Annotated in this window: 55 protein-coding genes and 4 tRNA genes; 17 read left to right on the top strand and 42 right to left on the bottom strand. The window is 73.8% G+C overall.

Annotation, left to right across the window (positions count from 1 at the left end; translation table 11 throughout):
- Positions 1 to 13: 13 nt before the first annotated feature.
- The 18 genes from rplB to GTR02_RS00610 all read right to left on the bottom strand — a co-directional run bounded on the left by rplB (position 14) and on the right by GTR02_RS00610 (position 20,152).
- A complete protein-coding gene (gene rplB / locus GTR02_RS00695) occupies positions 14 to 853 on the bottom strand; it encodes a 50S ribosomal protein L2 (RefSeq protein ID WP_166605543.1) in 840 nt (279 codons plus the stop codon).
- A 46-nt stretch (positions 854 to 899) separates the two neighbouring features.
- Entirely contained in the window at positions 900 to 1,211 is a 312-nt protein-coding gene (gene rplW / locus GTR02_RS00690) for a 50S ribosomal protein L23 (RefSeq protein WP_420814666.1), read from the bottom strand.
- Positions 1,208 to 1,906 carry a 50S ribosomal protein L4 gene (gene rplD, locus GTR02_RS00685; protein WP_166605542.1) on the bottom strand — a complete coding sequence of 233 codons (699 nt, stop codon included), beginning with the start codon at positions 1,904 to 1,906 and terminating at the stop codon, positions 1,208 to 1,210. Before rplD ends, rplW begins: the two co-directional genes overlap by 4 nt.
- A 4-nt stretch (positions 1,907 to 1,910) precedes the next feature.
- The gene (rplC, locus tag GTR02_RS00680; RefSeq protein WP_205708371.1) at positions 1,911 to 2,570 is read right to left on the bottom strand and encodes a 50S ribosomal protein L3; all 660 of its coding nucleotides are present in this window, start codon (positions 2,568 to 2,570) and stop codon (positions 1,911 to 1,913) included.
- Between the two features lie 13 nt (positions 2,571 to 2,583).
- The gene (gene rpsJ / locus GTR02_RS00675; RefSeq protein WP_012084982.1) at positions 2,584 to 2,892 is read right to left on the bottom strand and encodes a 30S ribosomal protein S10; all 309 of its coding nucleotides are present in this window, start codon (positions 2,890 to 2,892) and stop codon (positions 2,584 to 2,586) included.
- 574 nt (positions 2,893 to 3,466) lie between these two features.
- Positions 3,467 to 4,660, bottom strand: coding sequence for an elongation factor Tu (gene tuf, locus GTR02_RS00670; RefSeq protein ID WP_166605541.1), 1,194 nt, complete (start codon positions 4,658 to 4,660; stop codon positions 3,467 to 3,469).
- A gap of 114 nt (positions 4,661 to 4,774) precedes the next feature.
- The gene (gene fusA, locus GTR02_RS00665; RefSeq protein ID WP_166605540.1) at positions 4,775 to 6,877 is read right to left on the bottom strand and encodes an elongation factor G; all 2,103 of its coding nucleotides are present in this window, start codon (positions 6,875 to 6,877) and stop codon (positions 4,775 to 4,777) included.
- Between the two features lie 62 nt (positions 6,878 to 6,939).
- Positions 6,940 to 7,410 (bottom strand): 30S ribosomal protein S7, encoded by a 471-nt coding sequence (gene rpsG, locus GTR02_RS00660; protein WP_166605539.1) that lies wholly within the window; start codon positions 7,408 to 7,410, stop codon positions 6,940 to 6,942.
- Entirely contained in the window at positions 7,410 to 7,784 is a 375-nt protein-coding gene (rpsL, locus tag GTR02_RS00655; RefSeq protein WP_012084987.1) for a 30S ribosomal protein S12, read from the bottom strand. Before rpsL ends, rpsG begins: the two co-directional genes overlap by 1 nt.
- A gap of 280 nt (positions 7,785 to 8,064) precedes the next feature.
- Positions 8,065 to 11,958 carry a DNA-directed RNA polymerase subunit beta' gene (locus tag GTR02_RS00650; protein WP_166605538.1) on the bottom strand — a complete coding sequence of 1,298 codons (3,894 nt, stop codon included), beginning with the start codon at positions 11,956 to 11,958 and terminating at the stop codon, positions 8,065 to 8,067.
- Between the two features lie 125 nt (positions 11,959 to 12,083).
- Positions 12,084 to 15,566 carry a DNA-directed RNA polymerase subunit beta gene (rpoB, locus tag GTR02_RS00645; protein ID WP_166605577.1) on the bottom strand — a complete coding sequence of 1,161 codons (3,483 nt, stop codon included), beginning with the start codon at positions 15,564 to 15,566 and terminating at the stop codon, positions 12,084 to 12,086.
- A gap of 392 nt (positions 15,567 to 15,958) precedes the next feature.
- Positions 15,959 to 16,342, bottom strand: a complete 384-nt coding sequence (gene rplL, locus GTR02_RS00640; RefSeq protein WP_166605537.1) for a 50S ribosomal protein L7/L12 — start codon at positions 16,340 to 16,342, stop codon at positions 15,959 to 15,961.
- Between the two features lie 72 nt (positions 16,343 to 16,414).
- The gene (gene rplJ, locus GTR02_RS00635; RefSeq protein ID WP_166605536.1) at positions 16,415 to 17,002 is read right to left on the bottom strand and encodes a 50S ribosomal protein L10; all 588 of its coding nucleotides are present in this window, start codon (positions 17,000 to 17,002) and stop codon (positions 16,415 to 16,417) included.
- Positions 17,003 to 17,296: 294 nt separating this feature from the next.
- Complete coding sequence (rplA, locus tag GTR02_RS00630; protein WP_166605535.1) at positions 17,297 to 18,013, bottom strand: 50S ribosomal protein L1; 717 nt, start codon at positions 18,011 to 18,013, stop codon at positions 17,297 to 17,299.
- A gap of 101 nt (positions 18,014 to 18,114) precedes the next feature.
- Positions 18,115 to 18,546: a 50S ribosomal protein L11 gene (gene rplK, locus GTR02_RS00625; RefSeq protein WP_166605534.1), complete on the bottom strand. Its 432-nt coding sequence runs from the start codon at positions 18,544 to 18,546 to the stop codon at positions 18,115 to 18,117.
- A gap of 286 nt (positions 18,547 to 18,832) precedes the next feature.
- Positions 18,833 to 19,732, bottom strand: a complete 900-nt coding sequence (nusG, locus tag GTR02_RS24085) for a transcription termination/antitermination protein NusG (protein WP_166605533.1) — start codon at positions 19,730 to 19,732, stop codon at positions 18,833 to 18,835.
- A gap of 36 nt (positions 19,733 to 19,768) precedes the next feature.
- Positions 19,769 to 20,008 (bottom strand): preprotein translocase subunit SecE, encoded by a 240-nt coding sequence (gene secE, locus GTR02_RS22585; RefSeq protein WP_166605532.1) that lies wholly within the window; start codon positions 20,006 to 20,008, stop codon positions 19,769 to 19,771.
- A 71-nt stretch (positions 20,009 to 20,079) separates the two neighbouring features.
- Positions 20,080 to 20,152 (bottom strand) — tRNA-Trp (locus GTR02_RS00610).
- A 150-nt stretch (positions 20,153 to 20,302) separates the two neighbouring features.
- Here GTR02_RS00610 and GTR02_RS00605 point away from each other — a divergent pair.
- From GTR02_RS00605 to GTR02_RS00590, 4 genes are all read left to right on the top strand, one after another.
- The gene (locus tag GTR02_RS00605) at positions 20,303 to 21,550 is read left to right on the top strand and encodes an aminotransferase class I/II-fold pyridoxal phosphate-dependent enzyme (RefSeq protein WP_166605531.1); all 1,248 of its coding nucleotides are present in this window, start codon (positions 20,303 to 20,305) and stop codon (positions 21,548 to 21,550) included.
- Positions 21,551 to 21,614: 64 nt separating this feature from the next.
- Positions 21,615 to 22,661 (top strand): adenosine deaminase, encoded by a 1,047-nt coding sequence (locus GTR02_RS00600; protein ID WP_166605530.1) that lies wholly within the window; start codon positions 21,615 to 21,617, stop codon positions 22,659 to 22,661.
- Positions 22,662 to 22,688: 27 nt separating this feature from the next.
- Complete coding sequence (locus GTR02_RS00595) at positions 22,689 to 23,633, top strand: hypothetical protein (RefSeq protein WP_166605529.1); 945 nt, start codon at positions 22,689 to 22,691, stop codon at positions 23,631 to 23,633.
- Entirely contained in the window at positions 23,630 to 24,022 is a 393-nt protein-coding gene (locus tag GTR02_RS00590) for a GntR family transcriptional regulator (protein WP_166605528.1), read from the top strand. The genes GTR02_RS00595 and GTR02_RS00590 overlap by 4 nt, the downstream gene beginning before the upstream one ends.
- Here the strand turns inward: GTR02_RS00590 and GTR02_RS00585 are convergent.
- From GTR02_RS00585 to GTR02_RS00550, 8 genes are all read right to left on the bottom strand, one after another.
- Positions 23,988 to 25,058 (bottom strand): UDP-N-acetylmuramate dehydrogenase, encoded by a 1,071-nt coding sequence (locus GTR02_RS00585; RefSeq protein ID WP_420814668.1) that lies wholly within the window; start codon positions 25,056 to 25,058, stop codon positions 23,988 to 23,990. The two genes, GTR02_RS00590 and GTR02_RS00585, sit on opposite strands and share 35 nt — an antisense overlap.
- 5 nt (positions 25,059 to 25,063) lie before the next feature.
- Positions 25,064 to 26,290: an MFS transporter gene (locus tag GTR02_RS00580; protein ID WP_166605526.1), complete on the bottom strand. Its 1,227-nt coding sequence runs from the start codon at positions 26,288 to 26,290 to the stop codon at positions 25,064 to 25,066.
- Positions 26,287 to 26,709: a MaoC/PaaZ C-terminal domain-containing protein gene (locus tag GTR02_RS00575; RefSeq protein ID WP_166605525.1), complete on the bottom strand. Its 423-nt coding sequence runs from the start codon at positions 26,707 to 26,709 to the stop codon at positions 26,287 to 26,289. The genes GTR02_RS00580 and GTR02_RS00575 overlap by 4 nt, the downstream gene beginning before the upstream one ends.
- On the bottom strand, positions 26,706 to 27,167 hold the full coding sequence (locus GTR02_RS00570; protein WP_166605524.1) for an FAS1-like dehydratase domain-containing protein: 462 nt from the start codon (positions 27,165 to 27,167) through the stop codon (positions 26,706 to 26,708). The genes GTR02_RS00575 and GTR02_RS00570 overlap by 4 nt, the downstream gene beginning before the upstream one ends.
- A gap of 14 nt (positions 27,168 to 27,181) precedes the next feature.
- Entirely contained in the window at positions 27,182 to 27,349 is a 168-nt protein-coding gene (gene rpmG / locus GTR02_RS00565; protein WP_166605523.1) for a 50S ribosomal protein L33, read from the bottom strand.
- Between the two features lie 136 nt (positions 27,350 to 27,485).
- Positions 27,486 to 27,559 (bottom strand) — tRNA-Met (locus GTR02_RS00560).
- Positions 27,560 to 27,596: 37 nt separating this feature from the next.
- Positions 27,597 to 27,668 (bottom strand) — tRNA-Thr (locus tag GTR02_RS00555).
- 78 nt (positions 27,669 to 27,746) lie between these two features.
- Positions 27,747 to 27,828 (bottom strand) — tRNA-Tyr (locus GTR02_RS00550).
- A gap of 126 nt (positions 27,829 to 27,954) precedes the next feature.
- Between GTR02_RS00550 and GTR02_RS00545 the strand changes: the two genes are divergently transcribed.
- Both GTR02_RS00545 and GTR02_RS00540 read left to right on the top strand, forming a co-directional pair.
- Positions 27,955 to 28,446: a YajQ family cyclic di-GMP-binding protein gene (locus GTR02_RS00545; RefSeq protein ID WP_166605522.1), complete on the top strand. Its 492-nt coding sequence runs from the start codon at positions 27,955 to 27,957 to the stop codon at positions 28,444 to 28,446.
- On the top strand, positions 28,443 to 29,375 hold the full coding sequence (locus tag GTR02_RS00540; protein ID WP_166605521.1) for an alpha/beta fold hydrolase: 933 nt from the start codon (positions 28,443 to 28,445) through the stop codon (positions 29,373 to 29,375). The genes GTR02_RS00545 and GTR02_RS00540 overlap by 4 nt, the downstream gene beginning before the upstream one ends.
- A gap of 27 nt (positions 29,376 to 29,402) precedes the next feature.
- On the opposite strand, the gene htpX is transcribed toward GTR02_RS00540, so the two are convergent.
- Both htpX and GTR02_RS00530 read right to left on the bottom strand, forming a co-directional pair.
- Positions 29,403 to 30,278 (bottom strand): zinc metalloprotease HtpX, encoded by an 876-nt coding sequence (gene htpX / locus GTR02_RS00535; protein ID WP_166605576.1) that lies wholly within the window; start codon positions 30,276 to 30,278, stop codon positions 29,403 to 29,405.
- Positions 30,279 to 30,371: 93 nt separating this feature from the next.
- A complete protein-coding gene (locus GTR02_RS00530; RefSeq protein ID WP_166605520.1) occupies positions 30,372 to 31,295 on the bottom strand; it encodes an acetamidase/formamidase family protein in 924 nt (307 codons plus the stop codon).
- Between the two features lie 44 nt (positions 31,296 to 31,339).
- On the opposite strand from GTR02_RS00530, the gene GTR02_RS00525 reads away from it, so the two are divergent.
- Entirely contained in the window at positions 31,340 to 31,636 is a 297-nt protein-coding gene (locus GTR02_RS00525) for a putative quinol monooxygenase (protein ID WP_166605519.1), read from the top strand.
- A 4-nt stretch (positions 31,637 to 31,640) separates the two neighbouring features.
- A complete protein-coding gene (gene pdxY / locus GTR02_RS00520) occupies positions 31,641 to 32,492 on the top strand; it encodes a pyridoxal kinase PdxY (protein WP_166605518.1) in 852 nt (283 codons plus the stop codon).
- Here the strand turns inward: pdxY and GTR02_RS00515 are convergent.
- From GTR02_RS00515 to GTR02_RS00505, 3 genes are read right to left on the bottom strand one after another with little or no spacing between them, the layout of a single operon-like run.
- A complete protein-coding gene (locus tag GTR02_RS00515; RefSeq protein ID WP_166605517.1) occupies positions 32,489 to 33,484 on the bottom strand; it encodes an FAD-binding protein in 996 nt (331 codons plus the stop codon). The two genes, pdxY and GTR02_RS00515, sit on opposite strands and share 4 nt — an antisense overlap.
- On the bottom strand, positions 33,481 to 34,296 hold the full coding sequence (locus tag GTR02_RS00510) for an electron transfer flavoprotein subunit beta/FixA family protein (RefSeq protein WP_166605516.1): 816 nt from the start codon (positions 34,294 to 34,296) through the stop codon (positions 33,481 to 33,483). The genes GTR02_RS00515 and GTR02_RS00510 overlap by 4 nt, the downstream gene beginning before the upstream one ends.
- Positions 34,297 to 35,724: an FAD-dependent oxidoreductase gene (locus GTR02_RS00505; protein ID WP_166605515.1), complete on the bottom strand. Its 1,428-nt coding sequence runs from the start codon at positions 35,722 to 35,724 to the stop codon at positions 34,297 to 34,299.
- A gap of 153 nt (positions 35,725 to 35,877) precedes the next feature.
- Here GTR02_RS00505 and rarD point away from each other — a divergent pair, with 153 nt between their 5' ends.
- The 4 genes from rarD (at position 35,878) to GTR02_RS00485 (ending at position 40,485) form a co-directional block, all read left to right on the top strand.
- Entirely contained in the window at positions 35,878 to 36,792 is a 915-nt protein-coding gene (gene rarD / locus GTR02_RS00500) for an EamA family transporter RarD (RefSeq protein ID WP_338073479.1), read from the top strand.
- Positions 36,793 to 36,890: 98 nt separating this feature from the next.
- On the top strand, positions 36,891 to 38,615 hold the full coding sequence (locus GTR02_RS24080; protein ID WP_166605513.1) for a phosphatidylglycerol lysyltransferase domain-containing protein: 1,725 nt from the start codon (positions 36,891 to 36,893) through the stop codon (positions 38,613 to 38,615).
- Entirely contained in the window at positions 38,612 to 39,454 is an 843-nt protein-coding gene (locus GTR02_RS00490) for a hypothetical protein (RefSeq protein WP_205708370.1), read from the top strand. Before GTR02_RS24080 ends, GTR02_RS00490 begins: the two co-directional genes overlap by 4 nt.
- Positions 39,451 to 40,485, top strand: a complete 1,035-nt coding sequence (locus GTR02_RS00485; RefSeq protein ID WP_166605512.1) for an alpha/beta hydrolase-fold protein — start codon at positions 39,451 to 39,453, stop codon at positions 40,483 to 40,485. Before GTR02_RS00490 ends, GTR02_RS00485 begins: the two co-directional genes overlap by 4 nt.
- Here GTR02_RS00485 and GTR02_RS00480 read toward each other — a convergent pair.
- Both GTR02_RS00480 and GTR02_RS00475 read right to left on the bottom strand, forming a co-directional pair.
- Positions 40,443 to 41,078: a DUF998 domain-containing protein gene (locus GTR02_RS00480; protein WP_166605511.1), complete on the bottom strand. Its 636-nt coding sequence runs from the start codon at positions 41,076 to 41,078 to the stop codon at positions 40,443 to 40,445. The two genes, GTR02_RS00485 and GTR02_RS00480, sit on opposite strands and share 43 nt — an antisense overlap.
- A complete protein-coding gene (locus GTR02_RS00475; RefSeq protein WP_166605510.1) occupies positions 41,075 to 42,139 on the bottom strand; it encodes an ATP-dependent DNA ligase in 1,065 nt (354 codons plus the stop codon). Before GTR02_RS00475 ends, GTR02_RS00480 begins: the two co-directional genes overlap by 4 nt.
- Positions 42,140 to 42,194: 55 nt before the next feature.
- On the opposite strand from GTR02_RS00475, the gene ligD reads away from it, so the two are divergent.
- From ligD to GTR02_RS00460, 3 genes are all read left to right on the top strand, one after another.
- Positions 42,195 to 43,220 carry a non-homologous end-joining DNA ligase gene (gene ligD, locus GTR02_RS00470; RefSeq protein ID WP_166605509.1) on the top strand — a complete coding sequence of 342 codons (1,026 nt, stop codon included), beginning with the start codon at positions 42,195 to 42,197 and terminating at the stop codon, positions 43,218 to 43,220.
- 130 nt (positions 43,221 to 43,350) lie between these two features.
- Positions 43,351 to 44,946: a methyl-accepting chemotaxis protein gene (locus GTR02_RS00465; RefSeq protein ID WP_166605508.1), complete on the top strand. Its 1,596-nt coding sequence runs from the start codon at positions 43,351 to 43,353 to the stop codon at positions 44,944 to 44,946.
- A 94-nt stretch (positions 44,947 to 45,040) separates the two neighbouring features.
- Positions 45,041 to 46,165, top strand: coding sequence for a 5-methyltetrahydropteroyltriglutamate--homocysteine S-methyltransferase (locus tag GTR02_RS00460; protein WP_166605507.1), 1,125 nt, complete (start codon positions 45,041 to 45,043; stop codon positions 46,163 to 46,165).
- Here GTR02_RS00460 and GTR02_RS00455 read toward each other — a convergent pair.
- The 6 genes from GTR02_RS00455 to menD all read right to left on the bottom strand — a co-directional run bounded on the left by GTR02_RS00455 (position 46,162) and on the right by menD (position 51,964).
- Entirely contained in the window at positions 46,162 to 46,797 is a 636-nt protein-coding gene (locus tag GTR02_RS00455; protein ID WP_166605506.1) for a rhomboid-like protein, read from the bottom strand. The two genes, GTR02_RS00460 and GTR02_RS00455, sit on opposite strands and share 4 nt — an antisense overlap.
- Before the next feature lie 37 nt (positions 46,798 to 46,834).
- Positions 46,835 to 47,050: a hypothetical protein gene (locus GTR02_RS00450; protein ID WP_166605505.1), complete on the bottom strand. Its 216-nt coding sequence runs from the start codon at positions 47,048 to 47,050 to the stop codon at positions 46,835 to 46,837.
- Between the two features lie 66 nt (positions 47,051 to 47,116).
- The gene (locus GTR02_RS00445; RefSeq protein WP_166605504.1) at positions 47,117 to 48,175 is read right to left on the bottom strand and encodes a polyprenyl synthetase family protein; all 1,059 of its coding nucleotides are present in this window, start codon (positions 48,173 to 48,175) and stop codon (positions 47,117 to 47,119) included.
- Positions 48,172 to 49,470 (bottom strand): geranylgeranyl reductase family protein, encoded by a 1,299-nt coding sequence (locus tag GTR02_RS00440; protein WP_338073478.1) that lies wholly within the window; start codon positions 49,468 to 49,470, stop codon positions 48,172 to 48,174. Before GTR02_RS00440 ends, GTR02_RS00445 begins: the two co-directional genes overlap by 4 nt.
- A 56-nt stretch (positions 49,471 to 49,526) precedes the next feature.
- A complete protein-coding gene (locus GTR02_RS00435; RefSeq protein WP_166605503.1) occupies positions 49,527 to 50,246 on the bottom strand; it encodes a demethylmenaquinone methyltransferase in 720 nt (239 codons plus the stop codon).
- Positions 50,243 to 51,964 (bottom strand): 2-succinyl-5-enolpyruvyl-6-hydroxy-3-cyclohexene-1-carboxylic-acid synthase, encoded by a 1,722-nt coding sequence (gene menD, locus GTR02_RS00430; RefSeq protein ID WP_166605502.1) that lies wholly within the window; start codon positions 51,962 to 51,964, stop codon positions 50,243 to 50,245. The genes GTR02_RS00435 and menD overlap by 4 nt, the downstream gene beginning before the upstream one ends.
- A 135-nt stretch (positions 51,965 to 52,099) precedes the next feature.
- Here menD and GTR02_RS00425 point away from each other — a divergent pair, with 135 nt between their 5' ends.
- Entirely contained in the window at positions 52,100 to 52,483 is a 384-nt protein-coding gene (locus GTR02_RS00425; RefSeq protein WP_166605574.1) for a hotdog fold thioesterase, read from the top strand.
- Here the strand turns inward: GTR02_RS00425 and GTR02_RS00420 are convergent.
- Positions 52,465 to 53,466 carry an o-succinylbenzoate synthase gene (locus GTR02_RS00420; protein WP_166605501.1) on the bottom strand — a complete coding sequence of 334 codons (1,002 nt, stop codon included), beginning with the start codon at positions 53,464 to 53,466 and terminating at the stop codon, positions 52,465 to 52,467. The two genes, GTR02_RS00425 and GTR02_RS00420, sit on opposite strands and share 19 nt — an antisense overlap.
- 160 nt (positions 53,467 to 53,626) lie before the next feature.
- Here GTR02_RS00420 and GTR02_RS00415 point away from each other — a divergent pair, with 160 nt between their 5' ends.
- Positions 53,627 to 54,568: a 1,4-dihydroxy-2-naphthoyl-CoA synthase gene (locus GTR02_RS00415; protein WP_166605500.1), complete on the top strand. Its 942-nt coding sequence runs from the start codon at positions 53,627 to 53,629 to the stop codon at positions 54,566 to 54,568.
- Between the two features lie 21 nt (positions 54,569 to 54,589).
- Here the strand turns inward: GTR02_RS00415 and GTR02_RS00410 are convergent, their stop codons facing one another.
- Together GTR02_RS00410 and GTR02_RS00405 are read right to left on the bottom strand one after the other, a co-directional pair.
- Positions 54,590 to 55,546 (bottom strand): ATP-binding protein, encoded by a 957-nt coding sequence (locus GTR02_RS00410; protein WP_205708368.1) that lies wholly within the window; start codon positions 55,544 to 55,546, stop codon positions 54,590 to 54,592.
- Between the two features lies 1 nt (position 55,547).
- Positions 55,548 to 56,252 (bottom strand): response regulator, encoded by a 705-nt coding sequence (locus tag GTR02_RS00405; RefSeq protein ID WP_166605499.1) that lies wholly within the window; start codon positions 56,250 to 56,252, stop codon positions 55,548 to 55,550.
- Positions 56,253 to 56,493 lie beyond the last annotated feature (241 nt).

Below are 56,493 nucleotides of genomic sequence, written 5' to 3'. Positions count from 1 at the left end.
GTGATCAGACTCCCTATCGGCGCTTCTTGCCGGCGCGGCGGCGACGGACGATGAGCTTGTCGCTCTCCTTGCCCGGACGCCGCGTGCGGCCCTCAGGCTGGCCCCAGGGGCTCACGGGGTGGCGACCACCGGACGTCTTGCCCTCACCGCCACCGTGCGGGTGGTCGATCGGGTTCATCGCGACACCGCGGACGGTCGGGCGCTTGCCCTTCCAGCGCATCCGCCCGGCCTTGCCCCAGTTGATGTTGGACTGCTCGGCGTTGCCGACCTCGCCGACGGTGGCGCGGCAGCGCACGTCGACGTTGCGGATCTCGCCCGAGGGCAGGCGCAGCTGCGCGAAGCCGCCCTCGCGGGCGACCAGCTGGACGCTGGCGCCGGCCGAGCGCGCCATCTTCGCGCCGCCGCCGGGGCGGAGCTCGACGGCGTGGATCACGGTGCCGACCGGGATGTTGCGCAGCGGCAGGTTGTTGCCGGGCTTGATGTCCGCGGACGGGCCGTTCTCGATCTGGTCGCCCTGCTTCAGGCGGGTCGGCGCGATGATGTAGCGCTTCTCGCCGTCCACGTAGTGCAGCAGCGCGATGCGCGCGGTGCGGTTCGGGTCGTACTCGATGTGCGCGACCTTGGCCGGCACGCCGTCCTTGTCGTGGCGACGGAAGTCGATGATCCGGTAGGCGCGCTTGTGGCCGCCACCGATGTGGCGGGTCGTGATCCGGCCGGTCGAGTTGCGGCCGCCGGTCTTCGACAAGGGGCGGACGAGCGACTTCTCAGGCTCGGACCGCGTCACCTCGACGAAGTCGGCGACGCTCGAGCCACGGCGGCCCGGAGTCGTCGGCTTGTACTTGCGGATTCCCATGGTGCGTCAGTCCTCGGGTTCGATGGTGGTCTGCGACGGTCGCCGGTCAGGCGGCCGAGCCGCCGAAGATGTCGATCGTGCCCTCGCGCAACGTCACGATGGCCCGCTTGGTGTCCTTGCGCTTGCCGATCCCGTTCCGCGTGCGCCGGGTCTTGCCCTGGCGGTTGGCGGTGTTCACGGACGAGACCTTCACGCCGAAGACCTTCTCGACGGCGATCTTGATCTCGGTCTTGTTCGCGCCGGGGTCGACGATGAACGTGTACTTGCCCTCGTCGATGAGCCCGTAGCTCTTCTCCGAGACGACCGGCGCGATGAGGATGTCGCGCGGGTCCTTCTGCGTGCCGCCGATGGCGCTCACAGGGTGCTCCCTTCCGACTCCGAGGCCACCGCGGTCGCCGACCGGAGGGGACCCGCCACGAACGCGTCGAGCGCGTCGCGGGTGAACACGACGTCGTCGGACACCATGACGTCGTAGGTGTTGAGCTGGTCGGCCACGAGGACGTGGACGCCGGCGATGTTGCGCAGGCTCTTCTCGGCCACCTCGTCGCCGCGGCGGACGACGACGAGCACGTGCTTGCGCCCGCTGATGGTGGCGATGAGGTTCGACGCCGTGCGCGTGGAGGGCACGTCACCCAGGGCCAGGCCCTCGACGACGTGCACCCGGTCGTGGTTGACCCGGTCGGAGAGCGCCCCGCGCAGAGCCGCGGCGATCATCTTCTTGGGCGTGCGCTGCGAGTAGTCGCGCGGCTTGGGGCCGTGCACCACGCCACCACCGGTGAACTGCGGCGCGCGCAGCGAACCCTGGCGGGCGCGGCCGGTGCCCTTCTGCTTGTACGGCTTCTTGCCGCCACCGCGGACCTCGCCGCGGCGCTTGACCGCGTGCGTGCCCTGGCGGGCGGCGGCGAGCTGCGCCGTCACGACCTGGTGGATCAGGGGCACGTTGACCTGGCGGCCGAAGTGCTCGGCCGGCAGCTCGACGGTGCCGTTGGTCCCGCCGTCGGCGGTCCGCAGCGGCACGGTGATGGGCTCGGTGGCCTCGATCGTCGTGGTCATCTGCTCAGGCCTCCTTCGTGCGCGCCTTGGACGCGTTCTTGACGAGGACCACGCCGCCGCGGGGGCCGGGGACCGCGCCCGTGATGAGCAGCAGACCCTTCTCCGCGTCGATCGCGTGGACCGTCAGGTTCTGGGTGGTCTGGCGGGCCCCGCCCATGCGGCCGGCCATGCGCATGCCCTTGAACACGCGACCGGGCGTCGCGCAGCCACCGATCGAACCGGGCTTGCGGTGGTTGCGGTGCGCACCGTGGGAGGCGCCGACGCCGTGGAAGCCGTGGCGCTTCATGACGCCCGCGAAGCCCTTGCCCTTGGTGGTGCCGACGACGTCGACGGTCTCACCGGCGGTGAACACCTCGACGGTGACCTCCTGGCCGGCGGTGTACTGCCCGGCGTCGGACGTGCGCAGCTCGACCAGGTGGCGGCGCGGCGCGACGCCGGCCTTGTCGAAGTGCCCGGTCGAGGGCTTGTTCGCCTTGCGCGGGTCGACGACCTGGGCGGCCAGCTGCACGGCCTCGTAGCCGTCGGTGGACGCGGTGCGGACCTGGGTCACGACGTTGGGCTCGACGCGGACCACCGTCACGGGCACGAGGCGGTTGGCCTCGTCCCACAACTGGGTCATGCCGAGCTTGGTGCCGAGCACCCCTCGCTGTTGCCTGTCGCTCATCGTCTGCAGTCCCTCAGAGCTTGATCTCGATGTCGACACCCGCGGGGAGGTCGAGTCGCATGAGCGAGTCGACCGTCTTCGGCGTGGGGTCGATGATGTCGATGAGGCGCTTGTGCGTGCGCATCTCGAAGTGCTCGCGGCTGTCCTTGTACTTGTGCGGCGAGCGGATCACGCAGTAGACGTTCTTCTCCGTCGGCAGCGGCACAGGCCCGGCGACCGAAGCGCCGGTACGGGTCACCGTGTCGACGATCTTGCGCGCCGAGCTGTCGATGACCTCGTGGTCGTAGGCCTTGAGCCGGATGCGGATCTTCTGTCCCGCCATGGCGTCGTCTGACTCTCTCTCTTCGTCCCGCTACTGACTCGCGAGCGGCGCGGAGCCTCGGGGCTCCGACCCCCGAGGTCGGGCGTGTCGTTCCCTCGCGCAGAGGACTGCGCGGTTCCCGACCCAGCCCCACCCCCGGTGCCCGGTGTGGTCCTGTCCTGTTCAGGTCTCCCTGCCGGCCCGCAAGGCCCTGCTCCCGCAGGACCCCGGTGAACCGTCCGCCGCCCGTTCGAGACGTTCGACGTTCGCGGCTGCCCGCCCCCTCCGGCGTCCTGCGCGTCGCCCCGGGGGGCAGCGCGAACACCTGACGTGAGCACAGCAGCGCCGACCATTCTGGCAGACGCACCGTCGGTACGTCGAATCGCCGTCCTCGGGCCCCGCCGGACGCTCCAGGCGCCCGGCTGGCCCGGTGCCCCGTGCGGCTGCACGGCCGCCGGATCCCGGTGCGACGCAGCAGGAGTGGGCGCCCCGGGGGCGCCTCGTCCTGGTGCCTCACCACGCGAACAGGGCCCCACCGCGGACGGTGGGGCCCTGCGCACGCGGCGACCGGCCCGCCGGAGCGGACCGGATCAGCTCACTTGAGGATCTTCGTGACCCGACCGGCGCCGACGGTGCGGCCACCCTCGCGGATCGCGAACTTCAGGCCCTCTTCCATGGCGATCGGCTGGATGAGGTCGACCTTCATCTCCGTGTTGTCGCCGGGCATGACCATCTCGGTGCCCTCGGGCAGCGAGACGACGCCGGTGACGTCGGTCGTCCGGAAGTAGAACTGCGGACGGTAGTTGTTGTAGAACGGCGTGTGGCGGCCACCCTCGTCCTTGGACAGGATGTACGACTGCGCCTCGAACTCGGTGTGCGGCGTGATCGAGCCGGGCTTGCACACGACCTGACCGCGCTCGACGTCCTCGCGCTTGAGACCGCGCAGGAGCAGCCCGACGTTCTCGCCGGCCTGGCCCTCGTCGAGGAGCTTGCGGAACATCTCCACGCCGGTGACGGTCGTCTTCTGGTTCTTCTCGCGGATGCCGACGATCTCGACCTCCTCGTTGACCTTGAGGATGCCTCGCTCGATGCGCCCGGTCACGACGGTGCCGCGGCCGGTGATCGTGAAGACGTCCTCGATCGGCATGAGGAAGGGCTGGTCGACCGCACGCACGGGCTCCGGGATCGCGGTGTCGACCGCGTCCATGAGCTCGAGGAGCTTGGCGCCCCACTCGGCGTCGCCCTCGAGGGCCTTCAGCGCCGAGACGCGCACGACCGGCAGGTCGTCGCCCGGGAACTCGTAGCTGGAGAGCAGCTCACGAACTTCCATCTCGACGAGCTCGAGGAGCTCCTCGTCCTCGACCATGTCGGCCTTGTTCAGCGCGACCACGATGTAGGGGACGCCGACCTGGCGGGCCAGGATGACGTGCTCCTTCGTCTGCGGCATGGGGCCGTCGGTCGCCGCGACCACGAGGATGGCGCCGTCCATCTGCGCCGCACCCGTGATCATGTTCTTGATGTAGTCGGCGTGACCAGGGCAGTCCACGTGCGCGTAGTGGCGCGACTCGGTCTGGTACTCGACGTGCGCGATGGAGATGGTGATGCCGCGCTGACGCTCTTCGGGCGCCTTGTCGATCTGGTCGAACGCCGACGCCGCGTTGAGGGTCGGGTACTTGTCGTGCAGCACCCGGGTGATGGCCGCCGTCAGCGTCGTCTTCCCGTGGTCGATGTGACCAATGGTGCCGATGTTGACGTGCGGCTTAGTCCGCTCGAACTTCGCCTTCGCCACTGGGTGTCCTCCTCGGACTCATAGCTTCTTCCCCGACCCGGTGGATCGGGTGGGTGGGTGTCCGGCCCACCGTGTGGTGGCCCAGATGGTGTTCGCCGTGCCCTGCCGAGGTTCTTACTCCCCGCGGACCTTCTTGACGATCTCCTCCGACACGTTCCGCGGAACCTCCGCGTAGGAGTCGAACTGCATGCTGTAGACCGCCCGGCCCTGGGTCTTGGACCGGAGGTCCCCGACGTAGCCGAACATCTCCGACAGCGGCACGGTCGCCTTGACCAGCTTGGCCCCGCTGACGTCCTCCATGGACTGGATCTGCCCGCGGCGGGAGTTCAGGTCGCCGATGACTTCACCCATGTAGGACTCGGGGGTGCGGACCTCGACGGCCATGACCGGCTCCAGCAGGACCGGGTCCGCGCGCTTGACGGCCTCCTTGAGGACCATCGAGCCCGCGATCTTGAACGCCATCTCGGAGGAGTCGACGTCGTGCGCCGCACCGTCGAGAAGGCTGGCCCGGATGCCGACCAGCGGGTAGCCCGCCACGACGCCCAGCTGCATGGCGTCCTGGATGCCGGCGTCCACGCTGGGGATGTACTCCCGCGGGACGCGGCCACCGGTGACCTTGTTGTTGAACTCGTAGAACTCCCCGTCAGAGGTGTCCATGGGCTCGATGGTCACCTGGACCTTGGCGTACTGGCCCGACCCACCGGTCTGCTTCTTGTGGGTGTAGTCCATCTTCTCCACCGCGCGACGGATGGTCTCGCGGTAGGCGACCTGCGGCTTGCCGACGTTGGCCTCGACCTTGTACTCGCGGCGCATGCGGTCGACGAGGATGTCGAGGTGGAGCTCGCCCATCCCCTTGATGATGGTCTGGCCGGTCTCCTGGTCGAGCTCGACCTGGAAGGTCGGGTCCTCCTCCGCCAGGCGCTGGATCGCGGTGCCCAGCTTCTCCTGGTCGCCCTTCGTCTTCGGCTCGATGGCCACCGAGATGACGGGCTCCGGGAAGGTCATCGACTCCAGGACGACCTGCTGCACGGGGTCGCACAGCGTGTCCCCGGTGGTCGTGTCCTTGAGGCCGATCATCGCGTAGATGTGGCCCGCACGAGCCTCGTCGACCGGGTTCTCCTTGTTGGAGTGCATCTGGAAGAGCTTCCCGATGCGCTCCTTCTTGCCCTTGGTCGAGTTCACGACGCCCGAGCCGGCGGCGACGCGACCGGAGTACACCCGGACGTAGGTCAGCTTGCCGAAGAACGGGTGCGCGGCGACCTTGAAGGCGAGACCGGAGAACGGCTCGGTCGAGTCGGGGCGGCGGATGATCTCCACCGTCTCGTCGCCGACCTTGTGCCCGACCATGGGCTTCACGTCGAGCGGCGAGGGCAGGTAGTCGATCACGGCGTCGAGCATGGGCTGGACGCCCTTGTTCTTGAACGCCGAGCCGCAGAAGATCGGGTAGAGCTCGGAGTTGACGGTGAGCGTGCGGACGCCGGCCTTGATCTCCTCCGGCGTCAGCTCCTCGCCACCGAGGTACTTCTCCAGCAGCGTCTCGTCGGCCTCGGCGACCCGCTCGACCAGGGCGCTGCGGTACTCCGCGGCCTGCTCGGCCAGGTCGGCCGGGATCTCCTCGATGGTGTAGTCCGCACCCATCTGCACGTCACCGCGCCAGGTCAGCGCGCGCATGTAGACGAGGTCGATGACCCCGGTGAAGGAGTTCTCCGCGCCGATCGGCAGCTGCATGACCAGCGGCTCGGCGCCGAGGCGCTCCTTGATCGTCTTGACGGTGAAGAAGAAGTCCGCGCCGAGCTTGTCCATCTTGTTGACGAAGCAGATGCGGGGGACGTCGTACTTGTCCGCCTGCCGCCACACCGTCTCGGACTGGGGCTCGACGCCCTCCTTGCCGTCGAAGACGGCGACCGCACCGTCCAGCACGCGCAGGGACCGCTCGACCTCGACCGTGAAGTCGACGTGGCCGGGCGTGTCGATGATGTTGATCTGGTTGTTCTCCCAGAAGCACGTCGTCGCGGCGGACGTGATGGTGATGCCGCGCTCCTGCTCCTGCTCCATCCAGTCCATCGTCGCCGCGCCGTCGTGGACCTCGCCGATCTTGTAGTTGATCCCCGTGTAGAAGAGGATCCGCTCCGTCGTCGTGGTCTTGCCGGCGTCGATGTGGGCCATGATGCCGATGTTGCGGACCTTGGTCAGGTCCGTCAGCACGTCCTGTGCCACGGTTTACTGCCTCTTCCCTGGGATCGAGGGGGTGAGTCGGCGAGGTGCGGACGCCGCCGGGGTCACCAGCGGTAGTGCGCGAAGGCCCGGTTCGACTCGGCCATCTTGTGGGTGTCCTCGCGGCGCTTCACCGCGGCACCGAGGCCGTTGGACGCGTCGAGGATCTCGTTGAGCAGGCGCTCGGTCATCGTCTTCTCGCGACGCTGCCGGGAGTAGCCGACGAGCCAGCGCAGCGCGAGCGTCGTGGAACGGCTCGGGCGGACCTCGATCGGCACCTGGTAGGTCGAGCCGCCGACGCGGCGGGAGCGGACCTCGAGGGCCGGCTTGACGTTGTCGAGCGCGCGCTTCAGGACCACGACGGGGTCGCCGCCGGTCTTGTCGCGAGCACCTTCGAGCGCGCCGTACACGATGCTCTCCGCGACCGACTTCTTGCCGTCGAGGAGGATCTTGTTGACGAGCTGCGTCACCAGCGGGGACTGGTAGACGGGGTCCACCACGAGGGGACGCTTGGGTGCGGGGCCCTTGCGGGGCATCAGCTCTTCTCCTTCTTCGCGCCGTAGCGGCTGCGCGCCTGCTTGCGGTTCTTGACACCCTGCGTGTCGAGCGAACCGCGGACGATCTTGTACCGGACCCCGGGGAGGTCCTTCACACGTCCGCCGCGGACCAGGACCATCGAGTGCTCCTGGAGGTTGTGGCCGACGCCCGGGATGTAGGCCGTGACCTCGATGCCGCTCGTGAGCTTCACGCGCGCCACCTTGCGGAGCGCGGAGTTCGGCTTCTTCGGCGTCGTGGTGTACACGCGGGTGCAGACACCGCGGCGCTGGGGGCTGCCCTTGAGAGCGGGGGTCTTGGTCTTGACGACCTTGTCCTCCCGGCCCTTGCGGACCAGCTGCTGGATGGTGGGCACCCTGTCTCCGTAATCCGTTCGATCTGGTGTGTCGGCCTGCGCTGCTCGTCGTGAGCCGGCGCTACACGCTTGTGCCGACCCACGAGGTCGGGCGTGTCGTTCAAGGTGAGGGCCCTCACGTCGACGTCCTGTCGACTGCGTGCGGGCACACTCATGTCAAGCGGACACGAATCTACCCGCTGGGCTGGGGAGGGTCAAAACGGCTCGTGGCCACCCTCTCCCCCACCGCGGCACCGCCCGTCCCCCGCACGCAGCGGGGGACGGGCGGTGCCGGAGGGCGTCAGCGGTAGTCGCTGTTGCCGTAGTCGAACTCCTCGAGCGGGACGGCCTGACCGCTACCGACCCCGAACTGGGCGTAGTCGACGTCGTCGTAGCCGGGCACCGCGTACATCTGCGCCTTGGCCTCCTCGGTCGGCTCGACCCGGACGTTGCGGTAGCGCGGGAGCCCCGTGCCGGCCGGGATGAGCTTGCCGATGATGACGTTCTCCTTGAGCCCGAGCAGCGGGTCGCTCTTGCCCTCCATCGCGGCGTTCGTCAGCACCCGCGTCGTCTCCTGGAAGGAGGCCGCGGACAGCCACGAGTCCGTCGCGAGCGACGCCTTCGTGATGCCCATCAGCTCCGGACGGCCGGAGGACGGCTGGCCGCCCTCCGCCATGACCCGGCGGTTCTCCTCCTCGAAGCGCGCGCGCTCGACGAGCTCGCCCGGCAGCATCTCGGCGTCGTTCTGCTCGATGATCGTGACGCGCTTGAGCATCTGCCGGACGATGACCTCGATGTGCTTGTCGTGGATCGACACGCCCTGCGAGCGGTAGACCTCCTGGACCTCGTCGACGAGGTGCATCTGCACCCGACGCGGCCCGAGGATGCGCAGCACCTGCTTGGGGTCGATGGCCCCCTGCACGAGCTTCTGGCCGACCTCGACGTGCGAGCCCTCCTCGACGAGCAGCCGGTGGCGCTTGGTCACCGGGTACGCGATCTCCTCGGACCCGTCGTCGGGCGTGACGACCAGGCGGCGGCCCTTGTCGGTGTCCTCGATGGACACGCGACCGGGGACCTCCGAGATGGGCGCGTTGCCCTTGGGGGTCCGCGCCTCGAAGAGCTCGACCACGCGCGGCAGGCCGTGCGTGATGTCCCCCGACTCCGACGCGGCACCACCGGTGTGGAAGGTGCGCATCGTCAGCTGGGTGCCGGGCTCGCCGATCGACTGGGCCGCGACGATGCCGACGGCCTCGCCGATGTCCACGAGCTTGCCGCTGGCCAGCGAGCGCCCGTAGCAGAGGGCGCACGTGCCGACCTTCGACTCGCAGGTGAGGACGGAGCGCACCTTGATGCTCTCCACCCCGCGCTCGACGAGGTCGTCGATGACGACGTCACCGAGGTCCGCACCGGCCGCGAGCACGACGTCGCCGTCGACCTCCACGTCCGAGGCGAGCACGCGGGCGTAGACGCTCGTCTCGACGTCGTCGTGACGGCGCAGCGAGCCGTCGGCCCCGCGCACCGCGATGGGCATCGCGAGACCGCGCGAGGTGCCGCAGTCCTCCTCGCGCACGATGACGTCCTGCGACACGTCGACGAGGCGCCGGGTGAGGTACCCGGAGTCCGCCGTGCGCAGCGCGGTGTCGGCGAGGCCCTTGCGGGCACCGTGCGTGGTGATGAAGAACTCCAGCACCGTCAGGCCCTCGCGGAAGCTGGCCTTCACGGGGCGCGGGATGATCTCGCCCTTCGGGTTGGCCATCAGACCGCGCATGCCGGCGAGCTGACGCATCTGCATCCAGTTGCCTCGCGCCCCCGACGACACCATCCGGTGGATGGTGTTGTGCGTGGGCATCGCGGCCTCGAGGTCGCGGGCGACCTCGTTGGTGGCCTGGGTCCAGATCTCGATGAGCTCCTGGCGACGCTCGTCGTCGGTGATCAGGCCCCGCTCGTACTGCTGCTGGACCTTCTCGGCCTTGGCCTCGAACACCTCGAGGATGGCGAGCTTGTTCGGCGGCGTGACGACGTCGGAGATCGCGACCGTGGTGCCCGAGCGGGTGGCCCAGTGGAAGCCGGCCTCCTTCAGGGCGTCCAGCGTCGCGGCCACCTGGACCTTGGGGTAGCGCTCGGCCAGGTCGTTGACGATCGTCGACAGGCGCTTCTTGTCCACGACGGCGTCGACGAACTCGTAGTCCACGGGCAGCGTCTCGTTGAAGAGCGCGCGGCCCAGCGTGGTCTCGACGAGCAGGTCGGAGCCCTCGGTCCAGCCCTCGGGCAGCTTGCCGTCGGCGGCCCACGCGTGGCCGGGGACGACACCCGAGAGGCGGATGCGGACCCGCGCGTTGAGGTTCAGCTGACGCGCGTCGAACGCCATGATCGCCTCGGCGAGCGAGGAGAAGGTGCGCCCGGCGCCCAGCACGTCCTCGCGCTCGGCGGTGAGGTGGTAGATGCCGATGATCATGTCCTGGGTGGGCATGGTCACCGGGCGACCGTCCGCCGGCTTGAGGATGTTGTTGCTGGACAGCATGAGGATGCGGGCCTCGGCCTGCGCCTCCGCGGACAGCGGCACGTGCACGGCCATCTGGTCGCCGTCGAAGTCCGCGTTGAACGCGGTGCAGACGAGCGGGTGGATCTGGATGGCCTTGCCCTCGACCAGCTGGGGCTCGAAGGCCTGGATGCCGAGGCGGTGCAGCGTGGGCGCGCGGTTGAGCAGCACGGGGTGCTCGGTGATGACCTCGGACAGGACGTCCCAGACCACCGGGCGGGCGCGCTCGACCATGCGCTTGGCGCTCTTGATGTTCTGCGCGTGGCTGAGGTCGACGAGCCGCTTCATGACGAAGGGCTTGAAGAGCTCCAGCGCCATCTGCTTGGGCAGGCCGCACTGGTGCAGCTTCAGCTGCGGGCCGACGACGATGACCGAGCGGCCCGAGTAGTCGACGCGCTTGCCGAGCAGGTTCTGGCGGAACCGGCCCTGCTTGCCCTTGAGCATATCGGACAGCGACTTCAGGGGCCGGTTGCCCGGACCCGTGACGGGGCGACCGCGGCGGCCGTTGTCGAACAGCGCGTCGACGGCCTCCTGCAGCATCCGCTTCTCGTTGTTGACGATGATCTCGGGCGCACCCAGGTCCAGCAGCCGCTTCAGCCGGTTGTTGCGGTTGATGACGCGGCGGTACAGGTCGTTCAGGTCCGAGGTCGCGAAGCGGCCGCCGTCCAGCTGCACCATCGGGCGCAGGTCCGGCGGGATGACCGGCACGCAGTCCAGGACCATGCCCTCGGGCGAGTTGCGCGTCGTCAGGAACGCCGAGACGACCTTGAGCCGCTTCAGCGCGCGCGTCTTGCGCTGCCCCTTGCCCGTCGCGATGATCTCGCGCAGGTTCTCGGCCTCGGCCTCCAGGTCGAAGCTCTGCAGGCGCTTCTGCAGGGCCGCAGCGCCCATCCCGCCCTCGAAGTACATGCCGAAGCGCTCGCGCATGGCGCGGTAGAGCACCTCGTCACCCTCGAGGTCCTGGACCTTGAGGTTGCGGAAGCGGTCCCACACCGTGGCCAGGCGGTCGATCTCGGCGTCGGCGCGACGGCGGATCTGCGCCATCTCGCGCTCGGCCGACTCGCGCACCTTGCGGCGCACGTCCGACTTCGCACCCTCGGCCTCGAGCTCGGCCAGGTCGTTCTCGAGCGTCTTGGCGCGCGTGTCCACGTCGTTGTCGCGACGGTTCTCCACCTCGCGCTTCTCGACCTCGATCTGCGCCTCGAGCGAGGAGAAGTCGCGCTGGCGACCCTCGTCGTCGACCCACGTGATCATGTAGGCGGCGAAGTAGATGACCTTCTCGAGGTCCTTCGGCGCCAGGTCGAGCAGGTAGCCCAGACGGCTCGGGACACCCTTGAAGTACCAGATGTGCGTGACGGGAGCGGCCAGCTCGATGTGGCCCATCCGCTCACGACGCACCTTGGCGCGCGTGACCTCCACGCCGCAGCGCTCGCAGATGATGCCCTTGAAGCGGACGCGCTTGTACTTGCCGCAGTAGCACTCCCAGTCCCGGGTCGGACCGAAGATCTTCTCGCAGAAGAGCCCGTCCTTCTCCGGCTTGAGCGTGCGGTAGTTGATGGTCTCCGGCTTCTTGACCTCACCGTGCGACCACGTGCGGATGTCCTCCGCCGTGGCCAGGCCGATGCGTAGCTCGTCGAAGAAGTTGACGTCGAGCAACGTGATCTTCTTTCTGTCGTGTGCTGAGAGGTCTGACATTCCGTGGAACCCGCCCGGGACGTCCCGGGGGCTCCGTTGGCCGGCGGTGCGGGCCGCAGGTGCGCTTCACCTGCGGCCCACGCCCGTCAGACCTCTTCGACGCTGCTCGGCTCGCGCCGAGCCAAGTCGATGCCCAGCTCCTCGGCCGCCCGGAAGACGTCCTCGTCGCTGTCGCGCATCTCGATGGCCATGCCGTCGGAGGAGAGGACCTCCACGTTCAGGCACAGCGACTGCATCTCCTTGATGAGCACCTTGAAGGACTCGGGGATGCCGGGCTCGGGGATGTTCTCGCCCTTGACGATGGCCTCGTAGACCTTCACCCGGCCGAGGACGTCGTCGGACTTGATCGTCAGGAGCTCCTGCAGGGCGTAGGCGGCGCCGTACGCCTCCAGGGCCCAGACCTCCATCTCGCCGAAGCGCTGTCCGCCGAACTGCGCCTTACCACCCAGCGGCTGCTGCGTGATCATCGAGTACGGACCCGTGGAGCGCGCGTGGATCTTGTCGTCGACGAGGTGGTGCAGCTTCAGGATGTACATGTAGCCGACCGAGACGGGGTCGGGGAACGGCTCGCCGGAGCGGCCGTCGAACAGCCGCGCCTTGCCGTCGCCCTTGACCAGCCGCTCACCGTCGCGGGTGGGCGTGGTCGAGGACAGCAGCCCGGTGATCTCCTCCTCGCGCGCACCGTCGAAGACGGGCGAGGCGATGCGGGAACCGCCGGGAGCGCTGCGGATCTCCTCCGGGATGAGCGTCGCCCAGTCGGGCTCGCCCTCGATCTCCCAGCCCTGCTGCGCGACCCACCCGAGGTGGAGCTCGAGCACCTGGCCGACGTTCATCCGGCTCGGGACGCCGAGCGGGTTGAGGATGATGTCGACCGGGGTCCCGTCCTCGAGGAACGGCATGTCCTCGACCGGGAGGATCTTGGAGATGACGCCCTTGTTGCCGTGGCGGCCGGCCAGCTTGTCGCCGTCGGTGATCTTGCGCTTGTTCGCCACGTAGACGCGGACCAGCTGGTTCACGCCCGGGGGCAGCTCGTCGCCCTCGTCGCGGTCGAAGACCTTGACGCCGATGACCGTGCCGGTCTCGCCGTGGGGCACCTTCAGCGACGTGTCGCGGACCTCGCGGGCCTTCTCGCCGAAGATGGCGCGCAGCAGGCGCTCCTCGGGGGTGAGCTCGGTCTCGCCCTTGGGCGTGACCTTGCCGACGAGCAGGTCGCCGTCGCGGACCTCGGCACCGATGCGGATGATGCCGCGCTCGTCGAGGTCGGCGAGCACCTCCTCCGCGACGTTGGGGATGTCGCGGGTGATCTCCTCCGGCCCCAGCTTGGTGTCGCGCGCGTCGACCTCGTGCTCCTCGATGTGGATGGAGGAGAGGACGTCGTCCTGCACGATGCGCTGCGACAGGATGATCGCGTCTTCGTAGTTGTGGCCCTCCCACGGCATGAACGCCACGAGGAGGTTGCGGCCCAGGGCCATCTCGCCACCGTCGGTGGACGGGCCGTCGGCCAGGACCGTGCCGACCTCGATGCGGTCCCCGTCGTTGACCACGACGCGCTGGTTGTACGCGGTGCCGTGGTTGGAGCGGCGGAACTTCGCGACCCGGTAGGTCGAGGAGGTCCCGTCGTCGTTGCTGACCGTCACGAGGTCCGCGGAGACCTCCGTGGCGACGCCGGCCTTCTCGGCCACGATCACGTCACCCGCGTCGACGGCCGCGCGGAACTCCATGCCGGTGCCGATGAGCGGCGCCTCGGTGCGGACCAGCGGCACCGCCTGGCGCTGCATGTTCGAGCCCATGAGCGCGCGGTTGGCGTCGTCGTGCTCGAGGAAGGGGATCATCGCGGTGGCGACGGAGACCATCTGCCGCGCGGCGACGTCCATGTAGTCGACCTCGGAGCGCTGCACGAACTCCGTCTCGCCGCCCTTGGCCCGCACGAGCACGCGGGCCTCGGCGAAGCCGCCCTCGGCGTCCAGCGGGGCGTTCGCCTGCGCGATGACGAAGGCGTCCTCCTCGTCGGCCGTGAGGTAGTCGACGTCGTCGGACACCTTGCCGTCGACGACCTTGCGGTACGGCGTCTCGATGAAGCCGAACGGGTTGATGCGCCCGTAGGAGGACAGCGAGCCGATCAGGCCGATGTTCGGGCCTTCGGGCGTCTCGATCGGGCACATGCGGCCGTAGTGCGACGGGTGGACGTCGCGGACCTCCATGCCGGCGCGCTCGCGCGACAGACCGCCCGGCCCGAGCGCCGACAGACGGCGCTTGTGGGTCAAGCCCGCGAGCGGGTTGGTCTGGTCCATGAACTGCGACAGCTGGCTCGTCCCGAAGAACTCCTTGATGGAGGCCACGACGGGGCGGATGTTGATCAGCGTCTGCGGCGTGATGGCCTCGACGTCCTGGGTCGTCATGCGCTCGCGCACGACGCGCTCCATCCGCGACAGGCCGGTGCGGACCTGGTTCTGGATGAGCTCGCCGACGCTGCGCAGGCGGCGGTTGCCGAAGTGGTCGATGTCGTCGACCTCGACGCGGACGTCGATCGGCTGGCCGTTCTTGACGCCCGGCATCGTGACCTCGCCGGCGTGCAGCTTGACGAGGAACTTGATCGTCGAGGCGATGTCGTCCACCGACAGCACGCTGTTGGCCAGCGGCTGCTCCTGACCCAGCTTCTTGTTCACCTTGTAGCGGCCGACCTTGGCGAGGTCGTAGCGCTTGGGGTTGAAGTACAGGTTGTCGAGCAGGTTGCGCGCGGCCTCCTGGGTCGGCGGCTCACCCGGGCGCAGCTTGCGGTAGATGTCCAGCAGCGCGTCCTCGACGCCCGCCGTGTGGTCCTTCTCCAGCGTGGAGATCATCGACTCGTAGTCGGTGAACTCCTCGCGGATCTGGGCCTCGCTCCAGCCGAGGGCCTTGAGCAGGACCGTGACCGACTGCTTGCGCTTGCGGTCGATGCGCACGCCGACCGTGTCGCGCTTGTCGATCTCGAACTCCAGCCACGCACCGCGCGACGGGATGATCTTGGCGGTCCACGTGTCGCGGTCCGACGTCTTGTCCGGGACGCGCTCGAAGTAGATGCCGGGCGAGCGGACGAGCTGCGAGACGACGACGCGCTCGGTGCCGTTGATGACGAAGGTGCCGCGCTCGGTCATGAGCGGGAAGTCACCCATGAAGACGGTCTGGCTCTTGATCTCGCCGGTCGTCGTGTTCATGAACTCGGCGGTGACGAAGAGGGGCGCGGCGTAGGTGAGGTCGCGCTCCTTGCAGTCCTCGAGCGTGTACTTCGCCGGCTCGAAGCGGTGGTCGCGGAACGACAGCGACATGGAGCCCGAGAAGTCCTCGATCGGGGAGATCTCCTCGAAGATCTCCTCCAGACCCGAGGTCATGGGGACGTCGAGCCCACCCGAGCGGGAGGCCTCGACGCGGTCCTGCCACCGCTTGTTGCCGAGCAGCCAGTCGAAGCTGTCGGTCTGGAGCGCGAGCAGGTCGGGGACCTCAAGAGGCTCCCGGATCTTGCCGAAGGAGTACCGACCGGAGACGGTGCGAGCGGAGTTGCCTGGTGCGGACGCTGTGCGCGAGGCGGCCAAGAGGGGTCCTTCCACGGGCCTGCGAACGTGACGTGCACTACCCGGTCCCACTCGGACGTCCCACTGGTCGACATCCGGTCATATGACGCTGGGCAGCGCAAAACAGCAGGGTACCCCACGAGGGCAGGACTGTCCAAGCCCCCCTCCCGGCGGAGCACCGGACGCCCTCCGGCGCCGGCCCCCCCGGTGCGACGACGGTGTCGCGGGGAACCACGGCGGATCGACAGCCGGTGATGAGGATGTCCCCCGCGGCCCGCCGCGTCAAGGGACCGGGCCGCGGCTGTGGACGGCGTGTCGCCCGGGTGGCCCCCCGGACGCGCGCAGGGGCGGCCGGGCCGCAGCCCGACCGCCCCTGGCGGAGCTCCGCAGCCCTCAGGCCGCGGAGCGGGGTGTCACTTGAGGGTGACGGTGGCGCCGGCGGCCTCAAGCTGCGCCTTGGCCTTCTCGGCGACGTCCTTGGCGACCTTCTCCAGGACGGGCTTGGGGGCGCCGTCGACGAGGTCCTTGGCCTCCTTCAGGCCGAGGCTCGTGAGCGCGCGCACCTCCTTGATGACGCCGATCTTCTTCTCGCCGGCGGCCTCGAGGACGACGTCGAACTCGGACTGCTCCTCGACCTCGGCGGCCGGGGCGCCGCCGCCGGGGACGCCGGCGACGGCCACGGGGGCGGCCGCGGTGACGTCGAAGGTCTCCTCGAACTTCTTCACGAACTCCGACAGCTCGATGAGCGTGAGCTCCTTGAACGCGTCGAGCAGGTCGTCGGTGCTGAGCTTCGCCATGGTGGGCGGTCCTTCCTCGTCAGGGGTGCGTCTGGGTGGTGCGGGGGGTGGTGCTGTCAGCTGGGCGGGCGCTCACGCGTCCGCGGTCTCCTCGGCGACGGCCGGCTCGGCGGCCTCCGCGGGCGCCTCGGCGGCCGCGGGAGCACCCTCGGCCACCTTCTCCCGCAACGCGTCCACGGTGCGGACGGTCTTGGACAGGGGCGCCTGGAAGAGCGCTGCCGCCTTGGACTGGGTGGCCTTGAGGACACCCGCGACCTTGGAGAGCAGCACCTCGCGGGACTCGAGGTCCGCGAGCGCGGCCACGTCGGCGGCGCTGATCGCGCGACCGTCGAGGAGACCGCTCTTGACGACCAGCTGGGGGTTGGCCTTGGCGAAGTCGCGCAGGCCCTTGGCCGCCTCGACCGGGTCACCGGTCACGAAGGCGATCGCGGTGGGGCCGGAGAGCTGCCCCTCGAAGGCCGAGACTCCGGCCTCCTTCGCCGCGATGCTGGCGAGCGTGTTCTTCACCACCGCGTAGGTCGTCTCGCGACCCAGCGATCGACGCAGCTCGGTGATCTGCGCGACGGTCAGACCCCGGTACTCGGTGAGCACCGCAGCGTTGGAACCGGTGAACAGCGCCGTGATCTCCTTGACGGCAGCTGCCCTGTCAGCCCGTGCCATGGGCCCTCCTCTCACTCATCGGGGGATCCGGTCGGGGCCCGGACGCACGAGACGCCCCGGCGCAGGTGCGCGGGGGCGTCGGGCCGGACCTCGGAGAGGACGGCTGGAGCTCTGCTCACCTGCGCAGGTCGCCCGCGTGCACGGGACCTTCTGCTGCCGACGTCCAGAGGACTGCGGCAGCGACCGGCGGTCTTCGGTGGCACCAGTCTACACGCGCGCGCAGGCCCCCCCGGACGCGACGAGGGCGGGACCGCGGCTGCGGTCCCGCCCCGGTCGGCGAGCGGTGCGGCGTCCTCAGACGGTCGCGGGGTCCTCGGCCAGGTTCTTCACCAGCGTCGGGTCCACGGGGATGCCCGGGCCCATCGTCGTGGTGACGGTGGCCTTCTTGAGGTAGCGGCCCTTCGACGCGGACGGCTTGAGCCGCAGCACCTCGTCCAGCGCCGCGGCGTAGTTCTCGACCAGCTGGCGGTCGTCGAAGCTCGCCTTGCCGATGACGAAGTGCAGGTTGGCGTGCTTGTCGGTGCGGAACTCGATCTTCCCGCCCTTGATCTCGGTCACGGCCTTGGCGACGTCCATCGTCACCGTGCCCGTCTTCGGGTTCGGCATGAGACCGCGGGGCCCCAGCACCTTGCCCAGGCGGCCGACCTTGCCCATGAGGTCCGGCGTCGCGACGGCGGCGTCGAAGTCCAGGCGGCCCTTGGCGACCTCGTCGATGAGCTCGTCGCCGCCGACGATGTCGGCGCCGGCGGCCTCGGCCTGCGCGGCGCGGTCACCGGTCGCGAAGACCAGCACGCGGGCGGTCTTGCCGGTGCCGTGCGGCAGGTTGACGGTGCCGCGGACCATCTGGTCCGCCTTGCGCGGGTCCACGCCGAGGCGGAAGGCGACCTCGACGGTGGCGTCGTACTTCGTCGTGGAGGTCTCGCGGGCGAGCTTCACGGCGTCGAGGGGGGCGTAGAGGGCGTCGCCGTCGATCTTCTCGGCGGCGGCGCGGTAGGCCTTGCTGCGCTTCACTTCTGCTCCTGGGGGGGTGAGAGGGAGTCGTGGTCGGTCGGGCCGCGCGCGGCCCTGCCACTGGGTGCCCGGCCGGGCCGGGCCCGGCCGGGGGTGGTGCGTCAGTCGGAGACGGTGATGCCCATCGACCGGGCGGTGCCGGCGATGATGCGCGAGGCCATCTCGACGTCCGTGGCGTTGAGGTCCTGCAGCTTGGTCTCGGCGATCTCGCGGACCTGGGCCTGCGTGAGGTTCGCGACCTTCTTCACGTGGGGCTCACCCGAGCCCTTGTCGACGCCGGCGGCCTTCTTGATGAGCTCCGCGGCTGGCGGGGTCTTCGTGATGAAGGTGAAGGAGCGGTCCTCGTAGACCGTGATCTCGACGGGGATGACGTTCCCGCGCTGGGCCTCGGTCTGGGCGTTGTACGCCTTGCAGAACTCCATGATGTTCACGCCGTGCTGACCGAGCGCGGGACCGATCGGCGGGGCGGGAGTCGCCATGCCGGCCTTGATCTGCAGCTTGATGAGGCCGGAGACCTTCTTCTTGGGGGGCATGCGTGTCCTTCCGTCGGGCCCCGGTGCGGGGCGTGCCGGCCGTATCGGTGCCCGCGGATCGGGCGACGAGGGGTTGAGGCCGGTGGCAGCAGTCTACGCGAGGCGCCGGGGGCGCCCCGCACGCGAGAGGACCCCGCACGCGAGAGGACCCCGCACGCGAGAGGACCCCGCACGCGAGAGGACCCCGCACGCGAGAGGACCCCGCACGCGAGAGGACCCCGCACGCGAGAGGACCCCGCACGCGAGAGGACCCCGGCCGGTGGCCGGGGTCCTCTCGTGCGGCGGGTCAGATCTTGGCGACCTGGTTGAAGCTCAGCTCGACCGGGGTCTCGCGGCCGAAGATCGAGACGAGCACGGTGACCTTCTGGCGGTCCGCGGAGATCTCCGAGATGGTCGCCGGGAGGGTCTCGAACGGCCCCTCCATGACGGTGACCGACTCGCCGACCTCGAAGTCGACGACGCGCTCGGGCTGGGCCGCCACGGGCTTGCCGTCGGCCGTCTTGGCCTGCTTCGGCGTGAGCGTCGCGGCCAGCATCGAGAAGACCTCGTCGTTGGACAGCGGCACGGGCTGGTGCGTGTTGCCCACGAAGCCCGTCACGCCGGGTGTGTGGCGCACGGCGCCCCACGACTCGTCGGTGAGGTCCATGCGGACGAGGACGTAGCCGGGGATCCGGACGCGCCGGACGTTCTTGCGCTGGCCGTTCTTGACCTCGACGACCTCTTCCATGGGGACCTCGACCTGGAAGATGTAGTCCTCCATGTTGAGGGAGGTCATGCGGGTCTCGAGGTTCGTCTTGACGCGGTTCTCGTAGCCCGCGTAGCTGTGGATGACGAACCACTCGCCGGGCATCCGGCGCAGCTGCTTGCGGAACTCCTCGGCCTCGTCGACCTCCTCCTCGGCGGCGTCCTCGACGACGGCGTCCTCGACGGCGGCGTCGGGGTCACCGGCCACGTCCTCGGCCGTCTCGGCGCCCTCGGGGGCCACGGCGTCGAGCACGTCCGCCTCGGCCGCGGCCTCGGCGCCGGGCGCCTCGGCCTCGAAGTCCTCGACAGGCAGGTCCGGGGTGTCCGCGGCCTGCTCCTGGGCGGCCTCGACGTCGGCCTCGTGGTCAGCGGCCAGGTCGTCGGCGTCGTAGGACTGCGTGGCGACGAACGGGTCGCCGACCTCGGTCGGGCGCTCGGACACGGTGCTTGCCTGCTTCCTTCGGGTTCGGTGGTCGCGTCAGGAACCGGACCCGAACACCAGCAGGACGAGCTTGCCGATGCCGTAGTCCAGCGCGGACACGAAGAGCATCATCACGACGACGAAGACCAGGACGACCGCGGTGTAGTTGAGCAGGTCGCGGCGGGTCGGCCAGACGACCTTGCGCAGCTCCTCGACGACCTGGCGCAGGAAGAGCAGCACGCCCGTGCGGCGCTTGGCCGAGGCGTGGTCCTCCTCGGTCTTCGTCGTCTCGCTCACGTCGACCCTGCTCCCCACCGTCTCCGGTGCTCGTCGTGCGGTCGCGTCCGGCACGGACACGGTGCTGCTCGCAGGGCAGGAGGGACTCGAACCCACAACCGCCGGTTTTGGAGACCGGTGCGCTACCAATTGCGCCACTGCCCTGAGCGGCTCGGCACCCCCTGGGGCGTGCGTCACCACGGCGGTGCAACCCGCCGTCGGGGAGTCTAGGCGACGGACCGGCGGGCCGTCGAACCAGCACGCCGGGCCCGCGGCGGGCTGCCGCCCGGCGGGGCCCGGTGCCACGATGGGCGCGTGACCGCCTCCAGCGCCCCCACGTCCACGACCCCGGCCGCCGGCCCGCGGGCCCGCGTGTCCGCGCGCGTCGCGGGCATCGCCGAGTCCGCGACCCTGGCGGTGGACGCGAAGGCCAAGGCCCTGAAGGCGGCCGGGCGCCCCGTCATCGGCTTCGGCGCGGGCGAGCCGGACTTCCCCACCCCGGCCGCGATCGTCGAGGCCGCCGTGGCGGCGTGCACGGACCCGGCCAACCACCGCTACACGCCCGCGGGCGGGCTGCCGGTCCTGCGCGAGGCGATCGCCGCCAAGACGCGGCGCGACTCCGGCTACGAGGTCGCGGCGTCGCAGGTCCTCGTGACCAACGGCGGCAAGCAGGCCGTCTACGAGACCTTCGCGGCGCTGCTGGACCCGGGCGACGAGGTCGTCCTGCCGACGCCCTACTGGACCACCTACCCCGAGGCGGCCCGCCTGGCCGGCGGGCGCTGCGTCGAGGTCTTCGCGGGCCCCGAGACGGGCTACCGCGTGAGCGTGGAGCAGCTGGAGGCGGCGCGGACACCGCGCTCGAAGGTGCTGCTGTTCAACTCCCCGTCCAACCCCACCGGGGCCGTCTACTCCCCCGAGGAGGTGCGGGCCATCGGGCGCTGGGCGCTCGAGAACGACCTCTGGGTCGTCACCGACGAGATCTACGAGCACCTCGTCTACGACGGCGCCCGCGCCGCCTCGATGCCCGTGGAGGTGCCCGAGCTCGCCGACCGGTGCGTCGTGCTGAACGGCGTCGCGAAGACCTACGCCATGACGGGCTGGCGCGTGGGCTGGCTCGTGGGCCCGCCGGACCTGGTCAAGGGCGTCGCCAACCTGCAGTCGCACCTCACCTCCAACGTCGCCAACGTCTCCCAGCGCGCGGCCGTGGCCGCGCTCACGGGCGACCTCGAGGCCGTGGCGGAGATGCGCACGGCCTTCGACCGCCGCCGCAGGCGGATCGTCGGGATGCTCGACGCGGTCGACGGGGTCTCCTGCCCGCTGCCGGAGGGCGCGTTCTACGCCTACCCCTCGGTCGAGGGGCTCATCGGCCGCACGCTGCGCGGGACCCCGATCACCTCCTCCGCCGTCCTCGCGGAGCTGGTCCTCGCCCACGCCGAGGTCGCCGTGGTGCCCGGGGAGGCCTTCGGCCCCAGCGGGTTCCTGCGCTTCTCCTACGCGCTGGCCGACGACGACCTCGTCGAGGGCGTCACGCGCGTGCAGCAGCTGCTGGCCGAGGCGGTCTGACCGCCTCGGCCGGTCCGCCACCCATCCCTCCGCGCCACGCTCCGCGCTGGCAGACTCGCTCGCTGTGACGCAGCGTCCGCTCGACACCCTGCCCAAGGCGCACCTGCACCTGCACTTCACCGGGTCCATGCGGCCCACGACGCTCGTCGACCTGGCGCAGCGCAACGGCGTGCGCCTGCCGTCGGCCCTGACGGGGCAGCAGATGGTGACGCTGTCGCCCGACGAGCGCGGCTGGTTCCGCTTCCAGCGGCTCTACGACGCCGCCCGCGCGTGCGTGCGCACGGCCGAGGACATGCGCCGCATCGTCCTGGAGGCCGCGGCCGACGACGCCGCGGAGGGGTCGCGCTGGCTGGAGCTGCAGGTCGACCCGACCTCCTACGCGGTGCACGTCGGCGGGATCACCCCGGCCCTGGAGATCGTCCTGGCGGCGGCCCGGGAGGCGAGCGAGCTCACGGGGACCGGCGTGGCCGTCGTCGTCGCGGCCAGCCGGATGCGGCACCCGCTGGACGCGCGCGTCCTGGCCCGGCTCGCGGCCCGCTACGCGGGCGAAGGCCCCGGCACGGTCGTCGGCTTCGGGCTGTCCAACGACGAGCGGCGCGGGACGACGGCCGAGTTCGCGGGCGCCTTCGCCATCGCCCGCCGCGCCGGGCTGGCCGCGGTCCCCCACTCCGGGGAGCTCCTGGGGCCCGCGCACGTGACCGAGACCCTGCGGACGCTGCGGCCCGACCGCCTGGGCCACGGCGTGCGCAGCGCTGAGGACCCGGCCGTGCTGGCGCGGCTGGTGGACGCGGGGGTCGCGCTCGAGGTCTGCCCGACGAGCAACGTCTCCCTCGGCGTGTACTCGGAGCTCGCCGGCGTGCCGCTGCGGCGCCTGCTCGCCGCCGGCGCGACGCTCGCCCTGGGCGCCGACGACCCGCTGCTCTTCGGCCCGCGCCTGGTCGAGCAGTACCGCAGCGCCCGCGAGGACCACGGCCTCGACGACGCCGCGCTCGCCGGCCTCGCGCGGGGGTCGATCACCGCTTCGCGCGCCCCGGCGGCCACCAAGGCGCGGCTGCTCACCGACGTCGACGCCTGGCTGAGCCAGGCCCTGGCCGTCTCGGCGATCGGCTGACACGGGCCTCGCCAGATGATTGACTCAATGAGTCGAGTCAATGACCGGGTCCTCGACCCGACCGAGGAGGCCTTCGTGTTCGGACCGCTGCTGCTCGCCGCCCCGCTGCTGCTCCTGCTGGTGGGCGGAGCCGGTGTGGCCGGCTTCCTGCTCGCCCGCCGCGTCCCCGCGGGGCGGCTCCCGCTGCCGGTGGCCGCGGCCCGGCGGCGCGGTGCAGCCCTCGCGCTCGCCGCCCTGGCGGTCGCGGGCACCCTGCTCGTCGTCGGCACGTCCCTGCCCCAGGACAGCCTGCGCCGCACCCAGCTCGTGGCCGTCACGCCGTTGGCCGCGGCGGCCGCGCACGCTCTCGTCCTCCTCGTCGGCGAGCTCACCTGGCCGCGACCGCGGCAGCGCGTGCGCAGCGCGCGGCTCGCCGTGCGGTCCGTGCGCGCCGACGCGCCGCGCGGCCTGCTGTTGGCCTACGCGGCGAGCGTCGCCGTGGCTCTCCTCGTGTGCGTCGCGGGCACGCTCCTCGCCGACGGCACCGGACGGGCGATCGGCTGGCGGGCCGCCGACGGGCTCGCGGCCTCGACCCGCGGGCCGTTCCCCGGCGCCTTCTACGCCGCGCCGATCGCCGTGGGCGTGCTCGTCGTGGCCCTGCTCACGGCGGCCCTGCTGGTCCGGGTGCCTCACCGGCCCGCCGCCGCGGGCGCCGACGCCGCGACCGACGGGACGCTGCGCCGGGCCGCCGCGCACCGGGTGCTCCGCGTCTCGACCGCGGCCACGGCCGCGACTGCCGCGGCGCTGCTGGTGCTCGGCGGACTCGCGGCGCGCGGCCTCGACGTCCACTGGGCCGTCGACGGCACCTGGCACACCGACGGGCCCGGGGCGCTGTGGACGACCACGAGCACGGCGGTGGCCCTCGCCGGAGCCGTCCTCGCGCTGGCGGCCCTGGCCGTCCTGCTCGTCCCGGCCCGCGCGGTGCGCGCGTGAGCGAGCTGCGCGTCGTCGTCGACGCCGCCTCCGCCGTCCCCGTCTACGAGCAGCTGCGCCGCCAGGTCACGACGCTCACGACGACCGGGGCGCTCGCGGCGGGCGACCGGCTGCCCGCCGCCCGGACGCTGGCCGCGGACCTCGGCCTGGCCCTCGGCACGGTGCAGCGCGCCTACCGCGAGCTCGAGGCGGAGGGCACCGTGGTCTCCCGGCGGCGCACCGGCACGGTCGTGGCGCGGGCCGCCCGCGTCGAGGAGGACGTGCGGTGGGCGGCCGAGGGCTTCGTCGAGCGGGCCCTGAGCTCGGGACTGACCCCGGAGCAGGCCCTGGACGTCGTGCGCGGCGCCCTCGCCGTCAGAGCGAGCAGCCCACCAGCACGGGCTCGTTGACGATCCGCACGCCGAAGGCCCGCTCGACCCCGGCGGCGACCTCGCGGGCCAGGTCCAGGACGTCGGCCGTGCGCGCGTCGCCGCGGTTGGTCAGCGCGAGCGTGTGCTTGGTCGACAGGGTCGCCGGCCCGGGCGAGCCGTGGCCCTTGGCGTACCCGGCGCGGTCGATGAGCCAGGCCGCGCTCGTCTTGACCAGCGGCCGCCCCTCCGGGTCGGCGCCGGCGCCGAAGCGCGGTGCCCCCGCGGGCAGCGCGGCGGCCTCCTCCTCGGTCAGGACGGGGTTGGTGAAGAAGGACCCGGCGCTCCACGTGTCGTGGTCGGCGGGGTCGAGGACCATGCCCTTGGCGGCGCGCAGGCGGAGGACGGCGTCGCGCACGGCGGTCACGGTCGAGCGCTGACCGACCTCCACGCCGAGCGCGCGGGCCAGCTCGGGGTAGGCCACGGGGGCCGAGACGCCACCCGCGAGGACGAGCTGGAAGGTGACGTCGAGCACGACGTAGCGGCTCTCGGCGTGCGGGCCGGCGAGCGCGACGCGGGAGGTCTTGAGCAGCGACGTGCGGTAGCCGAACCGGAGGTCGCCGGCCGCCAGCGTGCGCACCCGGCGGTCCACGCGGTCGTAGGTCCGCACGCTCGCGAGCGTCTGCGAGACCTCCTGGCCGTACGCGCCGACGTTCTGCACGGGGGTCGCGCCCACCGAGCCGGGCACGCCCGCCATCGCCTCGACGCCCGCGCAGCCGCGCTCGACGACGGTCGCGACGAACGCGTCCCAGTCCTCGCCCGCGGCCGCGGTGACGAACGAGCCGCTGCACACGTCCTCGCTGCCGAAGCGCACCCCGGACGTCGCGATCCGCACGACGGTGCCGTCGAAGCCCTCGTCGGCGACCAGGAGGTTGGACCCGCCGGCCACGAGCAGCAGCGGCTCCCCCGCCGCGTCGGCGTGGGCGACCGCGTCCACCAGCTCGGTCTCGGTGCGCGCCTCGACGCAGCGGCGCGCCGGCCCGCCCAGCCGGAAGGTCGTGAGGTCCGCGAGCGCCACGGCGCTCACGACGACCGCGCGGGGGTCCGCGCCGAGCTCAGCTCGGTGCCGTCGGCGTGCGGGCGCGCCACGCCGGAGAGCACGAGGGCGACGGCCGCGGCCACGGCCGCCGCGAGCAGGGCCGACAGGACGCCGACCCGGTCGCCCAGCTGCCCCAGCAGCGGGGGGCCGGCGAGGAACGCCGCGTAGCCGACCGAGGACACGACGCTGACCCGGGCGGCCGCGTTGACCTCCTCGTCGGCGGCGGCGCTCATGCCGAGGGGGAACCCGAGCGAGGCGCCCACGCCCCAGCAGGCCGCGCCCACGACCGCGAGGGGCACCGACGGTGCGAGGACGAAGAGCAGGACGCCGGCCACGGCCAGCGCCGCGCACGCGCGCAGGGCCACCACCCGCCCGAGGCGGTCGAGGAGGACGGGACCCAGGAGCCGGCCCGCGGTCATGGCCGTCACGAACACCGCGAAGCCGGCGACCCCGACGTCGGTGGAGGTGCCGTACCCGTCCTCGAGGGCCACGGCCAGCCAGTCGTTGGCACTGCCCTCGACGAACGCCATGCACAGCACCATGAGCCCGATGAGCAGGGTCCGGGGTTCGCGCCAGGCCCGGCGCAGGCCGATCCCCCGGGAGGCCTCCGCGGTCTCGGCCGCGGTGGGCGCGCGCAGGAAGGCGCGGGCGGCGAGGGCCGCGCCACTCGCGGCGAGCACGGCGACGACCGACAGGTGCAGCCAGGTGGGGACCCCGGCGCGCACGAGCAGGACCGCGAGGCCGGCCGCGAGGACCGTGCCGAAGCTGAAGGCGGCGTGGAAGCGCGACATGATCGCCCGGTCCAGCCGCCGCTCCACGGCCGCGCCCTCGACGTTCATGGCCACGTCCCAGGCCGCGATGCCCGCGCCCACGACGACCAGCGCCGCGCCGGCCAGCCAGACGTCCGCCAGGCCGTCGACCGCGAGGGCCAGCAGGGCCAGGCCGGAGGCGACGGTGGCGCCGGCGGCCGTCACGGTGCGGGCGCGGCCGAGGCGCATGACGACCGCCCCGGCGACGGGCATGGTGGCCACCGAGCCGAAGGAGCCGGCCAGCAGCAGCAGCCCGAGGTCGCCCGGCGTCAGGTCGAGCGCCTGGCGGGCCGAGGGGATGCGGGCCACCCAGGAGGCCAGCGCGAACCCGTTGACGGCGAAGGCGGCGTAGACCGCGGTGCGGGCGCGCAGCGCGTCGCGCGGGACGGCGGCCGTGCTCACGGGAGCCGGACGACCGCTCGCGCCCGGCCCAGGACCTTGACGCCGGCGCTCGTGACGGTGAGGTCGACGGCCACCGTGCGGGCGGCCGCGTCGACGGCGACCACGGTCCCCGTGACGTCGACGGCGGCGGCCCCCGTGGCGGGCACGACGACCGGCTGGGTGAAGCGGGTCGCGTAGGAGACGACGGCTCCCGGGTCCCCCGCCCAGGCGGTGACGACCGAGCCCCCGAGACCCATGGTGAGCATGCCGTGGGCGATGACGTCGGGCAGCCCCACCGACCGGGCGACGTCGGCGTCGAGGTGGATGGGGTTCCGGTCCCCGCTGGCCTCGGCGTAGGCCCGGAGGTCGGCGCGGGTCAGCTCGAAGCGGGTGGCGGGCAGGGTCGTCCCGACGCCGGCCGCGTCGAAGGCGACGGTCACGGCTGCTCCTCCGGGGCGCGCACCACGAGCATGGACGTCACGGTGCAGACGGGACCGTCGGCGGCCGCGAGCTCCACGCGCGTGGTGACCATGGCGTTGCCGCGGACCACGCGGACGCGGTCGACGTGCAGCTCCGCGGTGAGCTCGTCACCGGCCACGACGGGGCGGTGGTGGACGAACTGCTCCTCGCCGTGCACGACGCGCGAGAAGTCGATGCCCGCCTGCGGGTCCTCGACGAAGACGGCCTCGGCGCGCTGCGCCAGCGTCACCGCGAACGTGGGCGGCGCCACGACGTCGGCGTACCCCGCCGCACGCGCCGCGGCCGCGTCGTGGTGGACGGGGTCCGCGGCGTGCACCGCGCGGGCGAAGGCCCGCACGGCGTCGGCGGTGACGGTCCCCGCCGGACGGGCCGGGTACACCCGGCCCTGGAAGGACTCGTCGACGGTGGGGGCGGCCACGCGGGGCGGAGAGGTCAGCGGGTCTCGCGGTGCGTGGTCTTCTTGCCGCAGCGCGGGCAGAACTTGGCGAGGTCGAGCCGGTCGGGGTCGTTCCGACGGTTCTTCTTCGTGATGTAGTTCCGCTCCTTGCACTCCGTGCAGGCGAGCGTGATCTTCGGGCGGACGTCAGTCGTCTTGGCCACGGCTGGGTGCCTCTCTCAGGTTCTCGGTCCGGCGGGCGACGAGCGACGCGCCGCGATCTCGGCCCAGGGTACGCGCCCGGGCGTGGTGCCCGGGGCACGTGGAACGGCCGCCCACGGGGGGCGGCCGTCTCTGGGGTAGCGGAGGCCGGACTCGAACCGGCGACCTAACGATTATGAGCCGTTCGCTCTAACCAACTGAGCTACTCCGCCCCGCGGTCCCGCCGGGCAGGAGCCCGCCGGTGCTGCGAGCCCCGATCGAGGATTGAACTCGAGACCTCTTCCTTACCAAGGAAGTGCTCTACCACTGAGCTATCGGGGCCGGTCACGTCGCGTGACGCTCGGAGAGCCTACACGCCGCGACCCGGAGCCGCAGACGGCTCCGGGTCGCTTCGCGACGTGGCGGGTGATGGATTCGAACCAACGTAGGCTGTGCCGGCGGATTTACAATCCGCTCCCTTTGGCCGCTCGGGCAACCCGCCGTGCACCCGGCGAAGCAGGTGCGGTGAGAGGATAGCAACTCCTCCGCGTGCTGCGCGCCACCGGTGCGCCGGGCGGAGGGACCCCGGGGGACGCACCCGGGACACCGCACCGAGGAGGGCTCCCGCGTGGCCAGCGAGTCGTCGTTCGACGTCGTCAGCAAGATCGACCGCCAGGAGGTCGACAACGCCCTGAACCAGGCGGCGAAGGAGATCCAGCAGCGCTACGACTTCAAGGGGACCGACGCGGACGTCCGCTGGAGCGGCGAGGCCATCCTCATGGTCGCCAGCTCCGAGGACCGCGTGAAGGCCGTGCTCGACGTGCTGCAGACCAAGCTGATCAAGCGGGGCGTCTCGCTCAAGGCGCTCGAGACGGGCGACCCGGCGCCGTCGGGCAAGGAGTACCGCATCACCGCGACCCTCAAGGAGGGTCTGGAGCAGGACGTCGCGAAGAAGATCGGCAAGATCGTCCGCGACTCGGGGCCCAAGGGCGTCAAGACGCAGATCACGGGCGACGAGATGCGGGTGAGCTCCAAGAACCGGGACGACCTGCAGGAGGTCATCGCGCTGCTCAAGGGCGCCGACCTCGACGTCGCCCTCCAGTTCGTCAACTACCGGTGACCGCCCGCCGCAGCGTGCTGCACGGGTCGCTGCTCACGGGGGCGGCGCTGCTCGCCGGCGCCTGCTCGGCGCAGGAGCCCGAGCCGGAGCCGACCCCGACGCCCAGCGCCACGCCGAGCACGCCCGAGCGCATCGACGGCTCGCCGACGCTGCCGCAGGGCCTGCAGGAGTCGCAGCGCACGGTCTACCGCTACGGCGAGCACCCCCGGCAGGTCTCGGACCTGTGGCTGCCCGAGGGCGACCGCCGCGACGGGATCGTGGCGCTCGTGCACGGCGGGGCCTGGCAGGTCGGCACCGACCGCAGCAACGTCGACAACCTCGTGGCCGACCTCGTCGGGCGCGGCTGGCCCGTGCTCAACCTCGACTACCGCGGCGTGGACGACGGCGGCGGCTGGACCGGGACGTTCACCGACGTGGCCACCGCGCTGGACCAGGCGGCCGAGGCGCAGGACGCCCAGGGCGTCGACGCCTCGCGCCTGCTCGTCATGGGCCACTCCGCGGGTGGCCACCTGGCCATGTGGACCGCAGCGCGCCGGCGGCTGCCGTCGGGCGCCCCGGGCTCCGACCCCCGCGTCGTGCCGCTGTTCGCCGGGTCGATGTCCGGTGTGCTGCACCCGACGACGCTCGCGGCGAGCGACCCCAACGTGGTCAACGTCTTCGCCGGCACGCCCGAGGAGGTGGGCGACCACTACGCGCTCGGCGACCCGGCGCGGCTGGTCCCGATCGGCATGCCGCTGTTCGTGCTGCACGGGCTGGCCGACGACACCGTGCCGCCGTCGCAGGCGCAGGAGTTCACCGACCTCGCGGTCGCCGCGGGCGACCAGGTCGAGCTGCGGCTCATCGAGGGCGCGACCCACGGGGACCCGCTGTTCCCGGGTGAGCCCGTGTGGGGCGCTGCGCTGGACTGGATCGAGGCCTCGCTCGGCTGAGCCGCGGCCCCGGCCGGCGACCGCCCGTCAGCGGCGGTAGCCGGCCAGGGCCTCGAGGCGGGCGATGCGCTCGGCCATGGGCGGGTGCGTCGAGAACAGCCGCGCCACGCCTGGTCCGCCCCGGAAGGGGTTGGCGATCATCATGTGGCTCGCGTTGACGAGCTCGCGCTCGGGCGGCAGCGGCAGCTGCCGGGTGCCCAGCTCGAGCTTGCGCAGCGCGGACGCCAGGGCCAGCGGGTCCCCCGTGAGCTTCGCGCCGTCCTCGTCGGCGTCGTACTCGCGGGTCCGCGAGATGGCGAGCTGGATGACGGAGGCGGCCAGCGGCGCCGCGAGCGCGAGCAGCAGCAGCGCCAGGGGGTTGCTGCGGCCCTCCTGGTCGCGGCCGCCGCCGAAGAGCATGCCGAACTGCGCGACGGACGTGATGACGCCCGCGAGGGCGCCCGCGACCGACGACGTGAGGATGTCGCGGTTGTAGACGTGCATCAGCTCGTGCCCCAGGACTCCCCGAAGCTCGCGCTCGTCGAGCAGCTGGAGGATGCCCTCGGTGCAGCACACGGCCGCGTTCTCGGGGTTGCGGCCCGTCGCGAAGGCGTTCGGGGCCATCGTCGGCGACACGAACAGCCGGGGCATGGGCTGCCGCGCGGTGGTCGACAGCTCACGGACGGTGCGGTGCAGCGCAGGCTGTTCGGCCTCCGACACGGGACGGGCCCGCATGGCCCGGATCGCCAGCGCGTCCGAGCGCCAGTAGCCGTAGGCGGACGTGGCGATCCCCAGCACCGCGAACACCAGGATGATCCCGGGGCTGCGCGCCGCGGAGGCGAGCACGCCCCCGACCAGCAGCAGGACGGCCCAGATCGCGCCGAACAGCGCGGCGGTCTTCAGACCGTTGAAGTGGCGGTGCATCCGGCCCTCTCGTTCGTCGCTCACGGGAGCCCGGCGCTGCTGTCGGGTGGCGAGGGTGCCAACGCCCCGCGCGGTCCGGGCGTTCCTGGCGCGTCAACGGCGGCGCAGCGCGTCGTGCGCCAGGACGGCGTGCACGCCCCACGTCTCGTTCGCGACCTGGGTGATGCGCAGGTCGACGGTCGGGCTGGCCAGCGCGAGCGCCGTCGAGCGCCCGACGCCGAGGTCGGCCGCGATCCACGTGACCATCGCGTCGAGCGCGTCCTCCGTGGCCGCGTTGAGGTCGGTGCCGAAGCCGAAGGTGATCCGCTCCGACGGGGTCGTCGCGTGCACGCCCGGCACCGGGGGCTCGCGCACGAGGTCGACCCGCAGCCGGGTCGTCATGCCGCACTCGAGGGCGGTGCCGCCGACCTCGCCGTCGCCCTGGGCCGCGTGCCCGTCGCCCAGGCACAGCAGCGCGCCGGGCACCTGCACGGGCAGGTGCAGGGTGCTGCCGGCGACGAGCGCGCGGCAGTCCACGTTCCCCCCGGTCCCCGGGCGCGGGGGGACGGTGGAGTGCCGGCCCGGCTCGGCGGGGGTCGTGCCGACCACCCCGAGGAAGGGCGCGGTGTCCACGAGGAGGCCGAACTGGTTGCGGGCGGTCCCCGCGTCCGCGTCGACGTCCCACAGCAGCCACACCTCCTCGGTGGTGGCGAGCCGGCGGTTCAGCGGGGTGTCGCGGGCCCCGGCCACCGTCCAGCCCCAGTCGTCCGGGCGCAGCGAGAGCAGCTGCACCGCGACGACGTCACCGGGCTGCGCCCCGCGCACGGCGACCGGGCCCGCGAGGCAGTGCCCGCCGGCGGCCGGCAGGAGGCGCTCGGCGCGCTGGCCCGGGAACTCCTGCCGCCGGACGTGACCCGCCGCGTCCAGCGTGCGGACGAGGAGCTCGTCGCCCGGGTCCACCGTGAGGACCGGGGCCAGGCCGGGGTCGAAGGCGTCGGTCACGAGGTCGCGGGCGGGCTCCAGGCGGTGCAGCGTCACGGGCCCTAGTCTCGCCCTCACACCCCCGTCGACGAGGAGCACCCATGGCCATCACGTCCCTGCTCGAGCTGACCCTCAAGCCCGAGGCCGTCGCCGACGCCCCGCGGGTGATCGCGGAGACCCTCGTCGCGACGCGGGCCTTCGACGGGTTCCTCGGGGTCGACGTGCTGGTCGACGCGACCGACCCCACGCACGTCGTGCTGGTCGAGACGTGGGAGTCGCTGGAGCACGACTCGGCCTACCGCGTGTGGCGCTCGACCCCCGACGGGGCGTCGCAGCTCGGGAGCGTGCTGGCCTCGCCGCCGGTCCTGACGAAGCTCACCCCGCTCGAGGGGTTCTGAGCCGGTGAAGGTCCTCTCGATCCAGTCGGCCGTCGCGCACGGCCACGTCGGCAACTCGGCGGCGACGTTCCCCCTGCAGCGCATGGGCGTCGAAGTGGTCCCCGTCCACACCGTGAACTTCTCCAACCACACGGGCTACGGCGCGTGGCGCGGGCCCGTCATGTCCGCGGAGGACGTCGCCGCCGTCATCACCGGCGTGGAGGAGCGGGGGGTGTTCCCGACGATCGACGTCGTGCTGTCCGGGTACCAGGGGGGCACCGGCATCGGTGACGTGATCGTCGACGCGGTCCGCCGCGTCAAGGCCGCCAACCCCGCGGCCGTGTACGTGTGCGACCCCGTCATGGGCAACGCCCGGTCCGGGTGCTTCGTGGCGCCGGAGATCCCCGCGCTGCTGCGCGACCGCGTGGTGCCCGTCGCGGACGTCATCTGCCCCAACCAGTTCGAGCTCGGCTACCTCACGGGCACGGAGCCGACGACGCTCGAGTCCACGCTCGCCGCGGCCGACCTGGCCCGCGCCGCGGGCCCCTCGACCGTGCTCGTGACCAGCGTCGAGCGCCCCGACCGCGAGGAGGGCACGATCGAGACGGCCGTCGTCGACGCGACCGGCGCGTGGCTCCTGGCCACCCCGCTGCTGCCCTTCAAGGCCAACGGCTCCGGCGACGTCACCGCGGCGCTGTTCGCCGCGCACCTGCGCCGCACGGGCGACGCCGCGACCGCGCTCGAGCACACCGTCTCCAGCGTCTTCGACCTCCTCGCGGCGACGCTCGCCTCGGGGGAGCGCGAGATGCGCATCGTCGAGGCGCAGGACGTCTTCGCGCACCCCCGCCTGCAGTTCCGGGCGGAGCGCGTCCGCTAGGAGGTGGCGGCGCCTCGGCGCCGCCGCAGCTCCTGCGTCAGCGCCGGGACGACCTCGGTGAGGTCGCCGACGATCCCGTAGTCGGCGAACTCGAAGATCGGGGCGTCCGGGTCCTCGTTGACGGCGACGACGGTGACGGCGGCGTCCATGCCCCCGCGGTGGTGGACCGCCCCCGACACGCCGGCGCCGATGTAGAGGCGCGGGCTGATGGTCACGCCCGTCTGCCCGACCTGCGCCTCGTGGCCGATCCAGCCCTCGTCGGTCGCGACGCGGGTGGCGCCCACGGCACCGCCGAGGACGTCGGCGAGCTCCTCCAGCGGCGCGAAGTCCCCGTTCGTCCCGCGACCGCCGACGACGACGACCTCGGCGTCGGCCAGGGACGGGCGGTCCGACGCCGGCCGCGGCTCGCGCCCGGTGACCTCGACCGCGCGGGCCGCGGGGCCCGCCTCGACGACGAGCGGGTCCGCGGCCGCGGCGGCCACGGGGGCCTCGACGGGCAGGGCCTGCGTGGAGTGGGGCTTGACGGTGACGACCGCGACGTCGCCCGTCACGGCGCACCGGCTGGACCAGGACCCGGCCAGCACCTCCTTGCCCGCCACGACGCGGCCGTCGGCGTCCGCGACGACGCTCGTCGCGCCCGTCACCACGCCGCCGTGCGCCAGCACGGCCAGCCGGGCCGCGACCTCGCGGTCCTCGAAGGTGGAGCCCAGCAGCAGCAGCCGCGCGGGGGCGGCCTCGAGCGCGGCCAGGAGGCCGTCGACGACGGTCGCGGTCAGGTGCGGGTCCGCGCCCGTCACGCGCACGGGCAGGACGCTGACGGCGCCGAAGCGGCCCAGCAGCTCGCGCGCCGCGGCGTCGGGGGCGGCGCCGTCGTCGAGCCAGACGGCGCGCACGTCGTCGCCCAGCGAGCGGGCCAGCGTGAGCAGCTCCGTCGCCGTCGGGTGCACGCGGGCGCCCTCGTGGTCGACCAGGACGAGGACCGTGTCCGTCACGCGAAGCCCTTCTGCGCCAGGTAGTCCGCGAGCGCCACGGCCGCCGAGCCGTCGTCGGTGACGACGACCCGGTCGGGGCGCTCGGGGCGGGGGGCGGTGTGCAGCACGCGCGTCGTGGACCCGTCGAGGCCCACGGTCGCGGGGTCGACGCCCAGCGCCGCCAGGTCCAGGACGCGCACGGGGGCCTTGCGCGCCGCCAGGATGCCAGTGAACGCGGGGAAGCGGGCCCGGAACGCCTGGTCGGTGACCGACAGGACGACGGGCAGCGCGGCCCGCAGCGTCTCCGTGGCCGCGGACGTCTCGCGGCGCACCACGACGGTGCGCGCGGCCGGATCCACGTCGACGCGGTCGGCGAGCGTGAGCTGCGGCCAGCCCAGCACGGCGGCCAGGGCCGCCGGCACCAGGGAGGTCAGGCCGTCGAGCGCCGCCATGCCGGCCACGACGACGTCCACGGGCGCCTCCTCGTGCAGCGTCGCGACGGCCGCGCCGAGCACGCGGGCGGTCGCGATCGCGTCCGAGCCGGCCACCGCGTCGTCCCGCACGTGCACGGCCGTGGTCGCGCCCATGGCCAGGCCGCGGCGCAGCGCCTCGACCGCGGACGCGGGCCCCACGGTGAGCACGACGACGTCGTGCGGGTCCTCCCCGTGCGCGGGCGGGTGCGCCTCGACGAGCCGGAGCCCGGCCTCGAGGGCGTCCTCGTCCAGCTCGTTGAGGGTGTCGTCGTCACCGCCTCGGCGCAGCAGCCCGTCCTCGCGGAAGGTGCGCTCGGACTGGATGTCCGGGACGTGCTTGACGCAGACGACGACGCGCACTCAGGCCCCGCCCCCGCCGACGCTCGCGTCGTGCGCGGCCGCGATGGCCTCGCGGGAGTAGCGGACCATGTCCTCGCGGGAGACGACCTTGATGCGCTCGCGGCCGTGCGGCGCGCCCAGCAGGCGCTCGTAGGCGTCGAGCACCTCCCACTCGGTCCAGGTCAGCACGTCGACGTCGCGGCCGCGCAGGAAGTCCACCACCGCGTCGGGGTCGGGGTCGGTGGCGCTCCGCTGCGCGCCCTCGGCGGTCACGTCCTCGACCAGGTGGCGGATCGTCTCGGTGGCGTCGGACTTGGTGTGCCCGATGAGCCCGACGGGCCCGCGCTTGATCCAGCCCGTCGCGTAGACCCCGGCCAGGTGCTCGCCCTCGGGCGTCAGGACGCGGCCCTCCTGGTTGGGGATGACGCCCGCGAGGTCGTCGAAGGGCAGCCCGGGCAGCGGGGAGCCGAAGTAGCCCACGGCGCGGTAGACGGCCTGGACGTCCCAGTCGTGCACCTCGCCCGTGCCCTCCACGGTGCCGTCGCCCGTGAGGCGGGTCCGCTCGGTGCGCAGGCCGGTCACCCGGCCGTCCGCGCCCACGACCTCCTTGGGCGCGTGCAGGAAGTGCAGGTGCAGGCGGCGCGAGGCGGTGCCGTCGCCCTCCTTCAGCGTCCAGTCCGTGAGGGTCTTCACGACCTGCTTCGTCTGGTTCGACCCCTGGATCGCGGCCATCGAGCCCTCGTCGAACTCGAAGTCCTCGGGGTGCACGATCACGTCGACGTCGCGCACGTGCCCGAGCTCGCGCAGCTCCAGCGGCGAGAACTTCACCTGCGCGGGGCCCCGGCGGGCGAAGACGTGCACGTCGGTCGCCTTCGAGGCGCGCAGGCCGTCGTAGACGTTCTGCGGGATCTCGGTGGGCAGCAGGTCGTCGGCGTGCTTGACGAGCATGCGGGCCACGTCGAGCGCGACGTTGCCCGCGCCGAGGACCGCGATGCTCGTCGCGTCCAGGGGCCACTCGCGGGGGTGGTCGGGGTGCCCGTCGTACCAGGAGACGAAGTCGGCGGCGCCGAAGCAGCCCTCCAGGTCCACGCCCGGCAGCGGCAGCGGGGCGTCGCGGATCGCGCCCGTGGAGAAGATCACCGCGTCGTAGAAGCGGCGGACGTCCTCGAGCGTGAGGTCGGTGCCGTAGTCGACGTTGCTGAGCAGCCGGATGTCCCCGCGCGAGAGCACCTTCTGCAGGGCCACGACGATCTGCTTGATGCGGGGGTGGTCCGGGGCGACGCCGTAGCGCACGAGGCCGAAGGGGGCGGGGAGCCGCTCGAACAGGTCGATCGACACGTCGACGTCGGCCTTGGACAGGATGTCCGCCGCGTAGATCCCGGCCGGGCCGGCCCCGACGACGGCGACGCGGAGGGGCCGCTGCGGGCTCGCGGAGGGCTGCGTGCTCACGGGGTGTCGGGAACCTCTCGTCTCGCGTCGTGACCTGCGCGCCGGAGCGGTCGCGGAGATCGGGGTGAGCCAAGCCTAACGCCGCCCGGGCGCGCGGCCCGTCGGGTGAGAGGCAGCTCTCGTGGCGCGCGCCGCGGCTGCGACGATGCGGGGGTGGAACAGCGCCGGGGACTCGTGGCCGGTGCGATCGCCTACGGCATCTGGGGCGTCTTCCCCTTCTACTTCCACGCGCTCGCGCCGGCCCCGGCCGTCGAGGTGCTGGCCCACCGCATCCTGTGGGCGCTGCTGGTGTGCCTGGTGCTGCTCACCGCGCTGCGCCGCTGGGGCGCCGTGGCGGCCGTGCTGCGCAGCCCCCGCCAGCGCGGGCTGCTGGCCGTCGCCGCCGTCGTCATCGCCGTGAACTGGGGCGTCTACGTGCACGGCGTCGCCTCGGGGCACGTCCTCGAGGCCTCGCTGGGCTACTTCGTCAACCCGCTCGTGACCGTCCTGCTCGGGGTCGTCGTGCTGCGCGAGCGGTTGCGGCGCCTGCAGTGGGTCGCGGTCGCGGTGGGCACGGTGGCCGTGACCGTCATCACGGTGGACCTGGGCCGGCCGCCGTGGATCGCACTGCTCCTCGCGGCCTCGTTCGCCACCTACGGGCTGATGAAGAACCGGCTGGGCCAGGTCGCCGGGGCCGACGGCAAGGGCGTGGACGCCATCACGAGCCTGTCGGTGGAGACCCTGCTGCTCGGCGTCCCCGCCGCCGCCGCCGTGGCCGTCCTCACGGCGACCGGCGGCAGCACCTTCACGACCGAGGGGCCCGGGCACACGCTGCTGCTCGCGCTGACGGGCGTCACGACGGTCGTCCCGCTCGTCCTCTTCGCGGTCGCCGCCAGCCGCGTGCCGCTCAGCACCATCGGGCTGCTGCAGTACCTGACCCCGGTGCTGCAGTTCGGCTGCGCGCTCGTGCTCGGCGAGCGGATGGCCGCGTCGCAGTGGGCGGGGTTCGCCCTGGTCTGGGTCGCGCTGCTGCTGCTGTCGACCGACGCGCTGCGCGGCCGCCGCCGGCCCGTGCCCGTCCCCGCCTGATCCGCGACGGGCCCGCTGCCTGACCGTCACCTGGGAGTTGCCGGTGGATGCCGCCGGATCCCGGTCCCGGCTGAGGAAACGGGCGCACTCTGCTGTGCGTGCTCCCTCCCCTGCTCGCCGGCCGCGCCCGGCGCGAGCGGACCCGCCGGGCCGCCGCCGTCCTCGTCGGGGTCGTCGCGGTCCTCGGACTGGTCTCCGCCCTCACCCCGCCCCTGCGGGACCGCTTCGGCCCCCTGCTCGAGGTCCTGCCGCTCGGGGTGCCCCTGGGCGCCCGCACGGTCCTGGTCCCGGTCTCGGTGGCCCTGCTGCCGCTCGCCGCGGGACTGCGCCGCGGGCTCCGCCTCGCGTGGGCGGTCACCGTGGCGCTCCTGCTCACCTCCGCCGTGCTGCACCTGCTCAAGGGCGTCGACGGCGAGGAGGCGCTGCTCGACCTCGGCGTCGCCACGTGGCTCGCGACCCGCGTGCGCGCCTTCCCCGTGCTGCCCTCGGCGGCCCGGGCGCGCCGCGCCGGCCGGGTCCTCGTCGCCGGGTTCCTGACGACCCTCCTGGTCTCGGCCGCGCTCGTCGTCGGCGTGGGGGCGGAGCGCCACCCCGGCGAGACCGTCCGCGCCGTCGTCGAGCGCCTCGTGGGCGACCGCCGGTCGCCGCTGCCGCACCTGCACGGCCGGGGCGGGTCGCTCGTGGACCCGCTGCTCAGCCCGACCCTGCTGATCCTGGGCCTCAGCCTGCTGGTCCTGCTGCTGGCCGTCCTGCTCGGCCCGCGCGCCGCGGTCCGCCTCTCCGCCGCGGAGCGCAGGACCGAGCGCGAGCGCGCCCGCGAGGTCGTCGCCCGCTGGGGCGGCGGCACGCTGGACTACTTCGCCCTGCGCGACGACAAGGACTTCTTCTTCGCCGAGGACGGCGTCGTCGCGCACAGCGTGCGCAACGGCGTGTGCCTCGTCTCCCCCGACCCCATCGGCCCGCCCGACCGGCGCGGCGCGCTGCTCACCGAGTTCCTCGGGCACGTCGAGCGGCACGGCTGGTCGGTGGCCGTCGTCGGCGCGGGCACCGAGTGGCTGCCGCTGTACGAGGCGACGGGCCTGCGGCCCGTGTACCTGGGTGACGAGGCCGTCCTGGACTGCCAGTCGTTCTCGCTGCAGGGCAAGGCGATGAAGAGCCTGCGCGGCGCCGTCAACCGCGTGCAGAAGGCCGGCGTCACGGTGACGTTCCACGACGGCCCGTCCCTCACCGACGCCGAGCGGGCCGACCTGGAGGGGCTCAGCGGGGACAGCCGCCGCGGCGAGGCCGAGCGCGGGTACTCCATGACGCTCTCGCGGATGTTCGACCCGGCCGACACGGGCGTCCTGGTGAGCGTCGCGCGCTTCGCCGACGGGCGGGCCGCGGGGTTCGTGCAGTGGGTCCCGGCGGCCGCCGTGGACGGCTACTCCCTCGACGTCATGCGCCGCTCCACGGCCGAGGACGTGCCCAACGGCCTCACCGACCTGCTCATCGTCGCCACCGCGCAGCACCTCGCCGAGCGGGGCATGCGGGGCCTCGGGCTGAACTTCGCCGTGCTGCGCGAGGTCGTCGCGGGCGAGCGCGAGGGCCGCGGCGCCGACCTGGGACGCCGTGCGCTGCACGCCCTCTCGCACAGCGCCCAGATCGAGTCGCTGTGGCGGTTCAACGCCAAGTACGACCCGCAGTGGGTGCCGCGCTACGTGGTCCTGGACTCGGTGGAGTTCTCGGCGGCCCAGGGCCTGACCATCGCCGGGGCCGAGGGGCTCGCGGACCTGCCCGTCGTCGGCCGCTTCCTCGGGGCGCGCACCGCCGCGACGGCGCGGTGAGCACCGCGCTGGCCGCGGCCGTGCTCGCCGCCGTCGGCTACGCCGCCGGGTCGGTCCTGCAGGCGGTCGGCGTGCGCGGCGGCGCCTCGCCCCGCGACCTGCTGCGCTCCCCGGCCTACCTCGCGGGCCTCGGGGCGGACGGCGTCTCCTGGCTGCTGTCCCTGCTGGCGCTGCGGCGCCTGCCCGCCTTCGCGGTGCAGGCGCTGCTCGCGGGGTCGCTCGCGCTGACCGTCGTGCTCGCCCGGGTCCTCCTGCGGGCCGTGCTGCGCCGCCGCGACGTCGTGGCGGTGCTCGCGATGGTCGCGGCGCTCGCCGTCGTGGGGGGCGCGGGCAGCGAGCAGGCGGCCCCGCGCGCCGGTGGCGCCGCGGTCGCCGCCCTCGCGGGTGGGGCGGTGCTGCTGGGGGTGGCGGCGCCGCTGCTGCGCCGGGCCCCGTCCGCGGCCCTCGCGGTCCTGGCCGGGCTCGCCTACTCCGTCGCGGCGCTGGCCGCGCGCGCCGTCGACCTGCACGGCGGCCTCACCGCGCTGGTGACGCGGCCGCTGACCTGGACCGTCCTGGTCGCCGGGGCCGTGGGCACCTGGGCGTACGCGGCGGCCCTGGAGCGCGGGTCGGTCGGGGCGGCCACGGCCCTGCTGTGGGCCGTGGAGGTCGTCGTCCCCGCGGTGCTCGGCGCCCTGCTCCTGGGCGACGGCGTCCGGAAGGGCTGGCTGGCCGCGGCCGTCGTCGCGGTCGTCGCGGTCCTCGGCGCCGCACTCGTCCTGGCCGGCGCCCCCGCCGCGGTGCTCGCCGAGGCGCCGGCCGGCCGCGAACGCGGGACCGCCCGGGCGGGGCGGAGGTGAGCCCCGAGGTGCTCCGCGAGCTCGCGCCGGGCAGCGGGTGGTTCGACTCCTGGCCGCTGGCGGCCGGCGCGTGCGCCCTCGCGGCGGGCCTGCTGGCCGTCCTCGTCGTGCGGCGCCGGTGGTGGCGACGGCTGCTCGCCCCTGCGCTGCTCGCGACCGTCCTCGCCGCCGCGACCGTGGCCAACGCGCTCTCGGCGTACGTGCCGACGCCGCAGGCGCTGGGCTTCCTCGTCACGGGCCGCGTCGGCACCGCCGGCGGGGTCGTGCAGACGGTGCGGATCGGGTCGCCCGCGCTGCGCGTCCCGCCCAGCACCACCTACGTCTACCTGCCCCCGGGGTACCGCGCGGGGGGCGCGCGCCGCTACCCCGTGGCCTACCTGCTGCACGGCTCGCCGGGCCGGTCGACGGACTGGTTCGCGGCCGGCGACGCGGCGGACACCCTCGACGTCCTCATCCGCCACCACCTGGTGCCGCCGATGATCGTCGTGGCCCCCGACACCAACGGCGGCGGGCTGCGCGACACCGAGTGCCTCGACGACCCGCACGGCGGCCCGCAGGTCGAGCGGTACCTCACGACCGTCGTCGTGCCCTACGTCGACGCGCACTTCCGCACCGACGCCCGGCCGGCCGCGCGCATCATCGGTGGCATGTCGGCGGGCGGGTACTGCGCGCTCGACCAGGGGCTGCGGCACCGCGACCTGTTCGGGCCGGTCCTGGCGATCGAGCCGTACGGCGACCCCGGCCCGGACTGGCGGCGGGAGCTGACGGCGGCCGAGTTCGCCGCCGTCTCGCCGTCGCACTACCTGCCGACGATCGCCGTCCCGGCGCCGGTGCCGGTGTTCCTCGACATCGGCACCGACGCGGTCGCCGCGGAGCAGGCCGACACCGACCACGTCGAGGCGGAGCTGCGGGCGCGGGGCTGGCCCGTGCTGCGGCGCGACGAGGCCGGTCAGGGTCACACCTGGAACACCGCGCGGATCGCCCTGCCCTACGGCCTGGTGTTCGCGGCCCGCTTCCTCCCGTCGTCCTGACGGGCACCGGCGCGCACGACGTCGACGGCCTCGAGCACGAGCCACGCCGACAGCGCGCACACCTGCACGCGCTGGGCGTTCCCGCCGCCGCCGTTGCCGCCCGCGGCGAACGTGAGCACCTCCCAGACCCCCGTCGCCACGGTGAGCGCCGCGGCGAGGAGCGTCAGCAGCGCGTGCGGCCGCGGCAGCCGCTCGCGGTGGCACCAGGCGAGGACCACGACCCCGCCCAGCGCCCCCGCCGTCCCGGCGACGCTGACGCCGTCGTGCAGCAGGGCCGAGGCCGACACCGGCACGAGGGCGGACACGAGCGTGCCGACGCCGAAGGCCAGCAGCGCCGCGGCGCGCAGCCGGCGGGCCCGGACGGCGCTGCGCAGCAGCGGGACGGCGAGCACGGCCGAACCCAGCCCGGCCACCGCGTCGCCCAGCCGGAACCACCCGGCGCCCGGCTGACCCGCCGCCGACAGGTCGCTGATGACGTCGCGCCCGAGGTCCAGCGGCGAGCCCAGCGGCCCCGCCAGCAGGAAGTTGGCGTTCGCGACGGCCGCCACGACCGCGACCGCGAGGACGCCCGTCCCCGCGGCGCGCGACCTCACGAGCGCAGGACCTCGGCCAGGTCGAAGGAGACCGGCCGCTCCAGCTGGTCGTAGCGGCACGAGGCCGCCTCCCGGTCGGGGCGCCAGCGCACGAACTGCGTCGTGTGCCGGAACCGCGCCCCCTCCATGTAGTCGTAGCGCACCTCGACGACCCGCTCGGGCCGCAGCGGCACGAACGACAGGTCCTTGCCCGCGTTCCACCGGCTGGTCTCGGACTTGCGCGGCGTGCGCTCGCCGTCGGCCTGCTTCGCCCAGGCCCACGGGTGGTCGTCGAACGTCGTCACGAGGGGCTGCAGCTCCGCGAGCAGCTCCCGGCGGCGCGCCATGGTGAACGAGCCCGCCACCCCCACGGAGACCAGGACCCCGCGCTCGTCGTGCAACCCCAGCAGCAGCGACCCCAGCGCGTCCGGCCCGGACTTGTGCACGCGGTACCCGGCCACGACGCAGTCGGCCGTGCGCTCGTGCTTGACCTTCGTCATGACCCGCTTGTCCGGCAGGTAGCGCAGGTCCAGCGCCTTCGCGACGAGGCCGTCCAGACCCGCCCCCTCGAACTGCTCGAACCAGCGCTGCGCGACGTCGGCGTCGCGCGTCGCGGGGGTCACGTGCACCCCGGGCGCGGCGCCCGCGAGCGCCTCCTCGAGCAGGGCGCGCCGTTGCGTCAGCGGCCGCGACGTGAGGTCCTCGTCGCCCAGGGCCAGCAGGTCGAACGCCACGAAGCTCGCGGGCGTCTGCTGCGACAGCGTCGTCACGCGGCTCGCGGCGGGGTGGATGCGCTGCTGCAGCGCCTCGAAGTCGAGGGTGTTCCGGTCGGTGTCGGCGATGACGATCTCGCCGTCGACGACGCTGCGCTCCGGGAGGTTCGCGAGCACGAGCTCGACGACCTCCGGGAAGTAGCGCGTCAGGGGCTTCTCGTTGCGGCTGCCGATCTCGACGTCGTCGCCGTCGCGGAACACGATCGAGCGGAAGCCGTCCCACTTGGGTTCGTAGTGCTGCCCCGCGGGGATCCCCGCGGCCGGCTTGGCCAGCATCGGGGCGACGGGCGGCATCACGGGGAGGTCCACGGGCTCATCATGCCCTCGGGCCCGTAGTCTCCGCGTCAGGCGAGAGGGGAACCGCATGGCCAAGCCACCGGCTGAGGAGATCGACGTCGACGGGGTGCCCGTGCGGCTGACCAGCCCCGACAAGGTCTACTACCCGGGCCTCGGCGAGCGCGGCACCAAGCGCGCGGTCGTGGAGCACTACCGCCTCGTGGCCCCGGCGCTGCTCGAGGCCGTGCGCGACCGCCCCACGTACCTGCAGCGGTTCCCCGACGGCATCGAGGGCGAGGAGGTGTACCAGAAGCGGGTTCCCGCGCACGCCCCCGACCACGTCGCCACCGTGCGGGTGCAGTTCCCCTCGGGCCGCAGCGCCGACGCCCTGAAGCCCGAGGCCGCGCCCGCCCTCGTCTGGGCCGCGCAGCAGGCCACCATCACGTTCCACCCGTGGCACTGCACGGCCCCCGACGTCGAGCACCCGGACGAACTGCGGATCGACCTCGACCCGCAGCCGGGCACGGGTTTCCCCGAGGCCGCGGCGGTCGCCCTCGACGTGCTGCGGCCCTACCTCGACGAACTCGGCTGGGACGCGGCCGTGAAGACGTCCGGGGGCCGCGGCCTGCACGTGTTCGTCTCGATCGAACCCCGCTGGACGTTCACCGAGGTGCGCCGCGCCGCGATCGCCCTCGCCCGTGAGGTCGAGCGCCGCGCGGGTGGCCGCGTGACCACCGCGTGGTGGAAGGAGGAGCGCGGCCGGCAGGTCTTCGTCGACTACAACCAGAACGCGCGCGACCGGACCATCGCGAGCGCCTACTCGCTGCGCCGCACCGCCCGCGCGACCGTGTCGGCGCCGCTGACGTGGGAGGAGCTCGCCGCGGGGGCCGACCCCGACGACTTCACCCTGCTGACGTTCGCGGACCGGTACGCGGCCCTCGGCGACCTGTGGGCCGGCCGCCGGGCCCGGGTGCACTCCCTCGACGCCCTGCTGGAGCTCGCCGACCGCGACGAGGCGGGCGGCCTCGGGGACCTGCCGTACCCGCCGAACTACCCGAAGATGCCCGGCGAGCCGAAGCGCGTGCAGCCCTCGCGGGCCCGCTCGGACACCTGAGCGCGGGCAGCCCCCGGGCCCTCCTGGTCACGATCTAGAAGTGCGCCTCAAGCGGCGGGCGGGGACGCCGATGAGCACAGTGCACCGGCACTCGCCGGCCCGCCCCGCTCGACCCCGAGGACACCTCCCCATGACGAACTCCCACGGCTGGTTCGCCGACCGGCGCGTCGGCACCAAGATCCTGTCGTCCGTGGGGGTCCTGGCGGCCGTCTCGGCCGCCGTGGGCGTCCTGTCCGTGAGCGCGCTGTCGAGCGTCGCCGAGCAGACCGCGCAGGTGCGCGAGCGCAACGTCGTCGGGCTGACCGCCCTGGGCCGGGTGCACCAGGAGGAGATCAAGACCCGCATGCTCGTGGCGCAGCACGCCGCGGCGCCGGACACCGAGGGCAAGGCCGAGCTGCGGGGCAAGATCGCCGACAGCGACGCCGAGCTCGACGACTGGGCCGCGACGTACGAGGCCACGGGGGTGGCCGACCCGGTGCAGTGGAAGGCGTTCGTCGACGGCTGGGCGCAGTGGCGCTCGATCCGCGACGCGCAGCTGCTGCCGCTGTCCGACGCCCGCGACGCGGTCGCGTGGGCCGCCGCCAGCAACGACGTCGCGCAGCCCGTCATCAGCGTCCTCGCCGACGCGCTCGACCTGGCCGAGGCCGCCGAGGACGCCGAGGCCGCCGCGACCGTGGCCGCCGCGCGCGCCACGGCGGACGAGGCCCGCACGGCCGTGGTCGTCGCCCTGCTGGTGGGCCTGACCCTCGCCCTGGCCCTGGCGGTGCGGGCGACGCGCCTCATCGTGCGCCCGCTCGGCGCCGTGTCCGCCTCGCTCGAGGCGATGGCCGCGGGTGACCTCACGGTCTCCCCCGGCAGCCACGGCCGCGACGAGGTCGGCCGGATGGCCGACGCCCTGACCCGCGCCCAGCAGGGCGTGCGCGAGACGGTCACGGCCGTCGTCTCCTCGGCGACCTCGCTGGCCGCGGCGTCCAGCCAGCTGTCGTCGAGCTCCGAGCGCATCGCGGGCGCCGCGGGCGACACCGCGCAGGCCGCGCAGACCGCGGCGGACGTCGCGGGCCGGGTCTCCGCGAGCGTCGGGACCGTCGCCGCCGGCGCGGACGAGATGCAGGCCGCGATCCGGGAGATCTCCTCGGGCGCCGCGGACGCCACCACGGTCGCCGCGCGCGCCGCGGGGCTGGCCGAGCAGACGAGCGTCACCGTCGCGCGCCTGGGCCAGTCGTCCCTGCAGATCGGCGACGTCGTGAAGACCATCACCGCGATCGCCGAGCAGACCAACCTGCTCGCGCTGAACGCCACCATCGAGGCGGCCCGTGCGGGTGACGCGGGCAAGGGGTTCGCGGTCGTCGCCGGCGAGGTCAAGGAGCTCTCGGCCCAGACCGCGCGCGCCACCGAGGACATCGTCGCCCGCGTCAGCTCCATCCAGGGCGACACCGGGGACGCCGTGCGCGCCATCGCCGGCATCAGCGAGGTCATCGGCGACATCAACTCCTTCCAGACGACCATCGCCTCCGCGGTGGAGGAGCAGAGCGCCACGACCGCCGAGATGAGCCGCAACGTGGGCGAGGCCGCCACCGGCACGTCCGACATCGCCGCGGGCATCCAGCACATCGCGGGCGCGGCGGCCGCGACCCGGCAGGGCGTCGACGACACCCGCGCCGCGACCGAGGAGCTGTCCCGGATGGCGGGCGAGCTGACGACGCTGGTGAGCCGCTTCCGGGTCTGAGGTCGCACCGCGTCCTGCGGGGTCGCACCCGGGTCGCGGTGGCGCAGCGGTGTTGTAGCGTCGCCGCGACGCACCCGAGGACGAGGGGACCCCCGTGGCACGCAGGCTCGAACCGCCCTTCCGCGCCGACCACGTGGGGAGCCTGCTGCGACCCGCGGCGCTCCTCGAGGCGCGCGAGCAGGCCGCCCGCGGGGAGCTGGACGCGGCCGGTCTGCGGGCCGCGGAGGACGTCGCGGTGCGCGACGCCGTGGCCCTGCAGTCCGAGACCGGGCTGCAGACGGTGACCGACGGTGAGTTCCGCCGCTCCACGTGGCACATGGACTTCATCTACCGCCTGGCGGGCGTCTCCCGCGCGCAGGAGACGCTGCACGTGACCTTCCACAACGAGGCCGGCGACCTCGACTGGGCGCCCGCCGCGCTGAAGGTCGACGGGCGGATCGGCTTGCGCGAGACCATCTTCGGCGACGACTTCACGTTCCTGCGCGACGCCGCGGAGGGCACGGGGACGACGCCGAAGCTGACGATCCCCTCGCCCAGCATGGTCCACTACCGCGGCGGCCGCGCCGCGCTCGACCCGGCCGTCTACCCCGACGAGGGCGAGTTCTGGGACGACCTGAGCCGGGCCTACGCCGCGGAGCTGGCCGGGCTCGGCGAGCTGGGCTGCACGCACGTGCAGCTGGACGACACGAGCCTCGCCTACCTCAACGACCCCGCGCAGCGCGAGGCCCTGCAGGGGCAGGGCCGCGACGCCGCCCACCAGCACGAGCGCTACGTCCGCCAGATGAACGCGGCCATCGCCGACCGTCCCGCGTCGATGCGGGTCACGACCCACCTGTGCCGCGGGAACTTCCGCTCCTCGTGGGTCGCCTCGGGCGGGTACGACTTCGTCGCCGAGGTGCTGTTCGGCGAACTCGCGGTCGACGGGTACTTCCTGGAGTTCGACGACGAGCGCAGCGGCGGGTTCGAGCCCCTGCGGTTCGTGCCGCCGGGCAAGACCGTCGTGCTGGGCCTCGTGACGACCAAGCGCGGTGCGCTGGAGGACAAGGACGCGCTCAAGCGGCGGATCGACGAGGCCGCGCGGTACGTCCCGCTGGAGCAGCTGTGCCTGTCCCCGCAGTGCGGGTTCTCCTCCACGGTGGAGGGGAACTCCCTCACGGCCGAGGAGCAGCGCGCGAAGCTGCGGCTCGTCGTCGAGACAGCCGCCGAGGTCTGGGGCTAGGGCCCCGCCGCCGGCGTCGCGGCGCGGTGGGCGACCGCCCCGAGGCCCAGGCCGATGGCCAGGGCCGTGAGGTGGCCCACGGCCGTGAAGTCGGGGGCTGCGGCGAGCACCGCGCCGAGCCCGAGCGTCGGGACGAGCACGTACGCCCAGCGCCAGCGCCGGGGCACCCGCGCCGCGAGCATCCCGCACACCCCGGCCAGGGCGTAGCTGACGCCGACGTCGGGAGCGCGGGCCACGCTCGGGTCCAGCCGCCCGTCGGTGACCCCGGCCAGCAGCAGCGACGCCACGAACAGGGTGGCGCCGACGTGGCCGAACACCAGGGCCACGAGGGTCGGGCCGCGCCCCAGCCACCGGGTGGCCGCGGTCAGGGCCACCACGAGCGGGACGAGGATCCACAGCCCCGCCAGGTCCGGCACGACGAGCGCGCTGAGCAGCAGCACGCGCAGCGGGAAGCGCCGGAGGTTGACGAGGTTGCTGCTCGTCTCCTGCACGAAGCGGACCTGCAGGTGGTCCGGAGCGGCGTGCAGGGCGACGGCGACCGCGGCGACGACCAGCGCGTAGACCAGGGCGAGGTCGCTGCCGCGCAGCAGGGCTCCCCGCCCACCCCGCCGGACCCACGCCAGGCGTCTCACCGCCCCACTGTGCACGACCTCCCCCAGAGGCGGACCCTCAGGTGCCGCCGCGCGCACGGCGGGCCCGGCCGAGCAGCAGGGCCGCGACCGCGAGGGCGAGCCCGGCGGCGGCGACCGCGATGGCCGCCGGGCGCAGCCCCTCCACCGTCAGCAGGACCCCGAGGGCGCTGCAGGCCACGGCGAGGACGAGGCCGAGGCGCTCGGCGACGCCCGCGCCGCCGGGGCGGGGGGAGGCGCGGTGTCGGGAGGGCACCTCGCGATGCTGCCCGACGCGGGCGGCGGTGCCCCGCCGCAGCGCGTCGCGGATCACCCGGACGGGTCAACCGACGCGGTCGGCCACCGTCGCGGCGTAGGTGGCCAGCGCGTCGCGCGCGGGACGGTCGGGCAGGCCCGCGAGGTGCGTCGTCGCCCGCTCGGCCCACTCGCGGGCGGTCCGGCGGGCCTCCTCGGTCGCGGGGTGCGCGCGCAGCCCCGCCACGGCGTCGGCGAGGACGGCGTCGTCGTCGAGCCGCCCGGAGTCCAGCAGCGCGACGACCGCGGCGGCCTCCGCGTCCCCCGCGCGGGCGGCGCGGCGCGCGTAGAGCACGGGCAGCGTGGGCACGCCCTCGCGCAGGTCGGTGCCCGGGCGCTTGCCCGAGTCGTCCACCGCGCTCGTGAGGTCGAGCACGTCGTCGGCGAGCTGGAAGGCGACGCCGACGTCCTCGCCGTAGCGGACCATCGCGTCCACGACGCGGGGCTCGGCGCCCGCGAACATCGCGCCGAAGCGGCCGGCCGTGGCGATGAGCGAGGCCGTCTTGTCCGACAGCACGCCCAGGTAGTGGGCGACGGCGTCGTCGTGCAGGTCCGGGCCGACCGTCTCCCGCATCTGCCCGAGGCACAGCCGCTCGAAGGTCGCGGCCTGGATCTTCACGGCCTGCGGACCCAGGTCGGCCACGACGTTGGAGGCGCGCGCGAACAGCAGGTCGCCCGTGAGGATCGCGACGTTGTTGCCCCACTTCTGGTGCGCCGCAACGGCACCGCGCCGCGTGGGCGCCGAGTCCATGACGTCGTCGTGGTACAGGGACGCGAGGTGGGTGAGCTCGACGACGACCGCGGCGGACGTGACCTCGGGGCACGTCGGGTCGCCGAAGTGGGCGGCGATCAGGGTCAGCATCGGGCGCACGCGCTTGCCGCCCGCGAGGACGAGGTGGCGCGACGTGGCGTCGGCGAGCGGGTCGGTGTTGCCCACCGCCTCGCGCAGCCGCGCCTCCACGACGGCCAGGCCCTCGCGCAGCGACGCCTCGAGGTCGACGTCGCTCGTGGGCAGCGAGGCCGCGCTCGCGACGGCCGTCCCGCCGAGGACCCGGCCCGCCGGGGTGGAGCTGCCGCGCGCGCTCACGACGCCGGGGCCAGACGCTGCAGCGCCACGACGACGCGGTCCGTGGCGTCGCGCGAGGTCGGGTCGGCGAGGTTGGCGAGCAGCTTGACCACGAGCTTCATCAGCCCGGGCCGCGGCAGGCCGAAGCGCGTGGCGATGCGCATGACCTCGGGGTGGCCGATGAGCGAGACGAACACACGCCCCAGGGTGTAGTACCCGCCCAGGTCCGCGCGAACCGCCGCCGGGTAGCCCTGCAGCGCGCGCTCGCGGCCGCGGTCGTCGGGGGCGTCGAGCGCCGTGTCGACGGCCTGGGCCGCGAGCCGCGCCGACTGCATGGCGTAGGCGATGCCCTCGCCGTTGAACGGGTTGACCATCCCCCCGCTGTCGCCCACGAGGACGAGCCCGCGGGTGTAGTGCGGGGTGCGGTTGAACGCCATCGGCAGGGCGGCCCCGCGGATCGGCCCGACCTGGTCCTCGGGCCGGAACCGCCACTCCGGCGGCATGCCGGCGAGCCAGCGGCGAAGCAGGTCCCGGTAGTCGAGGTCGCCCGCCCCGGCCGTGGAGTCGAGGATGCCCAGGCCCACGTTGCTCGTGCCGTCGCCCACGCCGAACACCCAGCCGTACCCGGGTAGCAGGCCCCCGGCGCGGCCGCCCGGCTCGCCGTCGCGCAGCTCCAGCCAGCTCTCGAGCCAGTCGTCGTCGTGGCGGGGGCTGCGGAAGTAGGTGCGCACGGCGATGCCCAGCGGGCGGTCGTCGCGCTTGGCGAGGCCCATCGACAGCGCCAGCCGGCCGCCGACGCCGTCGGCCGCGACGACCACGGGCGCGCGGTAGGTGGTCTCCTCGCCCGCCTTGCGGCCCTTCTCGTCCACCGGGCGCGCCCGCACCCCGACGACGTGGCCGGTGCGCTCGTCGAGGACCGGGCCCGAGACCGACGTGCGCTCGCGCAGGTCCGCGCCCGCGGCCTCGGCGTGCCGGGCCAGCGCCTCGTCGAAGCGGGAGCGGGTGTGCACGAGGCCGTGACCGGGGAACTCGGCCAGGTCCGGCCACGGCACCTGCAGGCGCACGCCCCCGCCCAGCATCCGCAGGCCCTGGTTGCGCATCCAGCCGTCCTCGCGCGGCGTGGGCAGGCCCATGAGCTCGAGCTCGCGGACGGCGCGGGGCGTCAGCCCGTCGCCGCACACCTTCTCGCGCGGGAACGCGGCCTTCTCCAGCACGACGACGCGGCGCCCACCGGCAGCGAGGTAGCGGGCCGCCGTGGAGCCCGCGGGCCCGGCACCGACGACCACGACATCGGCCTCGACGTGTGGCTCGTGCACCCTCGTCCTCCGCTGCTCGGGGAGATCGTGAACGCTTTCACGAAGTACTCGCCAGTCTAGTTCGTCGGGCCGATCCGCACGCCCCGGTGCAGCGCGACGATCCCGCCCGACAGGTCGCGCCACGCGACGTCGGCCCAGCCCGCGGCGCCGATCCTCGCGGCGAGCGTGCGCTGGTCGGGCCACGCGTCGATCGAGCGCGTCAGGTACGTGTACGCGTCGCTGTGCGAGCTGACGAGCGCGGCGACGCGCGGCAGCACGCGGTGCAGGTAGAAGCGGTAGCCCTTGTGCAGCAACGTGTTCGGGGGGGTAGAGAACTCGGCGACGACCAGCCGGCCCCCCGGGCGGACGACCCGCGCCATCTCGCGCAGGGCCGCGTCGACGTCCACCACGTTGCGCAGGCCGAAGCTGATCGTCACCGCGTCGAACACCCCGTCGGCGAACGGCAGGCGGGTCGCGTCGCCCGCCACGAAGCCCAGGTCGGGGCGCCGGCGCTTGCCCGTGCGGACCATGCCGAGAGAGAAGTCACACGGGACGGTGAGCACACCGCGGTCGGCGAAGGGCTCGCTCGACGTCCCGGTGCCCGCGGCGAGGTCGAGGACCCGCTCCCCCGGGCGCGCGTCGACGGCCCGCACGACCGCCCGGCGCCACCACCGGTCCTGGCCCGCGGACAGCAGGTCGTTCGTCACGTCGTAGCGCTCGGCGACGCCGTCGAACATCGCCGACACCTCGTGCGGCTTCTTCGTCAGGTCGGCGGTCTCGCGCGCGGGGGTGCTCACTCGGCCATCCTCTCCCGGACCGCCGCGGTGATCGCCTCGAGGCGTGGCCGGACCGCGGCGCGCTCGACGCGCACCTGGACGACGCGCAGCCCGGACGGCGCGGGCGTGACCGCGGCCAGGAACTCCGCGGGCGTGCGCGCCAGCACGTGCGGCACGTGGTGCGCCGCGGCGAGCGCCGCGACGTCGGTGCCGTGCGGGGTCGCGACCACCCGCTCGAACACCGCGCGGTCGACGGCCCCGGCGTGCTCGAGGGTCTCGAAGATGCCGCCGCCGTCGTCGTCGACGAGCACGACGGTGAGGTCCGGGCGGGGTTCGGCCGGGCCCAGCACGAGGGCGCCGGCGTCGTGCAGGAACGCCAGGTCCCCGATGAGGACGCGCGCGCCGGCCTCGCCGCGGTCGGTGCGCGCGAGGGCCACGCCCGAGGCGGTGGACACCGTCCCGTCGATGCCCGCGAGCCCGCGGTTGGAGACGGCCGTGACGCCGTCGGGGAACGCCGCCAGGTCGACGTCGCGCACGGCGTTGCTGGCGGCGACGACGAGGGCCGCCCCGTCGGCCGCGCACGCGGCGCTCGTGGCCCGGGCGATCCACGGGCCGCTGAGCCGGCCCTGCGCCGCCTCCGCGTCCAGCACGGCGTCGACGGCGGCCGTGGCGCGCTTGCCGGCCTGCTGCCAGCGCGCGGCCCAGGCGTGCTCGCCCGTGGCCGGCGGCTCCTCGACGGTGGCGGCCGGCACCACGGCCGCGGCGCGGAAGCCCGCGTCGGCCCACGTGCCGCCGGGGCTGACGACGACGATGTCGACGTCGTCGCGCGCCAGCAGCCGGGTCACGGGCCGCGAGAGGGTCGGGTGCCCGTGCACGACGACGCGCTGGACGGCCGCGCCGAGCGGGCCCTCCTCGTCGACCGCGTCGAGCAGCAGCCGGTAGGGGCCGATGGCCTGCGGCCCGCCGCGCGCGCCCGAGGAGGGTTCGGCCAGCAGGGGCCAGCCCGCGCGCTCCGCGAGCGCCCGCGCGGCCACACCCACCGCCGGGTCCGGGGTGTCGCCCGCGAGCACCAGGGTGCGAGGCCCGCGGGGCAGCACGACGGGGCGGGGCGCCTCGGGCAGGGCCACGCGGGTCAGGCCCGTCTCGCCCGTGAGGGCGACGTCGTCGGCGCCCGGCACGAGCGGGTCGGCGAAGCCGACGTCGAGGTGCACGGGCCCCGGGGTCCCCCCGCGCAGGCCGCGGGCGGCGGCGACGGCGCGCGAGGCCGTCGAGCGCCAGCCCGGCGCCTGCCGCCACGGGTCCGAGGGCGCCGGCACGTCGGCGGAGAAGCGCACCGAGGGCAGGAACATCCGCGCCTGCGCGTCGGCGGTCTGGCTCGCGCCGGACCCGCGCAGCTCGTGCGGCCGGTCGGCGGACAGGACGATGAGCGGCACGCCCGCGTGGTGGGCCTCGAGGACGGCGGGGTGCAGGTTCGCGACGGCCGTCCCGCTCGTGGTGACGACGGCCACGAGGCCCGCGTCGGCGGGGGAACCGCCCCCGCGGGCGAGGCCCAGGGCGAGGAAGCCGGCGCTGCGCTCGTCGATGCGGACGTGCAGCTGCAGCCGGCCCGCGGCGTCGGCGGCCGCGGCGGCGTAGGCGAGCGGCGCGCTGCGCGAGCCGGGGCTGAGGACGAGGTGGCGCAGTCCGAGGCGGACCAGCGCGTCGACGAGGACCGTCGCCAGCGCGGTCGAGGGGTTCACCCCCAGATCTTCCCCCCGCCGGGGTGCCGGTGCCCTCCCCGATCGTGTGGCACCCTCCCCCGGGTGAGCGATGTCACTCCCCCGTCCCTCCTCGACGACGTGCTCCGGCGCAGCCGCGGCACGCTCATCGAGCGGATGGGCATCGTCGTCGTGGAGGCGTCGCCGCAGCGGATGGTCGCGACCATGCCGGTGGAGGGCAACACGCAGGTCATGGGCCTGCTGCACGGGGGCGCGAGCTGCGTGCTCGCCGAGACGCTCGGCTCGCTGGGCTCGATGCTGCACGTCTGGCCCGACGCCCAGGTGGTCGGCACCGACATCAACGCCACCCACCACCGCGCCGTCACGTCGGGGGTCGTCACCGGCACCGCCACCGCGATCACGCTGGGCCGCACCCTGTGCAGCCACGAGGTCGTCATCACCGACGAGGCCGGCCGGCGGGTCTGCACCGCGCGCATCACCAACCTCGTGCGGCCGCTGCCGCCGGGCGCCGGGGCGGGGCCTCAGGCGAGCTCGGCGTAGGCCGCGGCCAGCCGCTCGCGCCACCAGCGCTCGCGCGCGGCGGGGGCCCGGTGGCGCGCCAGGAGGTCGGCGTCGGCGTGCGCCGGCCCGACCGCGATCGCGCCGTCCACGGGCAGGAGCGGGTCGGCGCGCACGTCGGCGGCCAGCAGCGCCGCCGTGCCGAGCCCGCACGCGAACGGCAGCGCCGGCAGGGCGGCGGCCAGCGCGAGCCCGCCCGCGAGCCCGACCGAGGTGTCGAGCGCGCTGGAGACGACGGCCGGGAGCCCGCAGGCCGCGACGACGTCCAGCGCCGCCCGCACCCCCGACAGCGGCGCGACCTTGACGACGACGACGTCCGCGGCCTCCAGGCCCGCCACCCGCAGCGGGTCCTCGGCCTTGCGGATGCTCTCGTCGGCGGCGAGCAGGACGGGGGTCCCCGCGCGCGCGAGGCGGCGGCGCACCTCGGCCATCTCCTCCAGCGTCCGGCAGGGCTGCTCGGCGTACTCGAGCCCCACGACGGCCAGCTCGCTCAGGGCCCGCTCGGCCTCGTCGACGCTCCACAGGGTGTTCGCGTCGACGCGCACGCGCCCCTGCGGCCCCAGCACCTCGCGCACGGCGCGGACCCGGTCGAGGTCGTCGGCGAGCCCCTGCCCGGGTTCGGCCACCTTCACCTTCGCGGTGCGGCAACCGGGGAAGGTCGCGAGCACGTCCGCCACCGCGGTGGCGGGGACGGCGGGGACGGTCGCGTTGACCTCGACGCTGCCGCGCTGCGCCGCAGGCCATCCCACCCACGCGGCCTCGACCGCGGCGGCCAGCCAGCGCGAGGACTCCGCGGGGCCGTACTCCAGGAACGGGGAGAACTCCCCCCAGCCCGCGGGCCCGTGCAGCAGGAGCGCCTCGCGCTCGGTGATGCCGCGGAAGCGCGTGCGCAGCGGCAGGCGCACGACGTGCGCGGCGGCCAGCAGGTCCGCGAGCGGCGGCGGCTGCTCCGGGGTCGTGTCCACGGGACCAGTCTCGCCCGCGCTGCGCGGAGGCTGACAGTTCCGCTGTCCCGGAGCCGCGGTCAGGCGGTTGCGTGGCCCTCCTGGGGCTTTCGGTGCAGCGCAACTGTCAGCCCGCCCCGATCGGGGGACTTCCCGCACCCATGCCCTACCGTTCGACGACGTGTCCGCCCTCCCCGGTGTCAGCGAGACCTTCGACGCGACGGCGTGGGCGGAGGTGCCCGGGTTCGAGGACCTCACCGACGTCACCTACCACCGCTGCGTGCGCCCGGGCCCCGAGCGCGGCACGGTGCGCATCGCCTTCGACCGCCCCGAGGTGCGCAACGCGTTCCGCCCCGGCACCGTCGACGAGCTGGCCCGGACGCTGGACCACGCCCGCCGCACGCCCGACGTCGGCTGCGTCCTGCTCACCGGCAACGGGCCGAGCCCGAAGGACGGCGGCTGGGCGTTCTGCTCTGGTGGGGACCAGCGCATCCGCGGCCGCTCGGGCTACCAGTACGCCGAGGGCGAGACCGCCGACACGGTCGACGCGGCGCGCGCGAAGGCCGAGGGCGGGCGGTTGCACGTCCTCGAGGTGCAGCGGCTGATCCGGATGATGCCGAAGGTCGTCGTGGCCGTCGTCGGCGGCTGGGCCGCGGGCGGCGGGCACAGCCTGCACGTCGTCGCCGACCTGACGCTGGCGAGCGCCGAGCACGCCCGGTTCAAGCAGACCGACGCCGACGTCGGGTCCTTCGACGGGGGTTTCGGCTCCGCCTACCTCGCGCGGCAGGTGGGCCAGAAGTTCGCGCGGGAGATCTTCTTCCTGGGCCGGCCGTACACCGCGGAGCAGGCGCACGCCATGGGCATGGTCAACGAGGTCGTCCCCCACGCGGAGCTGGAAGCCGTGGCGCTGCAGTGGGCCGCGGAGATCAACGGCAAGTCCCCGACGGCGCAGCGGATGCTGAAGTTCGCGTTCAACGCCCTCGACGACGGCCTCGTGGGGCAGCAGGTCTTCGCGGGCGAGGCGACGCGACTGGCGTACATGACCGACGAGGCCGTCGAGGGCCGCGACGCGTTCCTGGAGAAGCGGGACCCGGACTGGAGCCCGTTCCCCTGGTACTTCTGACCGCCCGGGAACTCCTGACGCTCACGCCTCGGCGGGTTGCCGCACGGGCAGCACGACGCGCACGACCGTGCCCTCACCCTCCCGGCTGTCCGCGGTCACGGACCCGCCGTGGCGGTGCACGACGGCGCGCACGAACGGCAGGCCGAGACCGCTGCCCGGGACGGCGCGCGCCTGCTGGCTGCGGAACAGCTCCTCCCAGACGTGCGGCAGGTCGTCGGCGCTGATGCCGTGACCGGTGTCGGCGACCTCGACGAGGACGTCGGGCCCGCTCTCGCGCGCGCGCACCTCCACGGTCGCGCCGTCGGCGGTGTACTTCACGGCGTTGTCGACGAGGTTGACGAAGGCCAGCACCAGCAGGTCGGCGTCGCCCTGCACGCGCGGCAGCGGCCACGGGGCGCGGGGCGCGTCCAGGCGCAGCGTGCGCCCGGCCGCGCGGGGTTGCTCCCCGACGACCTCGAGCGCCTCCTCGAGCAGGGCCGTGACGTCGACGTCGGTGGTGTCCAGGCGGCTGGTCTCGACGTCGGCGATCTTCCGCAGGTCGGTGGTGAGCCGGCTCAGCCGGAGGACCTGCTCCTCGATGCTGCGCAGGCCGGCGGCCTGCTGCGGGCGGGGGTCGTCGGCGGCCAGGTTGGCCAGCGCGAGGCGGATGGCGGTCAGCGGGTTCTTCAGCTCGTGGTCCAGGCGCCCGACCAGGCGCTGCCGGTCCCCCGCGCCCTGCGCGGCGACCGCTCGCAGCGCACGCTCGCGCGCCACCCGGGCGCGGCGCCGGCGCAGCGCCCCGAGCAGGAGCACGACCGTCGCGAGGGCGCCCGCCGCGAGCACCCAGTCCCCCGGGCGCGCGGTGACCTCCGCGCCGACGCGGCTCGCACCACCGGGCAGCTCACCCGCGCGCCACAGCCCCCACAGCAGCACCCCGGCCAGGACCGGGAGCAGCGGCGGCAGCCCGCGCAGGACCCGGCGGGCCGCGCGCCCGCGCACCTCAGGCGCTCTCGACGCGGCCGGAGAACCGGTAGCCGGTGCCCAGGACGGTCGTGATGAGCTGCGGGTCGCCCGAGTCGACCTCGAGCTCGCGCCGCAGCTCCGCGACGCGGGTGTCGACGCTGCGCGTGCTGGTCTGGAACGTCCACCCCCACACCGCCTCCAGCAGCCGCTCCCGGGTCATGACCTCGTCGGGGTGGGTCATGAGGTAGGCGAGCAGGGCCGTGGCGCGCGGGGTGAGCACGACGTCGCGGCCGTCGCGCGAGACGCGCTGGGAGACCCGGTCCAGCACGACGGTCCCGCTGCGCAGCCGCGGCGACTGCCCGAGCCCACCCCCGCTGGCGGCGCCGCGCCGCAGCACCGCGCGGATGCGGGCGATGAGCTCCTGCGGGTCGAACGGCTTGTTCAGGTAGTCGTCCGCGCCCTCCTCCAGGGCCATGGCCCGCTCGCTGGACTCCCCCACCTGCGTCAGGAGGATGACGGGCGTGCTGCGCCGCTCGGCGCGCAGCGTGCGCAGGACGGCCCGGCCGTCCAGCCCCGGCATCATCACGTCGAGCACCACGAGGTCGGGCGCGTGCGCGCGGATCCCGTCCAGCGCCTGGCGGCCGTCGGAGGTCACGACCACCTCGTAGCCCGCGCGGCGCAGCAGCGGGGCGAGGTTGTCGGTGATCGCCGACTCGTCGTCGGCGAGCAGGATCGTCGGCACCTCGTCATGATGCTCCCCCGCCCGCCACCGCGAGACCGGCGCCGGCGCGTGTGACCGGACCGGGCGAGGTGTGCCGGGACCGTGACGCGGCACCGGGCCGGAGCCGCCGGTCGGCGCCGGTCGCCCTCGTAGGGTGGCCGCGTGCGCAGGGCGACGAGCGGGACGCTGCTGTCGGCCGCCGTGGCGCTCGCGCTCACCGGCTGCTCGTTCTCGGGCCGTGTCGTGACGTCGGAGCCCGCCG

Source organism: Kineococcus siccus, from assembly GCF_009906795.1.
Taxonomy (GTDB): Bacteria; Actinomycetota; Actinomycetes; order Actinomycetales; family Kineococcaceae; genus Kineococcus; species Kineococcus siccus.
The sequence above is the reverse complement of the archived record's forward strand: the minus strand, read 5'-3'. Positions and strand labels throughout refer to the sequence as shown.

Bases quoted from the DNA above. Each gene is read 5' to 3' on its own strand.
- rplB (WP_166605543.1), bottom strand. From the start codon at position 853: ATGGGAATCCGCAAGTACAAGCCGACGACTCCGGGCCGCCGTGGCTCG.
- rplD (WP_166605542.1), bottom strand. From the start codon at position 1,906: ATGACCACGACGATCGAGGCCACCGAGCCCATCACCGTGCCGCTGCGG.
- rplC (WP_205708371.1), bottom strand. From the start codon at position 2,570: ATGAGCGACAGGCAACAGCGAGGGGTGCTCGGCACCAAGCTCGGCATG.
- rpsJ (WP_012084982.1), bottom strand. From the start codon at position 2,892: ATGGCGGGACAGAAGATCCGCATCCGGCTCAAGGCCTACGACCACGAG.
- rpsG (WP_166605539.1), bottom strand. From the start codon at position 7,410: ATGCCCCGCAAGGGCCCCGCACCCAAGCGTCCCCTCGTGGTGGACCCC.
- rplL (WP_166605537.1), bottom strand. From the start codon at position 16,342: ATGGCGAAGCTCAGCACCGACGACCTGCTCGACGCGTTCAAGGAGCTC.
- rplJ (WP_166605536.1), bottom strand. From the start codon at position 17,002: ATGGCACGGGCTGACAGGGCAGCTGCCGTCAAGGAGATCACGGCGCTG.
- rplK (WP_166605534.1), bottom strand. From the start codon at position 18,546: ATGCCCCCCAAGAAGAAGGTCTCCGGCCTCATCAAGCTGCAGATCAAG.
- GTR02_RS00595 (WP_166605529.1), top strand. From the start codon at position 22,689: ATGAGTCGAGTCAATGACCGGGTCCTCGACCCGACCGAGGAGGCCTTC.
- htpX (WP_166605576.1), bottom strand. From the start codon at position 30,278: ATGCACCGCCACTTCAACGGTCTGAAGACCGCCGCGCTGTTCGGCGCG.
- GTR02_RS00525 (WP_166605519.1), top strand. From the start codon at position 31,340: ATGGCCATCACGTCCCTGCTCGAGCTGACCCTCAAGCCCGAGGCCGTC.
- ligD (WP_166605509.1), top strand. From the start codon at position 42,195: ATGGCCAAGCCACCGGCTGAGGAGATCGACGTCGACGGGGTGCCCGTG.
- GTR02_RS00465 (WP_166605508.1), top strand. From the start codon at position 43,351: ATGACGAACTCCCACGGCTGGTTCGCCGACCGGCGCGTCGGCACCAAG.
- GTR02_RS00425 (WP_166605574.1), top strand. From the start codon at position 52,100: ATGGGCATCGTCGTCGTGGAGGCGTCGCCGCAGCGGATGGTCGCGACC.